Here is a 45,648-nt window from a genome sequence, read left to right on the forward strand (position 1 = left end):
CTCTCAAACAGAATCTTCAAAACCTATGACGATATCGTTGATATCGCCTGCCATGCCTGGAACCAGATCGTCGAACAGCCTTGGCGCATCATGTCAATCGGACTGCGTAATTGGGCGCATAGGTTCTAGCAATCAATGGTTGGTATAATCAGCCAGGCACGCTCTTCTCTTGGCTTGCGGGCAGTCCTGGTCCATGTTGCCCCCGATATGCGCCAAGGAGTCCTGCCTGTGCCCTCCCCGATGGACCTTCTCCTGTCCCGAGCCTCTGCAGATACCCTGCACGAACCGGCCCCCTCCGGCAGAATTCTGGAGACCATTCTTTCCGCCGCCATGCGGGCGCCCGATCACGGAAAACTGCGCCCCTGGCGGATGATCACCGTCAGCGGCGATGCGCGACGCGACGTGGCCGAACGGATCGTGGCCAGCATGAAACGGCTCGATCCGGACGTGCCGCAGGCAAAGATCGACAAACGCCGGCACCGCTTTTCCACAACCCCGATGACGATCATCCTCGGCCGCCACCTGCGCCCGGACAACAAGATTCCGCTGATCGAGCAGGACCTCGCCGTCGGAGCCGCGGCGATGAACATCCTCAACGCCCTGCATTTCGCCGGTTTCGGCGGTCTCTGGGTGTCCGGAGAGATGACCTGCGACCCGGTCCTTGCCGCAGAGCTCGGCTTTCCGGCCCCGCATGCCCTGGCGGGCTTCATCTTCACCGGCACGCCTGAGCCGGACCGCACCCTGCCGAAGCGGCGCGATGTCACGGATTACGTGGCGGAATGGAACGGAAAGCCGGTCAGCTTCGGCGCGGATCAGGGAAAGGTGGCAGAGTGAGCACGGAGCTCTATCCGGAAGAGAGATCAGACATTGTCGTGATCGGCGGCGGACCGGCCGGACTGGCCGCAGCCATATCACTGTCTGATGCCGGATTCCGCGTGACCGTTCTGGAACAGGCACCGGAGGCCGTGTGGGAAGCCCCGTCCTTTGACGGGCGCGAGATTGCCCTCACACATCACTCCCGCACCCTTCTGGAAGCCGCCGGAGCCTGGGAACGCGTGGCACCGGACGCGATCTCGCTGCTGAAGGAAGCACGGGTCGAGACCGGACGCGGACATCACCCGCTGATGTTCCATGCCCCGTCTTCCCAGGACGAACCTCTGGGCTGGCTGGTCTCCAATCACGAACTCCGCCGCGCCCTGTTCGCCTCCGCACGGGAGCGGAACGGAATCACGCTCTGCCCGCAGAGCCGTGTCGCGACGGTGCGGCGCGGCCAGGACGCGGATTACGTCCATGTCGTGAGCAGCGGAGAAACCCGCCGGATCGCCGCCCGCCTGGTCATCGGCGCGGACGGACGCTTCTCCCCGACACGCAGACGGGCCGGAATCGGCGCGATCGTGCATGATTTCGGACGGATGATGATGGTCTGCCGGATGGCGCATGACGTGCCGCACGACAACGTGGCGCTGCAGTGGTTTGACGAGGGGCAGACGATCGCCATGCTGCCGGTGCAGGGGCAGGCCTCCTCGCTCGTCCTGACCCTGCCGCCGGAGGAAACCTCCCGGCTGCTGAACATGGAGCCGGAAGCGTTCGCAGCCGATATCATGGCCAGAACCGACGGGCGCTTCGGAGAGATGCGCCTGATCAGTACACGGCATGTCTATCCGCTGAAATGCGTCTATGCCCACCGCTTCGCCGCCCCGCGCCTGGCCCTGATCGGAGATGCGGCAGTCGGCATGCACCCCATCACCGCCCACGGATTCAATCTCGGCCTGCGCGGTCAGGAAACACTGACGCAGGAAGTGTCCCGGGCCGCAGAGCGGGGGGAGGATATCGGCGCACTCTCCGTGCTCCGGCGGTTCGAGCGGCGGCACCGCCATGTCACGATGCCCCTTTTCGCCGGAACGAACGGGATCGCCTCGCTCTACACGCGCGACGGCCTGCTCCCCGGACTGGTGCGCCGCGCCGGTCTGCGGGCCGCAGAGATGATGCCGTTCTTCAGAAGCGCCGTGACGCGGATGCTCACGGACCCGGAGGAGACTCCGGCCGCTCATACACGCGCCGCCCGCCTGCCCAGGTAGCGCGCACGCAGCGCGCGTCACCAAGCGTCATCAGCACGAAAAGCTGGTCCTGCACGGTGTCGCAGCGCTCCAGCCGCCAGCGGAGGAAATCGTCCGTCCCCCCGTCAAGCACGCAGAGATCGGCCTCCATCCCGACCGCGATGCTGCCGATCCGGTCCTCCAGCCCCAGAGCCGCCGCCCCGCCGCGCGTCGCCAGCCAGAGCGCCTGAACCGGGTGCAGCCGGTGCCCGCCGATCAGCGCGACCTTATAGGCTTCCCCCATCGTGCTGAGCAGGGAAAGGGATGTTCCCGCCCCCACATCCGTCCCCAGCCCGACATGAACCGGCCGGGCTGCAGCCACCGCGTCAGACAGGCGGAACGCACCACTGCCGAGGAACAGATTGGAAGTCGGACAGTGGGAAAGAGCCGCGCCGGTCTCGTGACACCGGCACAGATCAGGCTCGTCGATATGGATGGCATGGCCGAAAACCGATCTGCGGCGGACCAGACCGGCCCTGTCATAGACATCGAGATAGGACCGGCTTTTCGGAAAAAGCTCCGCAACAGCCCGGACTTCTTCCCGGTTTTCCGCAAGATGCGTCTGCAGGAACAGACCGGGCGCTGAATCAAGAAGATCCCCCGCAGCCTCAAGCTGCTCAGGCGTGCTGGTGATGGCAAAACGCGGCGTGACGGCATAGGACAGCCGGTCCTTCCCGTGCCATTTTGCAATCAGATCCGCAGACTGATCATAGCCGGTCCGGACCGTATCCCGCAGGGCCTCGGGCGCGTTGCGATCCATCAGCACCTTTCCGGCAATCATCCGCAGGCCGAGCTTCTGCGCCTCGGTGAAAAAGGCATCGGCGGACTGCGGATGTACGGTGCAGTAAACAGCCGCCGTGGTGGTCCCGGCACGCAGCAGCTCATGCAGGAACCGTCCGGCCGCTTCCGTCGCAACAGCAGGGTCCGCAAAGGCAGCCTCGGCCGGAAAGACATAGCGCGTCAGCCATTCCAGAAGCTGCTCACCATAGGAAGCGATGACGGATATCTGCGGATAATGGACGTGGGTATCGATAAAACCGGCGGAAATCAGCGCGTCCGGATAATGCGTGACCGGCGTTCCGGCAGGCAGATCAGGGGACAGCTCCTGCCAGGAGCCGGCAGCTTTGATGATACCGTCCTCAATAAGGATCAGAGCATCTTCCGTGACATTGAGACACTCAGAGGGCGGCGCCAGGAACGGGTTGTCACGAAACGAGAGGGTGGTACCGCGCAGGGCGTGGGAGGAGGTCAAGGAGGCCTGTCCGCATCAGCTTCAGATCGCCCGATGCTACATGAAAAGCGATCGGATGCGGAATGTTTCCATCCGGTATATACCCGGGTAAAAATATTTTACCCGGGTATATAAAGCCGTTCAGGCCGTCACATCGAGGGCCTGGTCATCCTGTGCGCCCGCACTGCGTTCGCCCGAGGTGCTGGTGGAGATCACATTGCCGTTCGCATCCGTGACGGTGGTGGTGATGGAGCCGTCCGCGTTGACGGCGGTGGTTGTGGTGTCTCCCGATGAGGAGGACGAGCCGGATGAGTCTGTGGCCTGGGAGCCTGAGGCGGAGGATGATGAGTCCGTGCTGAACAGGCTGCTGATGCTGTCTGATGAGATGGGGGAGAGGCTCATGATTCTGCTCCTGCAGAGAGTGAGGAATGAGGATGCAGGGTGATCCCGGGAGGCTTACCGTGGCGTTAATACCCGGGTGACGAATTGAAACGATTTGTATGAGACGTCAGGGCAGACAGGATTTCCGGAGGAGGTAAACCGGGAATTAATATTTCTCGGGGATTGTGCCGGTCGTTAACCGTCTGAATTTCCGCTGGCCGGGGCGGGTGGAGACAGCGAGATCAGCCGCACAAAGGCCATGAAAAGGCTCTTTTACTGCGGCAGCTCCGAGAGCCTGCAAACCGGAGCGGCGTGTCATGTCTGAATCGTATGTTATTGAAGTGGATGGAATATTTCTGGGGACCGCCCTGTGCGTGCCGCAGGAAAACGGGAGAGTCCGGTTCTATGCCACGCATGAGAGTGTGAGAGATCTGCATCTGCAGGAGATGGCGCATCTACCTGAGCTGCGCCGGCAGGTTGCGGTCCTGTCCCGTCGCGGGATGTGCGTGGCCTGAGCGACGGCCTGAACGGGAAGAGCCGGCCTGCAGGGGCAGACCGGCTCTTTGTGTTACATTCCGGAAAATAAAGTATCAGACATTTTCGCTCTGATTTTGCCGGGCGACGTCTGCGATCAGCGTGTCCACGACCGAGGTGTCGGCCAGGGAGGAGAGGTCTCCGAACTCTCCGGTCTGGCCTTCCGCGATCTTGCGGAGCAGGCGGCGGACGATCTTTCCGGAGCGCGTCTTGGGCAGTTCGCTGACGAGATAGACCTTCTCCGGCGCGGCATAGCGTCCGACGTTTCTGCTGATCACGGCTGCAATGTCTTCGGGACGGACGCCGGAGCGGCTGGCGCGGGTGACGACGAACACCACGATGCCCTGACCCTTGAGATCGTGCTGTATGCCGACGGCGGCCGCTTCCGCAAGGCGGTGATCGACGGCGACGGCGTCCTCGATCTCTGCCGTTCCGATCCGGTGGCCGGAGACGTTGATGACGTCGTCCATGCGTCCGGTGATCCAGTAATATCCGTCCTCGTCCCGGCGGACGCCGTCTCCGGTGAAGTATTTGCCTTCAGAGAAGGTGAAATAGGTTTCCCTGAAGCGTTTGTGATCCTGCCAGATGGTTCTGGCCTGTCCGGGCCATGAGGTGGTGATGCAGAAGCAGCCTTCCGCAGCGCCTTCGAGCACGTTGCCTTTATCGTCCGTGACGACCACTCCGATCCCGGGCAGGGGTTTCGTTGCAGATCCTGGTTTCATGGGCGTTGCACCCACGACCGGTCCGAGGATGATGCCTGCGGTTTCGGTCTGCCACCAGGTATCGATGACGGCGGCACGGCTTTTGCCGATCACTTCATAGTACCACATCCAGGCATCAGCGCTGATGGGTTCTCCGGCGGTGCCCAGGCTGCGCAGCGAGCTGAGATCGAAGGTGCCGGGGAAATCGTCTCCCTCGCGCATGAGGGCGCGGATGGCTGTGGGTGCTGTGAACAGGCTCGTCACGCGGTTGCGCTGGATGATGTCCCACCAGCGACCGGCGCGCGGCCATGAGGGCAGGCCTTCGTACATCAGGGTTGTCGTGCCGTTTGCGAGCGGGCCGTAGACGACGCAGCTGTGTCCCGTGATCCAGGCGATATCGGCCGTGCACCAGTGCACGTCTCCGGGTTCCTGCGGATAGACGGTTCCGAAGGTATAGGAGGCCCAGACCATGTATCCGCCGGTGGCATGGACGATGGCCTTGGGTTTTCCGGTGCTTCCCGAGGTGTAGAGCAGGAACAGCGGATCTTCCGCGTTCATGATCTCGGGCTCGCAGTCTGCGGACTGGTTTTTGATGAGATCCGTAAAGCGGATGTCGCGGCCGTCCTTCATGGGCACCTCGTCCCCCGTGACGGTGACGACGATGACGTTGCGGACCGCACCGATGGTGCCTGCGTGTTTCAGGGCTTGGTCTATGGCGGTCTTGTGCGGGATGCGTTTTGAGCCGCGGCGCGCCGTATCGGCTGTGATGACGGCGACGGCGCCGCTGTCCACCAGGCGTTCACTGATGCCCTCGGGGGAGAAGCCGCCGAACATGACCACGTGCGGCGCGCCGATCCGGGCACAGGCGAGCATGGAGATGAGGCCTTCCGCGACCATCGGCAGATGGATGGCGACGCGGTCTCCCTTCTTTACCCCGAGGCTGCGCAGGGCGTTGGCGGTCCGGCTGACCTGTGTGTGCAGTTCGCGATAGGTGAGCGTTCTGCGGTCTCCGTCGGTTTCTCCTTCCCAGATCAGGGCGGGCTGATCCGCGCGTTCCTTCAGGTGCCGGTCGAGACAGCTGACGGAGGCGTTGAGGCGTCCGTCCTCGAACCAGCGGATCCGGACGTCTCCCGTGAAGCTGGAGGTTGAGGCACGGGTGGGGTCCTGTGTCCAGGTGATCCGCTTTGCCTCGTTCAGCCAGAAACCGTCGGGATCGCTTTCCCCGAAGGCGACCAGTGCGTCATAGGCGGCGGTCTGCCCGGGTGTGACGCCGGCGATGATGATCTGCGGCTGGAGCTCGTGCGGTGTGGGCGTGACTGAGGACATCTCACCTGTTCTCCTGAGACAGCGAGCCCCGCCTGTGTGAGGGGCGGGGTCTGTCTGGTCTGATCCGGACTGTTCGGTTCCTGCTCCGCCGGTCCGGCAGCGGCGGGGGTGTGTGGTCAGGGGGTATCGAGGGTGGGCAGGACGGTTGCGACGATGGTCTGATCCAGGGATTCGTATTCGTGGTAGCGCAGGGTTTTGTAGAGTTCCTCGCGGGTCTGCATCTCTCCGACGACGGCCTCGGTGCTGCCGTCGCGGGCGATGGTCCGGTACAGTTTTTCCTGGGCCTTGTTGGCGATACGCAGGGAGCTGACCGGCCAGATGATCATGGAGTAGCCCATGTCCGCGAACTCTGATGCGGTATAGAACGGCGTGCGTCCGAATTCGGTCATGTTGGCCAGCAGTTTTACGCCGGGCATGCGTTTTGCGAACTCGCGGAACATCTCCTCTGTGGTGAGGGCTTCGGGGAAGATCGCGTCCGCACCGGCCTCGATATAGAGTTTTGCGCGTGCGACGGCCCCGTCCATGCCTTCGGAGGCGGCGGCGTCGGTGCGTGCGACGATCACGAGATCACGTGCGGCCTTTTTTGCGGCATGGACCTTCATGGCCATATCCTGCGGCGTGGCGAGTTTCTTGTTGTTCAGATGGCCGCATTTCTTGGGCAGGATCTGGTCCTCGAGGTGGACGGCACCCGCGCCTGCGTCCTCGAAGGTGCGGACCATGTTCATGACGTTAAGCGTTTCTCCGTATCCCGTATCTCCGTCCACGAGGAGGGGGAGGCCGGAGGAGCGCACGATCTGGCGGACGAAGAAGGCGACCTCGTCCACGGTGATGATTCCCAGATCCGGCAGGCCCATGCTGGCGGTCATGGCGGCACCGGAGAGATAGAGCGCGTCAAAGCCTGCGTCTTTTGCCTGGAGTGCGGCCTGACCGTTATGGGCACCGGGAAGCTGCAGGATGCCCGGCGCGTTGAGGAGCTCGCGGAAGCGCCGTCCTGCGGGGACCGGGTTGTGGCTGGTGCCTTCGAGCCAGATCATGCTGCTTTCTCCAGTGTTCCGCGTTTGCTGATGTGAATGAATTCGCGGTTTTCGGGGCCGGTATATTCGGCGGACGGACGGATGATCTTTCCGTTCTCGCGCTGTTCGATGACATGTCCGCTCCAGCCCGTCGTGCGTGCGATGACGAAGACGGGTGTGAACATGGCAGTCGGGATCTGCATCATGTTGTAGGAAACGGCGCTGAACCAGTCGAGATTGGGGAACATCTTCTTGGTTTCGGCCATGACGCTCTCAAGGCGTTCCGCGACATTGTAAAGCGTCATGGAGCCGGCCCTGCGTGACAGTTTCTCGGCGCAGCGCTTGATGATTTCGTTGCGCGGGTCCGAGATCGTATAGACCGGGTGACCGAAGCCGATGATGACTTCCTTGTTCTCGATGCGCCTGCGGATGTCGGCTTCTGCTTCATCCGGCGTGCGGTAACGCTGCTGGATTTCGAGCGCGACCTCGTTGGCGCCGCCGTGTTTGGGGCCGCGCAGGGCGCCGATGGCTCCGGTGATGGCGGAATACATATCCGATCCGGTTCCGGCGATGACGCGTCCTGTGAAGGTGGAGGCGTTGAATTCGTGTTCGGCGTAGAGGATCAGCGAGATGTGCATCGCGCGAACCCATTCTTCAGGCGGTTTCGTGCCGTGGAGCAGGTGCAGGAAATGTCCGCCGATGCTGTCGTCATCGGTTTCCAGCTCGATCCGGCGTCCGTTGGTTGCGTAGTGATACCAGTAGAGCAGGATGGAACCGAGGGAGGCGATCAGGCGGTCTGCGATGTCGCGTGCGCCGACGGGGTTGTGGTCTCCGCGTTCGGGCAGGGTGCAGCCCAGGATGGAGACGCCGGTACGCATGACGTCCATGGGATGGGCGGCGGGCGGGATGTTTTCCAGCATGCGCTTGAGGTTTTCGGGCAGTCCGCGCAGGGCTTTCAGCCGTGCCTTATAGGCGGCGAGCTCACCCGCATCCGGCAGATGGCCGTGGATGAGCAGATGCGCGACTTCCTCAAACTCGCAGGATTCGGCCAGATCGTGGATGTCGTATCCGCGATAGTGCAGGTCGTTGCCGGAATGTCCGACGGTGCACAGGGCGGTGGTTCCGGCTGTTACGCCGGACAGAGCAACGGATTTTTTTGCTTTCCGGGCCGGGTTGTCCTGGCTCATTGTTCGTGCTCCCTGGTTGCGGACTGCCGTCTCCGGCAGTCCTGTCCCGTTTTGCGTGCGGTCTTTACTTCCGGTACCCGAAGATTCCGGTTTTCGGATTGCTTTTGAGGCTGCCCTTCGGGAGGGAAATCTCCAGCTTGCAGAGTTCCTCGGGCTTCAGCTTCGGGAGGCGCTGGGCGATCTCCAGGAAGCGTTCGATTTCGGAGGCGGCGAGGATATCCTCCGTCAGGGTCCGGAATTTCCTGATGTAGTCCGGGCGCGTCCAGGGAGTTGATCCGAGGGGGTGCGCGTTGGCCACGGCCAGTTCATCCGCGATGACGGAGCCGTCATTCATGGTGATGGTGATGCGGCCTCCGAAGGCTTTTACCGACGGGTCCGTGGCGTGGTAGCGCTCGGTCCATTTCGGGTCTTCAATCGTGCGGATTTTCTTCCACAGACGGACCGTGTCCTCGCGCTGTGCGCGCTCGGGCTGGTAGGAGCGGACGTGGTGCCAGGTTCCGTCCTGCAGGGCGACCGCCACGATATACATGATTGAGTGATCGAGGGTTTCGCGGGAGGCTGTCGGATCGAATTTCTGCGGATCGTTGGAGCCGGTGCCGATCACGTAGTGGGTGTGATGGCTGGTTTCGATCAGGATATCCTTCACGTTCTCCCAGTTGCTGACCTGTTTGCCCAGCCTGAAGGCGAGGTCGATCAGGGCCTGGCTCTGGTATTCCGCCGAATGTTCCTTCGTGTAGCTGTCCAGGATGGCGCGCTTGGCTTCTCCGGGGCCGGGGAGCGGCACGGAGTAGCGTGCGTCCTTGCCGTCGAGCATCCAGGCGATGACGCTGTCCTCTCCTTCGTAGATCGGGCTCGGGGAGGTTTCGCCCAGCATGGCGCGGTCCACGGATTCGACGGCCATCTTGCCGGCGTGGGACGGGGCGTAGGCTTTCCAGGAGGAAATCTCGCCCTTACGGCTCTGGCGTGTTGCCGTCGTGACGTGCAGGGCCTGCTGGACGGACTGATAGATCGTCTCTGTCGGCAGACCGAGCAGGGTTCCGAGACCGGCGGCGACGGACGGGCCGAGATGGGCCACGTGGTCGATCTTGTGCTTGTGCAGGCAAATGGCGCGCACGAGATCGATCTGGATTTCGTATCCGGTTGCGATGCCGCGGATCAGGTCGTGGCCGTTGCGGCCGCACTGCTGCGCGACGGCGAGAATGCCGGGGATATTGTCGCCGGGGTGTGAATATTCGGCTGCGAGGAACGTGTCGTGGAAATCCAGTTCACGTACGGCGGTGCCGTTGGCCCAGGCAGCCCATTCCGCGTGGACACGGATGTCGGGGCCGCAGCCGAACAGGGTTGCCCCGCCTTCGCGGCTGTGGGCCAGGGCTTCGGCCCGGGCGGTGAGGATCGGGTGACGGTTGACGGAGGCGATGGCGACGGAGGCGTTGTCGATCACGCGGTTGATGATCATCTCCTCGACCTCGGGGATCACGTCCACCGGGTCTGCGGCGACTTCTGCAATCTTCCATGCGAGCTGCTGCTCTCGGGGAAGGCGGTCGCTCTCGGGATGAACCCTGATATCCAGATGCTGCATATAAAAACTCTCCGGGAAGCAGGTCCCTGATGATTGTCTGCCGGGCTTCAGAATTACGCTGCACAGAGGGAGGCGGCTATGGTGAATGACGCGAATTGATGCGAGGCTGAACGTCTGTTTTGCAAAGGTTGCGAAGAATGCCGAAAGCCGCGTCCAAGATTTTTGCCGGAGCACGAATTCGTGATTTACGGCTGAAAAAGGCCATGACGCAGGCCGATCTGGCGCGGGGTCTGGGCATTTCAGGCAGCTATCTGAACCAGATCGAGAATGAGCAGCGGCCTCTTCCGGGGCCTCTGATGTTAAAACTGTGCAATCTGTTCGGTGTGCCTGCGGGGTATTTCGGGGACAGTGACGAGCTGCACCGGATTCAGGCGCTGCGTGAGATCATGGGAGATCCGCTGTTTCGCAATGCGGGCATGAATCCGGCGGATATTCAGGCCTCCGCGACGCGGGCGCCCGTTCTGACGGACCGGTTCATCACTTTGTATCGTGCGTGGCGTGCCGGGGTGGAGCGGGAGATTCCGGAGGATGCCGGCATGGCGGAGGCGTCCGAGCCGGGCCGGATCAGCGGGGGTGCGGGTCTGGAGGCTCCGGAGGGTGCGGGGCCTGCGCCGTATGATGCGGTGGGGGACTGGGTGCAGGCGGCGCGGAATTATTTTCACGATATCGACCGGGCAGCGGAGGAGTTTTACGAAACCGAGCGGCTGGGGGAGGGGCTGCTCTCGGAGCGGCTGATGAAATATCTGTCGGACCGGCACGGGATTCGTGTGGTGACGGATCATGATCTGGACCGGGATGGTCTGGCGTGGAGGTTTGACCGCCGGGGGCGGCGTCTGATCATGGCCGACGGGGTTCCGTCGGAGAGTATGATTTTCCGTGTGGCTCAGGTGATCGGCCAGCTTGATTTCAGCCGTGTTCTGGATCGTCCCGTGCGGAGTTCGGGTCTTCCTTCGGGAGATGCGCGGTCGATTGCGCGTGTGGGTATGACAAATTATTTTGCGGGGGCTCTTTTGCTGCCGTATGAGCGGTTCCGTCAGGCGGCACGGGAGCTGCGGCATGATCTGGACCAGCTTCAGCGCCGGTTCGGGGTGAGTTTCGAGCAGGTCTGCCACCGGCTGTCCACGTTGCAGCGCCCGGGGGCGGAGGGGCTGCCGTTCTATTTCATCAAGACCGATATCGCGGGGAATATTCTCAAGAGCTACAGCGCGACGCGGTTTTCCCATGCGCGCTTCGGGGGGTTATGTCCGCGCTGGAATGTTTTCCGGTGTTTTGCCAGTCCGCTGCAGCTTCAGGTGCAGTTGTCCCGAGCGACGGACGGGTCTTTATATCTGAATGTGGCGCGCACGGTGGGTCATGCGGCGACGTCCTATTTCGACCGGCCGCGGCAGGTTGCGGTTGTTCTGGGCTGTTCCGCGGCGCATGCGCAGGACATTGTCTACAGCGCGGGTCTGGATGCGGATGATGAGCGGATGGTGGTTCCGATCGGGCCGGGCTGCCGGGCCTGCACGCGCACGGACTGCCGCCACCGGGCGGTTCCGCCGGCCGGTATGGCGATTGATACGGGGAGCGAGGAACGCGGTGTTGCACCTTATCGGACGCTGGAGAGACGACCCGGACAGGAAATATTATAGTTTCCGGAGTGTAATATACCGGTCTGCGGGTGGCTTGCGGGTGGAAAAATCTTCCATAGCGTGGCATGAGCAGCATTCGTTACGGCGCCCGGAAGACGGGGCACTGAGGAGGCAGGGTATGCGGCAGGTATGGAGTGCAGGGTTCGGGCTTACGGCCATGCTGTACAGCTCCACTGCGCTTGCTCAGAAATATGACGGGAGCGGTGCACCGTCCTATATCCCGCATACGATGCAGGAGGCTCTGGCCTCGGCCTATCTCACGAATCCGACGCTTCAGCAGGAGCGTGCGACGCTGCGTGCGGCGGATGAGGGGGTGCCGACGGCTCTGGCGGGCTGGCGTCCGAAGGTGACCGGCACGTTCGGTGCGACCTATTACACCGGCCGGAGCGTGTATGCCGGAAGCCGGTCTCTGGATCAGCCGCTGGCACCGTCCACGGGCAGTTTCAACCAGTATGACGTGCCCGGCTATACTGCCGGTGTGCAGATCCAGCAGCCGATCTATACCGGTGGCCGGACGACGGCGCAGACGCATCAGGCCGTCAATAAGGTCATGGCGGAGCGGGCGCATCTGATTTCGGTTGAGCAGCAGGTTTTTACCAACGTTGTCAGCGCCTATGTGAACGTGATCCAGGGTGAGCAGCTTCTGCAGCTGAACATCAACAACGAGCGCGTTCTTGAGGAGCAGCTCAAGGCGACGACCGAGCGATTCCATGTGGGTGAGATCACCCGGACGGACGTGGCCCAGGCTCAGGCGGCCTATGCGTCCGCCAAGGCGCAGCGCCAGCAGTCCGAGGGGACGCTGCAGACGGCGCAGGCGACCTATATGCAGATCATCGGCATGGCGCCGCCGCCCAATCTGGTTCCGCCTCAGCCTCTGGCCCTTCCGGTCAAGAGCGAGAAGGAAGCCGTGGCGCTTGCGGTGGCCAATAATCCGGATGTGATCGAGGCTCTGTTCAGCGAGGCTTCACAGAAGGATGCGGTTTCGGTTCAGATGGCAGCTCTGATGCCGACGGTGTCTGCCACTGCGGCCTATCAGCACAGCCGGAACCAGCAGTCCAACCGGTCTGAGAACGATTACAAATCCGCGACCCTGAACGTTCAGGTGCCGATCTATCAGGGGGGTTCGGAATATGCGGCCGTCCGTGAGGCGAAGCAGCAGGCTCAGGCGCAGCACAGGGCGGTTGATATCCAGCGCCGGACGGCGGCTCAGGCAGCGTCTTCGAACTGGCAGAAGCTGATATCCTACAAGGCGGCGATTGACAGCAACCGGGCAGCGATCAAGGCGGGTTATGTTGCTCTTGACGGTGTCGAGCGTCAGGCGATCGTGGGCACGAGCACCACGCTTGAGGTTCTGCAGCAGCAGAGCACTCTGCTTTCCGCGCAGGTGGCTCTGGTGCAGAGTCTGAGCAGCATGGTGACGTCATCCTATGCGGTGGCGTCTGCGATCGGGCGTCTGACAGCGCGTGATCTGCATTTGAATGTTCCCCTTTATGACGAACAGGCGTATTACAATGCGGTCAAGGATCGTCTGTGGGGGATCAATGACTATGCGGTCGGTCAGCCGGGGCGCTGATGCACGGGCGGTTGCGGGTGCCGGATTGCAGAACAGAATAAGGGCTGGAAAAGCGTGAGTGACGACGGGCAGAATTCAATAGAGAACGTGCAGGCGGCTCTGCGTCAGCTTCTGCAGAAGCAGAAGGAGGCCGCGTCTTCACCCCGGCAGCCGGTTGCTGAGGCACCGTCGCTGTCTCCGAAGCTGTTTACTAGGACAGAGGAGAAGATGAGCGAGGAAAGAACTTCGTCGGAAGAGACGTCGTCGCAGGCCGCTGTTCAGAAGGAAATCGAGCGTCTCAGCGAGGGCTGATATGCTTTTCCGGGCCTGCCATCCGTGCGGGGCCGGGGATTTCTGATCCGGGGATTTCCGGCGGCGTCCGTGCTGTCGGGAGAAACCGGCGACCGGCCGGGGCCCTTGTGGCTTCCGGCCGGTTTTTTTTGACGTCCGTGTATCTGCGACAGAGGAGCGTGTCCTCTGTCCTGTTCCGTGTCTGCGGGATATATGAACGTTCTTTCCTATATGATGTGCTGTGGTGACTGAGAGATGCTGAACAAGACGTTCCTTCCGGGCGAGGCTGAATCCCGTCTTTATGCTCTGTGGGAGGCGTCCGGGTCTTTTTCCGCGCATCCGGAGAGTGCCGCGGCACCGTTTGCGATCATGATCCCGCCGCCGAACGTGACGGGAACCCTGCATATCGGTCATGCTCTGACCATGACCATTCAGGATACGCTGATCCGGTGGCGCAGGATGCAGGGGCGTGATGCGCTGTGGCAGCCGGGGACGGACCATGCGGGAATTGCGACCCAGCTTGTGGTTGAGCGATCTCTTGCGGAACAGGGGATATCCCGGACGGAACTGGGACGTGAGGCCTTTACGGACCGGGTCTGGGAGTGGAAGGCGGAGTCCGGCGGGGCAATCACGCAGCAGCTTCGTCGCCTTGGTGCGTCTCCTGACTGGCAGCGCGAGCGGTTCACTATGGATGAGGGTCTGTCGCGCGCGGTGCGTGAGGTGTTTGTCACGCTGTATCGCGAGGGTCTGATCTATCGCGACCGGCGGCTTGTGAACTGGGACCCGTCCTTCCGTTCGGCGATTTCCGATCTTGAGGTGGACAGCCGGGAGGTGCGCGGGTCTCTGTGGCATGTGTCCTATCCGGTTGAGGGGAGTGAGGAGACGATTACGGTTGCGACCACGCGGCCGGAGACGCTTCTGGGCGATACGGCGGTTGCGGTGCATCCGGAGGATGAGCGTTATACCGCGCTGGTCGGGAAATATGTGGTTCTGCCTCTGACGGGGCGGCGGGTGCCGATTGTTGCCGACACCTATTCCGATCCCGAGAAGGGCACCGGTGCGGTGAAGATCACCCCGGCGCATGATTTCAATGATTTCGAGGTGGGTCGCCGGCATGATCTGCCGATGCTGACTGTTCTGGATGAGAGCGCCTGCGTGGTTCTGGATGAGATTGCGGATGAGATCCGCGAGATCCCGGGGCTGGCCGATCCGGCGTTTGTCCGCGGGCTTGCCGGGCTTTCGCGTGATGTGGCGCGTAAGGAGATCGTCGCGGAGCTGGAGCGTCTGGGGCATCTGGTGAAGATCGAGCCGCATGTAAGCCAGGTTCCTCATGCGGAGCGTGGCGGGGCGATTGTCGAGCCGCGTCTGACGACTCAATGGTACTGCGATGCCGGGAAGCTGGCGGTCCCGGCGATCGAGGCTGTGGAGAGCGGGAAGGTTTCTTTCGTTCCGAAGCAGTGGGAGAACACGTTCTTCGCCTGGATGCGGGATATTCAGCCCTGGTGCATTTCACGCCAGCTCTGGTGGGGACATCGGATTCCGGCCTGGTATGGTCCGGATGGCGAGGTTTTCGTCGCGCATGATGAGGCGCAGGCTCTGGAGCAGGCGCGCGGGCATTACGGGCGTGACGAGGTGCTGGTCCGGGATGAGGATGTTCTGGACACCTGGTTCTCTTCCGGGCTCTGGCCGTTTTCCACGCTGGGCTGGCCGGAGAAGACGCCTGAGCTTGCGCGGTATTATCCGACCGATGTTCTGGTGACCGGGTTTGATATCATTTTCTTCTGGGTTGCCCGGATGATGATGATGGGTCTGCATTTCATGGATGACGTGCCGTTTCGCACGGTTTTCATTCATGGTCTGGTGCGCGACGAGCGTGGTCAGAAGATGTCCAAGAGCAAGGGCAACGGTCTTGATCCTCTCGAGGTTGTTGAGGAATTCGGTGCGGATGCGCTGCGGTTTACGATCTGTGCCCTGACGGGGCAGGGGCGTGACGTGAAGCTGGGTCCGAAGCGGGTTGAGGATTACCGCAGCTTCATCACCAAGCTGTGGAACGCGGCGCGTCTGTGCGAGATGAACGGGGTTGTTCCGGCTGCGGGATTTGATCCGTCCTCCGTCCGGTCCTCTCTGTCCCGCTGGCTGGTTCATGAGACGGGACAGGCGGTCCGGGAGGCGACGGCGGCTCTGGAGGCGTGCCGTTTTGATGATTATGCGGCGGTTTCCTACCGCTTTGTCTGGAACTGTTTCTGTGACTGGTTCCTGGAACTGGCCAAGCCGGTTTTTGCGGGCGGGTCTGAGGCGGAGGCCGCAGAGCTGCGCGGTGTGACGGCCTGGGCTCTGGAAACGATCCTGCGTCTGCTTCAGCCTGTCGTTCCGTTTGTGACGGATACGATCTGGTCATCCATGGGATTTGGTCCGTCCGGCGGGCTGATGTCCGCGTCCTGGCCGGAGGCTGTGGCTGTTTCCGGGTCTGAGGCCGCCTGTGCGGAGGTGGGCTGGGTGATCCGGTTCATTACGGAGATCCGCACGATCCGGTCTGAGATGAACATTCCGCCGTCCCGTCCTTCTCCGGTGCTTCTGCGTGATGCGTCTGAGGAGACGGTTGCGCGGGCGGGGCGCTGGCAGGAGGCGATCGGGCGTCTGGCGCGTGTGTCGGAGGTCGGGGTTCTGCAGGGGGATCTGCCGTCCGGTGCGGCTCAGACGGTTGTGGATGAGGCGACACTGGCGCTGCCTCTGGAGGGCCTGATTGATCTTGATGCGGAGCGGGCGCGTCTGGCGAAGGAGCTGGAGCGTGCGGAGGGTGAGATTCTCAAGACGGAGAAGAAGCTCGCCAATCCCGACTTCATTGCCCGCGGCAAGCCGGAGGTTGTGGAGGAGACCCGTCAGCGTCTGGTGACGCAGCTGGGTGAGCGGGACCGTCTGCGGGCCGCGCTGGAACGGATCGGGGGAGTCTGAGGACTCCCCTTTTCTTTTTGTTTGTCCGGGATTTATGCGGCGGCTGAGGCGTCCTTTGCAGCCGCTGCACGGGCGCTGGCGGCTTCGCGCAGGGATTCTGCCGTATCGCGCACGACCGGGCCGTGCTCACGCTCAAGGCGCCGGATTGTGAAATGGGCGCGTGCGAGGGCGCGGTAGTGGTTGAGGAAGGCGGCATTGAGGGCGGCACCGCACAATGCGCCTGCGACGGGCATCATCTGCACGCTGAGTTTCTGTCCCAGGGCGAGGCCGTAATGTGAGGCGACCTCGGAGATGAGCATCACGACGGGGCGGCCGCGCAGCAGGGTGCGGGAGGAGAAATAGCCCAGTTCGCTTTCCCGGCCTTCCGCGATGTTGGGGAAGGCGCGCAGGGCGAACACCTCAAGGCAGGCCCGGCGCGAATCTTCCTGTGAGAGGTCTTCTCCCTCTTCACGGGCGATGCGTGCGATCTCGCGCATGATCGTGACGGTTGTGAAGGCGATATCGGGTCCGAAGCCTGCCAGACCTGCGAATCCGCCGGCAGCTCCGGAGACGGCGACGGCGGCCTTGAGGACGTTGCCGCGCATGTCCGGTCCGCCGCGTTCCTGGGCGGCGCGGGCTTCGGCCTGTTCCTCGGGGGAGGCGGCGTCACGCAGGCCCAGGATGGCGATATCGAAGGCGCGTGCGATGGAGGATTCGGCAAGGCCGCGCAGCTTGCCCTCGATCAGCGGGTTCAGTCCCAGCGCGCGGGCTCCGAGACGTGTGGCATGGCCGACGGCACCGCCCATGAGGTCAGCCAGCCGGACCAGGACGCCGCGTCCGCTTTCGACCTGGCTGAGTGCTTTCTCGAGCTCTTCCAGTTCCGTTCCCGAGAGCGGGAGGGGTGCCAGATCACTGCCCTGTGCAACGTTCATCGCGTATGTTCCTGACCTGAAAAGAATTACAGACTGTGACGATAACGTATACTGACGGCGCCGGGCTGCAAAACATTCGTTGACGATCTGCGTTGCAGGGTGAAGAGAATGGCTCAGGACGACTAGGAGGGTCTGATGAAAAAAAGAGATGGCCGGTTTCCGGCATATTCAGGCACCGGCGCCCTTCTGTGTGCCTCTGCTGCGGTTTTTCTGGGGCTGATGCCCTGCGATGCGTCCGCGCGTCATCCGTCACACGCGCACAGGACGCATACTCCGTCTGCTTCGGCTGCATCCTCTGCCGCTTCCGGCGGGGTGGACGGCTACGGGCGTCCGGCCACTTCGGCGCGTCCGATCGAGGATCAGGAGGGCGCTCCGCCGCCGCCGGACGGATATACGCCGATTACGGACACGGATGTGACGATTCAGGCGTTCTCCTCCCGTGTGCGGGCGGAGAAGCCTGCGGATATCGCGCCGCCGAACGCGCAGCAGGTGACTCGTCTTCCCGGAGCGCGGCAGATTGATGTTCTGGGTGTGCCCGTGACGGTGAACGCGCCAGTCGTGCCGCCGTATAACGGAGATTTTACCTACACGACCTATGGCGGGCAGCCAGGTTCGGGCCGGAATGCGCCCGGTGCCTGGGGAGCGGCCGGAGAGCCCTGAGCCAGAGCCCCCCCGAGCCGGTCTGTCCGGAGGAGCACATCCTCCGGACAGCGTTATTTCAGGGGGATGTCAGAAGGAGAAGCCGGCTTTCGGGGCGAATTCGGGAATACAGGGCACGTCCACGTCGAACTGCCTGCGGATTCCCCATCCTGTTCCGTTTTCCGTGCTCCCGTTTCTTTCCGCAAGAAAGACCGAAGCCGTTCCGTTATCGCGGCGGAGGATACCTGCGATGCGTCCGCCTTCCGCAAGCTGTGCGGAGCAGAAGGCCGGGATTTCGCTGATGGCGCCGTCAAACAGGATGAGGCTGTAGGGACCCCGCTCCGTGTTGCCTTCCGCCAGGGGGCCTTCTTTCCAGGTCACGCCGGGTGCGGCATGCGTTGTGAAGGCCTGTCCGGTTTTCAGCAGTTCGGGTGAGGATTCGAGGGCCGTGACCTTTGCGCCCAGCCAGTCTGCGAGGGCCGCGAGATACCCCGGGCCTGCGGCTGCGACCAGGATGTTCTCTCCGGCGACGATGCGTGCGGCCTGAAGCAGGCGTGCTGCGATCATGCTCTGCATCAGTATACGACCGTTTCCGAGCGGCAGGGAGCGGTCCGCATACGCGAACTGGCGCACGGACCCGCTGAGGCAGTCTTCCCTGGGGATCACGCGCATGGCTGCGATGATGCGCGGATCGCTGACCTCGACCGGACGGACCTGATCATTGACCATCCGGAAGCGCGCATCCGCGAAGCTGTTCGCGTCGGCCCTGTCACGTGTGAGGAGCGCTGTGTCTCCGGCCGGAGTGTTTGTCGTGGACACGTCTGCGGATCCTCCCTGATCGGAAAAAAACGGGCTCGGAAAAACCGTGCCGCCCTGATGCGGCTTCGGGCCGGAGGACCGGCTTTCCGACATACTTACAGGATGGGCTTATACCCTGACCAGCCTGCCGATGCACACAACGGCTTGACCGTGCGGGTTTACGATCAGTGAGGACAGGGGCTTGACCGGGGCGTGAGGCCAGGGAATAAGACGGCATCCCGTCTGGTCCGGTGGCAGAATGGTGATGCAGCGGACTGCAAATCCGCGTACGTGGGTTCGATTCCCGCCCGGACCTCCAGACGTGTTGCCTGACGTCCGGGATGATAGTCTTTCCTGAAATTATCAGATCAGATTTAAAGGCGATTATATCGTCTGCAGGTGCTTTGCCGTGCTGCTGAAGACCGGCGGGCTGCAATATGAGCAGCCGCCTGTATCTGTGACGGTTCTTTATCCCCTGAGAACGGCCTGAAGCGTGGTGCCGAGGTCTGCGGCGGTGGGGGCGATGTGCACGCCTGCGCTGCGGAGTGCCTCGATCTTGGCTTCTGCCGTATCGTCTCCGCCGGAGATGACGGCGCCTGCGTGGCCCATGCGGCGGCCAGGCGGGGCCGTGATTCCGGCGACGAGGGCGACGACGGGTTTTGTGGTTCTGCTGTCCTTTATGAGGCGCGCGGCGTCGTTTTCCGACTGTCCGCCGATTTCTCCGATCATGATCAGGGATTCCGTTTCAGGATCGGCGAGGAACATTTCGACGATATCCGTGAAATCGAGGCCCTTGATCGGGTCTCCGCCGATTCCGACGCTTGTGCTCTGGCCCATGCCCAGGGCGGTTGTCTGTGCGACGGCCTCATAGGTCAGGGTTCCGGACCTGGAGACGATTCCGACATGGCCGCGCCGGTGGATGGGGGCGGGCATGATGCCGATCTTGCATGCTCCGGGTGTGATGACCCCGGGGCAGTTCGGTCCGATCAGCCTGCTTTTCGAGCGGTCTAGTGCGATGCGGACGCGCAGCATGTCCTGCACGGGGATACCTTCCGTGATGCATACAATCAGCGGAATCTCGCAGGCGATGGCTTCCAGAATGGCATCGGCGGCACCTGCGGGAGGGACGAAGATGACGGTGGCGTCCGCATGGAGCTGCTGCTGTGCCTGTTCGACCGTATCGAACACGGGCAGTCCGAGATGTGTTTCTCCGCCGCGCCCGGGGGTGACGCCGCCGACGAGTTTCGTGTGGCAGGCGAGGGTTTCCTTCGAGTGAAAGGTTCCGTGTGCGCCGGTGAAGCCCTGGACGATGAGTCTGGTGTGTGTATCGACGAGGATGGACATCAGGCGGCCCTTCTGGTGCGGACGGCGGTGACGATTTTGCGTGCGGCGTCTCCGAGATCCGTGGCGATGATGAGGTCGAGGCCGCAGGAGCGGATCATGGCCATGCCTTCCTCCACATTCGTTCCTGCGAGGCGGATGACCAGCGGGACGTTCAGTCCGGTTTCGCGGCAGGCGGAAATGACGGCGTCCGCGATGATGTCGCAGCGCATGATTCCGCCGAAGATATTGACGAGTACGCCTTCGAGGCCGGGGGCGCTGAGCAGGACGCGGAAGGCGGCTCCGACTTTCTCGCGCGAGGAGCCGCCGCCGACATCGAGGAAGTTTGCGGGGGATTCGCCTTCCTGGTGGATGATGTCCATCGTGGCCATTGCCAGCCCCGCGCCGTTGACCATGCAGCCGATGGTTCCGTCCAGGCTGACATAGGACAGGCCGAAGCGTGCGGCTTCCTGTTCGCGGGGGTCTTCCTCGTTCGGGTCGCGCAGTTCCTGGATCGCGCGGTGTCTGAAGAGGCCGTTATCGTCGAAGCCCATTTTCGCATCGAGGGCGAGAAGCGTGTTGTCTTTCGTGACCACGAGGGGATTCATCTCGATCAGCGAGGCATCAAGCGTCGTGAAGGCCTCCCAGGCGGCATGGACGATGGTTGCGAACTGTCCGATCAGCGGCCCGTGCAGTCCGAGCCGGGTCGCGAGTTCCCGGGACTGGTGATCGGCAAGGCCGAGTGAGGGCGAGATCCTGATCTTCATGATTTTTTCAGGCGTCTTCGCCGCGACGTCCTCAATGCTCATGCCACCGGCTTCCGAGGCGACCACGGTGATACAGCGTTCGGTGCGGTCGATCAGGAGCGAGAGATAGAGTTCGCGGTCGATGGCGCATCCGGCCTCGACATAGAGCCTGCGTACGACCCGGCCCTGCGACCCGGTCTGGCGGGTGACGAGTGTGCGGTCGAGCATCTCGAAGGCGGCGGCCCTGGCTTCGGCTGCGGTTTTCACCAGTCTTACACCGCTGCAGGCCGGGTCTCCGACGTAGTGTCCGGCGCCTCTGCCGCCTGCGTGGATCTGTGCCTTGACGACGAACAGATCGCCTCCGAGTGATTTTGCGGCATCCCGGGCTTCGTCCGGCGAGCGGACGGCGATGCCGGGTGGTACGGGGACGCCGAAGGACTTCAGCAGTTCCTTGGCCTGATACTCATGAATGTTCATTCTTCATTTCCGTAGCCCTGAAACGACGCCGTCTTGCGGGGGCAGGGCATACTGTTCCTTGCAAAACCGTTGCACCTTTAACGGGATGTCTCAAGGCGCGGTCGAACAACTTTCCGGGACCGGGCTGCGGTCTTATTACACTATATAAAATAGTTTATAATTTTGTATTTCAAAATTCCACTTAATCAATTGACAGATTGACGCCGATAATAACCTATTATGGCAGTGAGATAAACACTTAAAATCGTAAAATACGATTCATTGTGACATTTCGCTCATATGTTTCACTATTTTTTCAGGTTATAAAATGTCCGTACCTGTCCGATTTGTCCTGCTGGCAGCGTCTTCTCTTGCGGCAGGGGGTATGATGTGCGGAAAGGCGTATGCGGAGGACCCTGAGGTCCGGGCGCTGCGCGGTGAGCTGGCGGCCATGCGGCGCGAGGTTGCTCAGATGAGGCAGGAAATGCTTGCGCAGAAGCATGAGCGGCATCATGCCACCAGGGTTTCAGCCCGAGGCGCGAATGCCACCCGTCCGGCGCACGACACGGAATCTGCGGCGCATGGTGTACGGATTGCGGATGCCGGACCCGAGGTTACTCCGGTTTTTTCTGAGGTCACTCCGCGCAGGCCTCCGGGGCCGCGCCGGGCCTCTGAGGGCCGTCTGTCCCCGACAGATCTTCCGGCGGAGTCCTGGGCTGCCTTCCGGGCGGCCACGAATGAGAACGAGGAGGTCCAGATCGGCGGGATCAGGGTCGGGTTTCCGAACTGGCGTCCGACGATTTCCTCTTCTGACAGTGTCTATGCTTTTTCCGCGGGTATTCTGGCCCAGCTTGATTTCGGAGGGTTTCTGGGGGCGGGGCCACGTGCGGGGGAGGGCAAGGGAAAGTTTCCTTCCTTTGCCCAGAATGCACGGCGGATACGGCCGAACTTCACCTGGCGTTACAGGAACTGGGTGCTGACGGTCACGCCGGAATTCGGTTCCTCCACGACGGATGGCAGCGTCGGTCTGTTTGAGGCCAGCCTGAACTATACGCGTCTGAGAAATACCGTCCTGACGGTCGGGTATTTTCAGCCGCGTATGGAGGAGGAAAGCGCAGAGCGTTCCGGGGCGTTTGAGTTTCTGGAGCGTCCTGCGATTGTCGATATCGTCCGCAATATCGCGAGCGGGGCCGGGAGGTTCAGTATCGGTGGTGAGCACCATGAGAAGCGCTGGCTGGCCAATTTTTATTTTACCGGTCAGAAATTCGGTGATCGCAACAAGGATTCCACGATCACGGACACTCAGACCGGAGCTGTGACGCGTATTGCCGGGCGTCCCTACGCAAGCCGGGACATTGACGTGCATGTGGGCGCGGGGGCGACGGCGGCGTTCAAGGTGTCGCAGAATACGAATGGCCGTCAGTATACGCTGACGAACAATACGGAAATTCCGCTGGGCGAGACGAATCTTCTGACGTCAGGCGTGCTCAGTAACGTGGCGCAGATATGGGCTGCGGGTCCGCAGCTTGCGGTGCGGTGGAAGAAGCTTCTTGTGAAAGGGGAATATTACCATATCGGCGTTCTGCGCGGGCGCCAGGATGGCGGCGGCAGGCTTCCGTCTCTGGGGTTTGACGGGTGGTATGTCGCGGCGAATTATACGCTGCTCGGCCACGGGCGGGGATATAATTCACAGATTGCCGCGTTCACCACGCCTGGTGTGGAGTATGACTTTGATCCCGTTCACAATCACTGGGGTGCTCTGGAAGTCAGCGGGCGCTGGAGCGTTGCGGATATGAGCGATCTGGCGGATCAGGGCGGCAAGGGGGTCAATGGCAATCAGCAGACTTCCTGGCAGGCCGGGTTCAACTGGTATCCGAACCGGCACATCAAATTCATGCTGGATTATGAACGGTATATCGTATCCCGCTCGAAGGGTGTTTCCGGAGGGGTCAATCTGTTCGGCCGGAACGGCAACGTGATTGTCGGCAGGGTTCAGACGTCTTTCTGACGCCTGTCCGGTCTATCCCTCGAGCGAGAGTGTCCGGAGGCGTTCGCGGGAGCGGATCTCGATCATGCGATCCGCTCCTGTCCGGATCAGGCCGTCCTGGCGCATCCGGCTCAGTGTGCGGCTGACGGTTTCGATGGTCAGTCCGAGATAATCCGCGATATCCGCACGTGTCATGGGAAGATGCAGGACGATGCTGTCCTGTGTGTGTTCGCAGTCATCCGCGGCGATGCGTGTCAGCAGGAAGCTTGCGACGCGTTCGCGTGCCGTTTTACGGCCGAGCAGGAGCATCTGATCCTGGGCGAGCACCAGTTCGTGGCTGGCTTCATTGAGGAGCCGGCGTTCGAGCTGCGGAAACCGGTTGACCAGGGTTTCGAGTTTTTTACGCGAGAACCGGCAGAGTGTGACGGCTTCGACCGTTTCCGCGCCGAATCCGTAGGTTTCCGTAACGGCGAGTCCGATAAAGCATCCGGGGCTGCCGAATCCGGTGATCTGTCTGCGGCCGTCGGGCAGGGAGCGGAACAGCTTCACGGTACCCTGGGTGACGTTATAGAAGCACCAGGCGTCCGTGCCTTCTTCTATGAAGATATGTCCCGGGGGGAAGGAGATGCGTTCGGAGACCTGGTAGAGTGCGCTGAGTTCTTCGGGAGAGAGGACGCTGCAGACGCCGCTTCCGCGGGCCCTGCAGATCTGACAGACCGGGGGATCACCGCCTTCTGCGGCGAAGAAGCAGTTCTCCGGAAAGATGGCAGGTCTTTCGGAAAAAAGTGAAGTCACTGCGTTCTCCTGTCGGACGCAGTTCTGGTCTGACGCCCGGAATGAGATGTCTGGCTGTTCCGGCAGGGTTCTGACCTGCCGGTATGTCTGCCGGTGTTACAGGTCCGGATTGGCACTGCCCGCAGAGATTGTCTCAAGCAGGACCGATGCACTCCTAATTCACTATAAAATGCACCCTGGGGCAAGCACGTATTTGCGTTTCTGCCAGTCTTTTTTTGCAACAGTCCGTGTCTGGTCCCGTATTATCACATACGGGAGGGAAGGCTGAGGATCAGGCTGACGCCTTCTGCCGAGGCGAGCACGGCGGCTTTTTCCTGCCGGGAAAGGGTCTGTTCCGCGGCTTCCACCGAAGTGGCTTCAGACAGTCTGACGAGACCGGTGAGGAGGCTGGCGTCCACGTCTTCGCCCTTGCGGCGCGGGATCGGCAGCATGGCGGTATGGGCTTCGAGGAGGTCCGGATGGCTGCGCAGGGCTGCGAAGGCATCATGCGGGATATTTGTTTCCGGGCGTGCGATTTCCCGTGCGGTCAGGCGGAGGACCGACGGTGTATCGGTCTCCTCAGGAACGAGGAGGAGTCCGGCGCGACGGAAGGTGAGGCCTGCGTTGCGGCTTGCGGTCCACCAGGCCAGGGGGATGGCCAGAAGAAGCCCGAGCAGCACCGGGGTCATCCAGAGGAACAGGGCTGTGGAGACGGCCCAGGCGGCAGCGCCCATCAGCATGCCGATGACCATAAAGCGCCAGTATCCGCGGGCGACGATGCTGAACGGAATACCTCCGTCATCGCGGCGCTGTGCGTTCCATCCCGAGTCCTTGCCGCTGAGGATGGAGATCACGCCTCCGGTCTGGATCAGCATGGCGATGGGGGCGATGAGACCGCCGATGAGGGTTTCGGCCAGGATGGAGAGAAGAACCCTGACCGCTCCGCCGCAGTCCCTGAGGGTTTTCCGGTCTGCCAGCAGGGCCAGAAAGGCGAGGAATTTCGGGGCGAGCAGGATCGCCATGGTGCCGATGAACACGTATTTCGCGCGGATCGGATCGACCTGGGGCCAGTGCGGATAGAGTGTTTTCGTGTCTCCGAAATATTCAGGCCGGACGAAATGGGCCTGAAGGGAGACGAGAATTCCGACCATGAGGAAGATAAGCCACAGCGGCGAGGTGACGTAGGAGCCGATTCCCATCAGCAGATGCATACGGCTGACGGGGTTCATGCCTTTTGTCGGTACGACCTTGTAGTGCTGCAGGTTTCCTTGGCACCAGCGTCTGTCACGGATGGCGATATCCGTCAGGGACGGGGGGCTTTCCTCATAGGAGCCGAGCAGGCCGGGGACCATATGGATGGCCCATCCGCCGCGGCGCATGAGGGCGGCTTCCACGAAATCATGGCTGAGAATATGCCCGCCGAAAGGTTTGCGCCCCGGGAGATGGGGCAGCCCGGCCTGTTCGGCGAAGGCTTTCGTACGGATGACGGCGTTGTGGCCCCAGTAATTGCTTTCCGAGCCGTGCCACCAGGCGATCCCGAAGGCGATGACAGGGCCGTAGACGCGGCCTGCGAACTGCTGCATCCGGGCGAAGAGGGTGGTTCCGCCGGTGATGACGGGCAGGGTCTGGATCAGTCCGACGCCGGGATGCCGCTCCATGGCGGCGGTGATGCGGACGAGGGTTTCTCCGTCCATGACCGAGTCGGCATCGAGTGTGACCATCTGGGGATATGCCGCGCCGAAGCGGCGGACCCACTCGCTGATGTTTCCGGCCTTGCGTTCGATGTTCTTTGCGCGTCGGCGATAGAATATGCCCGTATTGCCCTGCAGTTCGCTGCGGGCGCGGAGCCATTCCGCCTCTTCCTGCACCCAGATATCGGGGTTTGTCGTGTCGGAGAGGATGAAGATGTCGAAGCAGGCATCCCGGCCCGTTGCGCGAAGGCTTTCGTGGATGGCGCGCAGACCGGCCATCACCCGGTGAGGGTTTTCGTTATAGGTCGGGAGGAGCAGGGCGGTTCTGGAGATGAGGTCCGGGAGCGGGCCGCTGCGCTCGATGCCAAGCCCGAGTCCGCCGCGTGAGACGAGGGAGCAGAAACCTGCGATGGAGGAGGTGAAGGCGAGCGCGATCCAGGAAAAAAGCAGCACGAACAGCACGAGCATGATGCCGCCGAGCAGGGAGACGCCGCTGGCGTCCAGCACCAGGTGCATCTGCCATGTGCCGTAGATGGTCAGCAGGAGGGCCGATCCGATAACGGCAAGACGCCTCAGCCCGGCCATCCGGGCTTCCGTGACGGGGGTACCCGGGCGGCCGTGCAGATCCGGCGCGGCATGCAGGTTCTGGACCGGCATGTCGAGCGGGGCTTCCATAGGCAGAGCTGCGGGCACTGCCGGCGGCGCGGGTGCGGGCATGCTTACGGTGTCCAGCGGTACATCCATTTTTCAGAAACGGTTCCCTGATCGTTGGCGAGAACGGCTGAAAGTTCTGCGATTTTTGCGTCGCCGGGATAGAATTCGAAGGTGGTCCGCCAGCCTTTGATATGCGGATTGGGTTCCACAACCACGTTGCGGATATTTCCGGCGGAGGTCTGCGGGATGAGGTGGAATTTCGCGTCCGGAGCCAGATCCTCGAAGGGGGCACCGGTGAAGTCGATGGCGAAGAAGCGGCCGTCCTTGTGATCCGTGACCATGCCGACGCGGGTTTCCCCGATGCGGGCGAGGCGGGTCGGGAAGGGTGTGTCCGCGCCCCAGTACATCCGGTAGGCGTAGGGGTATTCGTGACCGGCTTTGAGGGGATCTTTCGGTCTCCAGAAGGAGACGATGTTGTCGTTGACCTCGTTGGGCGTGGGAATTTCCACGAGGTCCACCGAGCCCGGTCCCCAGTCCCCGATCGGTTCGATCCACAGAGAGGGGCGTTTTTCGTAATTGAGCGCGAGATCCTCGAAATCCCGGAAGGTCCGGCGGCGCTGCATCAGTCCGAAACCGCGCGGCGAGATGTCGGAGAAGGCCGAGAACTGGAGATCCAGCGGGTTTCTCAGCGGGCGGAAGAGCTGCTGGTCCGAGCCTGTCCAGATCTGCAGGGCCTCGCTGTCATGCGCGGCGGGGCGCCAGTCATCGATATGGCTGCGGTCATTGGCGTCGAAATAGTACATGCCCGTCAGCGGGGCGATTCCGGATTCCGAGATGGCCACGCGGGGGAAGAGCGTGGATTGCACGTCGAAGATCGTCATGTCTCCGGGGCGGATCGTGAAGCGGAAGGCCCCGGCGAGGGAGGGGCTGTCGAGCAGGGCGTGCAGGACCACGAGGTCCATGCCGGGCTGCGGGCGTTCGAGCCAGAAGGCGCGGAAGAGGGCGAATTCCTCTCCCCTTGCGGCATCTCCGGTTCCGTCGGCAAAGCCGCGCGCGGAGAGGCCGTAATTCTGGCCGCGTGCGACGGCGCGGAAATATGAGGCGCCGAGGAAGACGCAGAATTCCTCCATCACGCCCGGCGTGTTGATGGCGTAGCGCAGGCGGAGGCCGGAGAAACCGATATCATCGGTGACGCGAAGCGCCGGGTCTCCGTATGTGAACATGTCCGGGTTGTACGGCACCGGGGCGTACTGACCGTCCACGACCTCGTAGATGTCGATCTTCGGGGAATAGAGATAGCCGCGCGGGAAGAACTCGACATCGAAGGCGAGATTCTGTCCGTGCCACAGGGCCATGTCCGGGCGGAAGGCGATGGAGCTGAACTGGTCGAAATTCAGGTTCGAGATCGCCTTGGGAAGGGTCTGGTCCGGCGCCTTGTAGGCCGATGCGGCGAGGCGGCGGGCGATATCGCTGACGGTGTGATTTTCGAAGGGGAGCGGGCGGTGCGATTTGTCCGTTCCGGCTGCGCGGGCCTGCCGGGCACCTGCTCCGCCTGCAAGGGCGAGGATTGAGGCTGCGGCGGCGCTGCTCCGCAGGAGCTCACGACGGGGGAGAGTTCTCGAAGGATCAGTCCGGGTCGGGAGGTGGGATGGCACTCTTGGATATTCCTTACGGCCGCAGCCTTCTGTCCTGGCCGCATGGCCCGGATGTGTGACGAAACATGACAGACAATGACAGTGTCACGGCGAAGTGTTCTTTTCAGGGCGTGCGATTTTTTTCGCAAGCCCCTCCAGGGCGGAGCTGCTTCCCCGGGTGGCAAGAAGTTCCGCCTCGCGATAGAGTCTCACGATTGTGTGACCTGTTTCGGTGAGGAATGCGCCGCCGCCGCCGCCGGGGCGTGTGCCGACCAGCGGTTCGGAGAAGAGCGCGTTGACGGATTCCACGAGGAGCCAGGCGCGGCGGTAGGACATGCCCATGGCGCGGCCTGCGGCGGAGATGGAGCCGGTTGCGTCGATATGTTCGAGCAGGATGATCTTTCCGTGGCCGAGGGCCGGGCGTCCGTCGATATCGATTCTGAGGGTGAGGCGCAGTGAGTCCGCCATGGTCTCTCCCGTTTATGTCTGTTCCCGGGTAAAGGCCGGTGGAGGTAGTGTAAACGGGTTTATGGCATATGGCTTCCTTGTCCGGCTCCCTGTTCTGGCGTCCGATGTCTGCGGAGGATCTTCCGGCGGTGTCCCGGCTGGCTGGTCTGATTCATGCGGATTATCCGGAGGATGACGCGGTTTTTGCAGAGCGTCTGCATCTGTGTCCTGCGGGATGCTTCCTTCTGGAGGGCGCGGACGGGGCGGCCTGCGGCTATCTTTTCAGTCATCCCTGGCGGACGGACGGGCGCTGTAAGGAGGTGGTTCCGGCGCTCAATACGCTGATCGGGGCGCTGCCTGAATGTCCTGACTTCTGGTATCTGCATGATATTGCACTGATTTCCGGGGCACGTGGCACGGGCATGGCGCGGGCGGGGATCATGCTTGTCCAGGCGGCGGCGGTGCATGCTAGGGTCGGGCGGATTGTTCTGACCTCGACAGCGGCGGCTGTGGAATTCTGGCGCGCACAGGGGTTTGAGCGATGCCGCAGCGGGCAGGGGAACCTCGGGTCCTATGGTGCCGGGGCGGTCCTGTTCGAGCGTGCTGTCTGAGGTGCTGCGGTCTGTTTTGATTGTTGCGGGAGAATATATCTTATAGGGTAAGGAAAATTTCGCAGCATATGCGGGGGAGCGCGGTTTTTTCGGGATGCTTTTTGAATTCGAGAGCGATTTCGCCGGGTCTTTGCGGTGTATTCCCATGATCGTGCGCCAGAAGCTCGATCTTGCCGGGATAAAGCTGAGCCTACGGCAGTGGAGCCGGTTTTCCCGCGAGGACAGGGGGCGTCTTGCGGAGTTTCCCTGTGAGACGGCGGCGGATGTGGCGGTCTGTCGCTCTGTGATTCTGGGGCTGATTGAGTCGTGCTGCGATGAGCCTGCGGTTTTTCTCGGCCCGCAGGAGTATGATGTATGGCAGCGCGGGGACCGGATGCCTGAGGCTGTTGAGAGTCAGGCAGCTGCGGATGGTGTGGCGCCCCCTGCGGCGGAGGTGTGGGCCGATCTCAGTCCGCTGCAGCGTTTTGCGCTGATCAAGCTTGCGCGGTCGAAGCATGAAAATGAGAATTTTGTTCCGGCAATGAAGGAATTCGGAATTCTTTAATCCGGATGTTTCTGTCCGGGGAGGAGAGGGCAATGAGCAAGGAAAAAGACGCAGAATTCAAACCCTATCACCATCCTGCCGGAGGCTGGGGTGCTGCGGGTGCGACGGCGAAGGTTCTGATGGAGCAGAGCGTGCTTGTGAAAGGCTCGCGCGGGCTTCTGGCGATGAATCAGCCGGGCGGCTTCAAATGTCCGAGCTGTGCCTTTCCCGATCCGGACCACAGAAAGAAGCTGGAATTCTGTGAGAACGGAGCAAAGGCCTTGGCGCATGAGGCGACGAAGGCCCGTGTGACCCGTGCGTTCTTTGAGAAATACACTGTTTCCGAGCTTATGGAGCAGAGCGACTACTGGCTTGAGATGCAGGGGCGTCTGACGGAGCCGATGCGCTATGATCCGGCGACCGACCGCTATGTGCCTGTGTCGTGGGATGACGCGTTTGCGCTGATCGGGCGACATCTGCAGGCGCTGGACAGCCCGCATGAGGCGGAGTTCTACACGTCGGGGCGGACCGCGAACGAGACGGCGTTTCTCTATTCGATTTTTGTCCGTGAGTTCGGGACGAATAATTTTCCTGACTGCTCGAACATGTGCCATGAGCCGACCAGCCGTGGCCTTCCGGCCTCGATCGGGATCGGCAAGGGCACGATCGTCATGGCTGATTTCGATCATGCCGAGGCGATTTTCGTGGTCGGACAGAATACCGGGACGAATTCTCCGCGTATGATGACCAATCTGGTCGAGGCGAGGAAGCGCGGTGTTCCGATCGTGCTGATCAATCCGATGCCCGAGCGTGCGCTGATCCGCTTTACCGAGCCGCAGGACGTCGTGAAGATGGCGACCTTCGGGTCCACGCCGATTTCCAGCGAGTTCGTTCACGTCCGGATCGGCGGCGATCTGGCGGTGTTCAAGGGCATGATGCGGGTTCTGTTTGAGGCCGATGCGCGGGGGGAGGACGTTCTCGACAAGGCGTTTATCGGTGAGCACACGGTCGGGCTTGAGGCGCTGCGTGCGGATGTCATGAGCTGTTCCTGGGACGATATCACCCGGATGGCGGGCGTGTCCGAGGAGCAGATCCGCCGCGTGGCGGAAATTTACATGAAATCCTCCGCGACGGTGATCTGCTACGGCATGGGCATCACCCAGCATCAGCAGGGGTCCCGCCTGATCCAGCAGATTGCTAACCTGCTTCTCCTGCGTGGTAATTTCGGGAAACCCGGAGCGGGGATTGCACCGATCCGCGGTCATTCGAATGTCCAGGGAGACCGGACGGTCGGCATCGATGAGAAGCCGACGCAGGACTATCTGGACCGGGTGCGCGATGTGTTCGGCTTCGAGCCGCCGCGTGAGCACGGGCATGATGTCGTGGCCTCCCTTGAGGCGATGGAAGCGGGGACGGCGAAGGTCTTTATCGGGCTGGGTGGCAATTTCGTCCGGGCGGTTCCGGATACGGAGCGGTCCTATGCCGCGATGGCACGGCTGAATCTGACGGTCGGGATCGCGACGAAGCTCAACCGCGGCCATCTGGTTCACGGGAGGGAGGCGCTGCTGCTTCCGGTTGTCGCGCGGTCGGAGATCATCCGCACCTCTGCGGGTGAGCAGTTCGTGACGATCGAGGATGCGATGTCGAACGTGACGGCGTCGCGCGGCGTGTTTGAGCCCGTGTCGCAGGATGTTCTTCCGGAGACCGAGATCGTCTGCCGGATGGCGATGGCGACGCTGCCGGGCTCTTCGACGGCGTGGGCGGATTATATGGCCGATTACACGCTGATCCGCGACAGGATCGGTCAGGTCTATCCGGCGATCTATGCGGATTTCTCGGAGCGTATCCGGGATCCGCATGGATTCCATCTGGATATTCCGCCGCGCCGGCGTGTGTGGAAGACGCAGACCGGCAAGGCGAATTTCCTGGTTTTCCCGGGTCTTGAGGCGGATGTTCCGGTTGATGATCCCGCGATGCTGCGTCTGGCGACGATCCGCTCGCATGATCAGTACAACACCACGATCTACAGTAACAGCGACCGCTATCGCGGTGTGTATAACACCCGGCTGGTTGTGTTCATGAACCGTGACGACATGAAGGATCGCGGGCTGGAGAACGGCTCGGTGATCGGCCTGGAGACATACAGCGATGACGGATATCACCGTTATGTCGATGGTCTGACGGTGATTGACTATCCGATGTCCCGGGGTGCGATCGCGGGATATTATCCGGAGCTCAATCCCCTGCTGCCGCTGGGATATTTTGATGAGATCAGCGGCACCCCGGCGGCGAAATCGATCCCGGTGAAGGTGGTGCCCAGCACTGCCGGTGCCGTTCCGATGCGGTTTGAGGGTCAGGGCTGAGGCCTGCTCTGGTGGTTCCGCTCCGGTGATTCCGCTCTGGGGGCTGGTTCTGGCCGGGGGAGCAAGCCGCCGGATGGGGCAGGATAAGGCGGCGCTGGTCTATGGCGGGCGTCCGCAGCTTGCCCGGGCGTTCGGGCTTGTCTCCCCGCGGACGGAGCGGAGCTTCGTCTCGCTCCGTCCGGATCAGGGGGATGACCCCCTGCGGTCCGGCTGGCCCGGGATTACGGATATGACGGGGGCAGACGGACCGGCTGCCGGGATTCTTGCGGCTCATGATGCATACCCGGATGTGGCCTGGCTGGTGCTGGCCTGTGATCTGCCTTTTCTGGATGAAGACTCTCTGGATGCGCTGATCGGTGCAAGGGCTGCGGGGTGCTCTGCCATTGCATTCCGGAGCGAGCATGACGGGGTGCCGGAGCCGCTCTGCACGATATGGGAGCCTGAGGCTCTGGCGCGTCTGCGGCTTCAGATGGCCGGAGGCGGCGGGAGTCTGCGCCGGGTTCTTGCGGCGGCGGATGTCTGTGTGCTGTCGCCGCGCACGCCGGGGGCTCTGGATAATATCAATACGCCAGAGGAACGCGCAGAGGCTGTGATGCGCCTTGCGGACGGAGGCTGAGCGGATGACGGCGCTGTTTTATGGCCTGGATGTCGTGCCGCTTGGATCCCCGGATGAGGGGACTGTTCTGAATGTTGCGGATGAGGTTCCGGTTCGCCTGAGATTCAATGGAATCTTTCCATATGGCACCATGATGATGAGCCCTGATCAGGTCGAGGATTTTGCGTATGGCTTCTGCCTGACGGAGGGAATTGCCGGGAGCGCGGAGGATATCCGCTCGGTTGTTGTCACGCAGTTGCAGGATGGCTGTGATCTGGATGTGACGGTGTCCGGGGCATGTCTGGCGGCCCTGCTGCGGCGTGCTCCGCGGGCACAGACGGGGCATACGGGATGCGGGATCTGCGGGACGGATGAGATTCCTGCCGTGGAGACCCCGGATATTCCGGTTTTGCCCCGGGGCGACGGGATTACCGTGGAGGCGATCCGGCGGGGGCTGAGGGATCTTGAATCCCGGCAGGTTTTGAATGCCGCGACCAGGATGGTTCATGCGGCGGCGTGGGCGGACCGGGAGGGGCGTATTGAGCTGATCAGGGAGGATGTCGGCCGGCATAATGCGCTGGACAAGCTGATCGGTGCGCGGATTCGTGCGGGGCAGACCGGTTCGGAGGGATTCTGTCTTCTCACCAGCCGGTATTCATACGAGATGGTTTTAAAGACCCTGCGGGCCGGGATGGCAGTTGTCGTGGCGGTTTCGGCCCCGACATATCGGGCTTTCCGCCTTGCGGAACGCGGTGGTCAGACGCTGATCGCCATCGCGCGTCGTGACCGGCAGTTTCTGTTCTGCGGCGGCGATCGTATTTCCGGCTGAACACGGATGCTGCGTATTTCAGCGCGGATTACGGCGGGTTGAGGGGCGGCGGTTTGTCAGTCCGGAAAGCGGAAGGGCCGGGGAGAGAGCCTGCCCGCATCCTTCCTGGCATTTATGCTCCGTAAGGAATGCCAGTGTCTGGCGGGAATCAATGCCCTCCGCGCGGGTTTTCAGCCCCAGATCGTGCGCAATACGCAGGAGGGCTGCGGCCAGCGGATGATCCGAGTGAATGTCGCCCGGATCCGTGACGAAGAGATGCCGGTCGAGCTTGATCGTGCTGATCAGCCCCATAAAGGCGAGATCCCGCAGCAGGGTGAGGCTTGTCTGAGTATGGCCGAGGCCGGTCATGACCACGCCCGCGCCTGCGTCTCTCAGTCCGGAGAGGGTGTAGATCATGTTTTCGGTAATGTTCAGCAGGGTTGATTCCGGGAATTCGATTTCCACGGAGGCTGCCGCGGTTCCGGTGTCCAGCAGGGTCTGCCGGAGGCGGCTGAGGAATTCGTCTTCCGTCTGGTCGCTGTTTTCATAAGGGATGGCCGTGCATCCGGGCAGGCGGGTTCCGGTTGCCGTTGCGGCGCAGACGCGTGAGAGCAGGTCTTCCCGCGCCCTGCCCTTCTGCCTGCGGCGGGCGGAGCGGAAGGGCATGAGAGCTGCCGTGGGGAGTATGTCTATGCCTGTGCGCTGCCCGTTGTGCAGATCATAGCGGATGATGACTTCCGGATTTTCGTCCGTGTGGTCAGGCTGGTGAGCAGCCATGCTCCGCGAATGGCCGGCATGAGGCCGTGTGAAGGCTGCAACGGTGTCGGGCAAGAGGTGTACTCTCTGTCTGGAAATTGTCTGTCATAAAGATTCCACAGAGAGGTGACTGTCTGGTAAATAAAATGTCTAAAAAAGATATTTTCTGAAAAACCTCTGTCAGAACAGGGGTTCCGGCTCTCCCCCCCCCTGCGGAGGAGAGCCGGGACCGGATCAGTTCAGAGCCTGTTTCAGGGCTGCCGTCAGATCCTTCGTTCCGGCCTGACCACCGAGGTCGCGCGTGCGGACCTTTCCGGAGGTGATGACGGAGTTGATGGCGGCGTCGATGCGCTCTGCCAGATCCTGGCGACCGATATGGCGCAGCATCATCACGGCGGCGAGCAGCAGGGCCAGCGGGTTTGCGAGACCCTTGCCGGCGATGTCCGGTGCGGAGCCGTGGACGGCTTCGAACACGGCGGCCTTGTCGGAGATGTTTGCGCCCGGCGCCATGCCGAGACCACCGACGAGACCGGCTGTCTGATCGGAGAGGATATCGCCGAACAGGTTGGTCGTGACGATGACGTCAAACTGCCAGGGATTGGTGACGAGGCGCATGGCGCAGGCATCGACGATGCTCTCGTCCACCTCGACGCGGCCCTTGTATTCCTCAGCGACCTTGCGGCCTTCCTCAAGGAACATGCCGCTCATCTGCTTGATGATGTTGGCCTTGTGGACCAGCGTCACCTTCTTGCGGTTGTTCTTGACGGCGTAGTCAAAGGCGAAGCGGACGATACGGTCACACTCCTGACGGGTGACGTAGCCGCCGCTGAGCGCCATGCCCTTCGGGTCTCCGTTAGCCGGGACCGTGTGTTCCAGAGCGGCGTAGTAGCCCTCAAGGTTCTCACGCACGATCACGAGGTCGATATCCTCGTAGCGGCCGCCGGGGATGATGGTTTTCGTCGGGCGGAGGTTGGCGTAGAGGCCGAATTCCTGACGCAGCGTGACGTTGATGGATTTGAAGCCGCCGCCGACCGGAGTTGTCAGCGGGCCTTTCAGAGCGAGGCCCGTGCGGCGGATACTTTCGATCGTCTCTTTCGGCAGCGGATCATTCACGGCGTCCACGCCGGCCATACCGGCGAGGTGCTTTTCCCAGGCAAACGGAGCGCCGACCGCGTCGAGGATCTCGATCACGGATTCCATGATTTCGGGACCGATGCCATCACCGGCGATAAGAGTGGCGGGGATTGTTCTACTGGACATACAATGAGCTCCCTGGCTTCATCCGCTGCCTGTTCTGCCCTTCATTGCGTTGAAAATCGACTTACAAACCCCCGTTCTCACTTCCTGTTGATGGGACGGCAGCCATGCGCCAGCCACGTACGTTCCGCGGCAGGCAGCAGCGGACCGACCTCCCGCAGGATGCGGGCATGATACGCGTCGAGCAGATCAAGTTCATGTGTGCTCATCAGCTCGGGCAGGACCAGCCTGAGGTCGAACGGGACCAGGGTGAGGGTTTCGAACTCCAGGAAGTGGCGCTGCGCCGTTCCCGCGTCTGACGGGGAGACGAGGACGAGGGTTTCGAGACGGATGCCGAAGGCTCCGGGTTCGTAGAAACCGGGTTCGTTCGAGAGGATCATTCCCGCGACCAGCGGGACGGAGGAGGTCTTGGCGATCCTGGCAGGGCCCTCATGCACGGAGAGGAAGCTGCCGACGCCGTGTCCGGTTCCGTGATCGAAATCCTGTCCGGCCTGCCACAGTGCGTGTCTGGCGAGGCAGTCGAGATTTCCGCCTGTCGTGCCTTCGGGAAAACGCGTTGCGCCCAGGACGAGATTCCCGATCAGCACGCGTGTCCAGGCTTCCTGCATATGCCGGGGCGGATCGGACGGCCCGGTCCAGACGGTGCGTGTGATGTCGGTGGTACCTTCGGGATACTGACCGCCGCTGTCGATGAGATAGAGCGTATCAGAGCCGATCAGCCGGTCTGTCTCCTGTGAGACATGATAGTGCATGATGGCGCCGTGGGGACCTGCGGCGGAGATGGCGGTGAAGGATTCCTCCCGGTATTCCTCGTTCTCCTGCCGGAAGCGACCGAGCTGTTCCGCAGCCTGCATTTCCGTTGTCGTGGCGGCATTGCTTTCCAGCCAGTACAGGAAGCGGCAGACGGCGGCGGCATCGCGCAGATGGGCGATGCGTGCGCCCGTCTGTTCAGTCCGGTTTTTTGTCGCGCGCGGCATGACGCAGGGATCCTGCCCGTCCGCAACATGTGCGCCTGCCGCCTGGAGTTTCTGTGCGTACCACAGCGGTGTTCCGGCGGGATCTGTAAGCACGGTTTTCCCGTGCAGGGCTTTCAGGGCTTTTTCCTGTCTGTCCTGCGAAAGGATGGTGACATCGTTCCCGAGCCATTTCTTCACGTCGGGCGTGATTTTTTCAGGCGCGATGAACAGGGACAGCTTTGCGTTCGCAAAGAGGATGGCGGTGCACAGGCAGACGGGCGTGCAGGGGATGTCCGTACCTCTGATGTTGAGGAGCCAGGCGACGGAGGTGGGGTCGCTCAGGATGGCGGCGTCATATCCGCTGTCGCGCAGCGAGGCGGCGAGGCGGTCGCGTTTTGAGGCCGCGCTCTCCCCGGCATAATGTTCCGGATGGATCAGCGCCGGTGCCACGGACGGCGCCGGGCGGCCGGTCCAGGCGCGGTCTGCGGGATTGAAATCCAGAGGGACCAGCGTGACGCCGGATGTCCCGATCTGTCTGAGGGCATCGCGGCTGATGACGCGCGGATCGTATCCCACGCGCGCGTTCTGCGGAGCGGCTTCTTTCAGCCACTCCGACGGCGGCGCGGTGATGATGTGGCGCTGTTCCCACAGGGCAGGGTCCACCTCCTCCGACATCTGCGTGATATATCGTCCGTCTGAAAAAACGCAGGCACGATCGGGAAGAATGATCGCCAGTCCTGCGCTTCCGGTAAAGCCCGTCACCCAGGCGAGCCGTTCCGCGCAGGCGGGGACGTATTCGTTGAGATATTCATCGCTCCGGGGGATGATCAGCCCGTCCGTTCCCGCGTCTGATGCAATGTCGCGCAGATGCTTCAGTCTGGCTTCCGGGGAGGGATCAGGCATGGGGTGGTCTCCGTCTGCGTGGTCTGTGCTATGGGATGGTTTATAGAAATGAAATCGTGTTCCGGCACAATGGTTTTCTGACGTGAAAGGGGCTGCGGGACTCTATGGCTTTACCTGTTGTGGTGCCGGGTGCGGATTCAGCGGGGGATGTGGCGCATCTGATCGGTGTGGCGCTGACACCTGTTTTCATGCTGTCCGGTGTCGGTACTCTGCTCAATCTGTTCAATACGCGCCTTTCCAGGGTTGCGGATCACATTGAAAAGGTGTCTGATCTTCTCGATTCCGAAACGGATCATGACGCCCGGCACCTGCTGAAACTGCATCTTGCTCATCTCAGCCGGCGTATGTCCGTTCTGGACACGGCGATTGTTTTTGGCGGTACGGCAGGGGCAATGACCTGCGGTGCGGCATTCGTTCTTTTTCTCGGCAGTGTCCGGGATGCGAAGATTGTCTGGTGGCTGGTCGTTCTGTTCGGGCTTGCGCTGATCAGCACGACGCTGGCGCTGGCCTCGTTTCTCGTGGACAGCGTGCTGGCCTGGCATTCCCTGAAAAAGGAAGGGCCTGTGCCGAAATCGCTCAAGCGCAGTGCGATGACGGAATAATCCGTGCCGGGTCGGGGATGCGGCAGTGCGGATCGGGGGTTTTCGGATGGGGAGAGGGTTGTGATCAGGAAAAGCGGCATATGTCTTGCAGCGGTGGTTTTTCTTTCGGGCTGTGATGCCTCGATCGCACCGCCTGCCCCTGTGACGCAGATCCCCGGCGTTCCGCCCAATCTGTCCTATGCCAAGGAGACTGTCCGGAAATATCATGACAGCGGCAGGTATGATCGGGATGTCCGCCGTCTGGTCTCGGGCGCGCGTGAATGGATACGCTGGGAAGCGCCCCGTGTTCAGCATCCGGCTGTCGTCCTGGATATTGATGAGACCTCCCTGTCCAACTGGGATGAGATGCGGGCGAATGATTTCGGCTATCTGCCGCATGGTGCCTGTGATCGTCTTCCTGAGGGGCCGTGCGGAATGGATTCCTGGGAAGCCAGCAACCGCTCGCCTGCTCTGAAGCCGATGCTGGAGCTTTACAGGGAAGCGCGGAAGCTGGGAGTGGCGATGTTTTTCGTGACCGGCCGGCGCGAACATGAGCGCGCGGCGACATCGGCCAATCTGACGGCGGCAGGGTATGAGGGATGGAGCGGGCTTTATCTCAAGCCGGACGGGATGAGGGTGTCGTCCGCGGCGTCCTACAAGGCACCGGTGCGGGCAGAGATCGAGGCGAAGGGATATCGTGTGATTGCCAGCATCGGGGATCAGATGTCTGATCTTGAAGGCGGTCATGCCGAGCAGATCTTCCTTGTGCCCAATCCGTTTTATTTCATTCCGTAGCCTGCGGTTTTCCTGCTGCAGGCCGGGCTGTTCCGGATGTCTGTCCGGTCCGGGGGGAAGATGCGACGGAACATACGTTTCTGGCTCGGAGATGAGCTGATCAGGACGGAGAACATCTCTCCGGTGATGACGGTGCTGGACTGGTTGCGTGAGGTGCGCGGGCGGCGTGGTACGAAAGAGGGCTGCAATGAGGGAGATTGCGGGGCCTGCACCGTTATTGTGGTGCGTCGCGAGCGGGAGCGGCTGGTCTGGAACGCGGTCAATGCGTGTATCCAGTTCGTCGCGATGCTGGATGGTGCTCAGGTTTTCACGATCGAGGATATGAAGGCCCCCGACGGGACGCTGCATCCGGTTCAGGAGGCGATGGTGCGTCTGCACGGGTCCCAGTGCGGGTTCTGTACGCCGGGCTTCGTGATGTCGATGGTGGCGTATCGCAGGCGCCCGGGCGCGGATGACAGCGATACGGCCATTGATGACGCTCTTGCGGGCAATCTGTGCCGCTGCACCGGATATGCGCCGATCGTGCGGGCGATGAAGGAGTCTCTTGCGGCAGGGCCGGACCGGTTTGAGGCGATGGGTGAGGTCATTCTCTCAAGGCTGAAGGAGCTTGAGGACGGACAGACGGTTCAGATCTCAGCAGAGGAGGGGATGCTGACAATCCCGGTATCGGCGGATGCGCTGGCGCAGGTGCTGGAGGAAGATCCCGATGCGCGGATCGTGGCGGGGGCCACGGATGTCGGGCTTCATGTGACGAAGCAGATGCGGGTTCTGCCGCATGTCGTGTTTATCGGCAGGATTCCCGATCTGCGTCACCTCACGCTGACGGAAGAGGGGCTTGAGATCGGGGCGGCCGTGACCTGGAGCGAGGCAGAGGCAGCGCTGAACGTGCTGCAGCCGGAGATGCGGGAGACCCTGCGACGGATCGGCGGGCGTCCTGTGAGAAACAGCGGGACTGTCTGCGGAAATATTGCAAACGGCTCTCCGATCGGGGACGGTCCTCCGCTGCTGATCGCGGCGGATGCGCGCCTGCGTCTGCGGCGGGGGAAGGTGAGTCGGGAGATCCCCCTGGAGGCTTTTTTCCTGGAATACGGGAAGCAGGATCGTGCAGCGGATGAGTTCGTGGAGTCCGTGTTCATTCCCCGTCCTGACTGCAATGTCATTTTTCGCGGGTATAAGGTTTCCAGAAGATCTGATCAGGATATTTCTGCCGTGATGGCAGGTCTTTCCCTGCGTCTGGAAGATGGTGTGATCACGCAGGCACGGCTGGCCTGGGGCGGTATGGCGGCTACGCCGTGCCGTGCTGCACATGCTGAGGCGGCTCTGCAGGGGCGCGTCTGGGATGAGGCGGCTCTGGAAGCAGCCCGGGCGGCTCTGACAGAGGATTTCGCCCCGATTTCCGATATGAGGGCCTCGGCGTGGTATCGCATGGAGGTGGCGCGTAATCTCCTGACCCGGTTCTGGTTGGAGACGGCGTCTTCCGTCCCGGTTCTGACCTCCGTGTTCGCAGATCCGGAGGTGCGGCATGTCTGAGAATCTGCCTGAAGGCGCGGCCAGCCTGCCTTTAAAACATGAGAGTGGCGTTCTGCATGTCTGCGGCGAGGCGGCCTATATCGACGATCTTCCGGAACCTGCGGGGCTGGTGCATGTGGTTCCGGGGCTGAGCACACGGGCGCATGCGCGGGTCGTCCGGCTTTCGCTTGATGCGGTCCGGGCTGCGCCGGATGTGCTCAGAGTGATTACGGCTGCGGACATTCCCGGTGAAAACGATGTCAGCGCCACGGGTATTCACGATGAATGTCTGCTGGCGACGGATGAGGTGATGTATTGCGGGCAGCCGCTTTTTGCCGTCGTCGCCCGGACGCGGGCAGCTGCACGGCGGGCCGTCCGGCTGGCGGAGGTTGAGTATGAGGATCTTCCGGCCGTTCTGACGATTGATCAGGCGCGGGCGGCAGGCGGTGATCTCGTCTGGCGTTCCCTGACGATGCGGCGGGGGGAGGCGGAGGCGGCCCTGCCGGCATCGCCTCATCGCCGGTCGGGTGCGGTGCGGATGGGCGGGCAGGAGCATTTCTATCTTGAAGGGCAGGCGGCTCTGGCCGTGCCCGGAGAGGCGCAGGAGATGCGGGTCTGGTCCTCCACACAGCATCCGACGGAAACGCAGGCGATGATCTGTCACGTTCTCGGGATTTCTGCGGCCTGCGTGACGGTTGAGGTCCGACGGATGGGCGGTGGTTTTGGCGGCAAGGAGACCCAGGCCAATCCCCCGGCCTGTCTTGCCGCACTCGCTGCGGTTCTGACCGGTTATCCGGCCAAGATCCGTCTGGACCGCGATGACGACATGATGATGACCGGCAAGAGACATGATTTTCTTGTTGATTATGACGTGGGTTTTGACGGGGATGGTGTGATCTCCGGAGTGAGCATGACTCTTGCGGCGCGCTGCGGATGGTCGGCTGACCTGTCCGGCCCCGTGACGGACCGGGCGCTGTTTCATGCGGATAATGCGTATTTCTATCCGCATGTCGTGCTCCGTTCCGAGCCGTTGAGAACGCACACGCAGTCCAATACGGCCTATCGCGGGTTTGGCGGGCCGCAGGGCATTGTGGCAGCGGAGAGAGTGATCGAGGAAATTGCTTTTGCGACCGGTCTTGATCCGCTGGATGTTCGTCTGCGGAATGCGTACGTCTCCGGAAGCGACCGGTCCCTGACACCCTACCACATGGAGGTTGAGGACTCGATTTCCCGCGAGCTGATGACGCAGCTTGCGCAGGACTGCAGCTATCGTGAACGGCGGCAGGAAATCAGGGGGTTCAACCGGGATCATCCCTGGGTAAGGCGGGGGATTGCGCTGACGCCGGTCAAGTTCGGAATTTCCTTTACAGCAACACATTATAATCAGGCCGGGGCGCTGGTTCATATCTATACCGACGGGTCCGTGCAGGTGAATCACGGCGGGACCGAGATGGGGCAGGGGCTGCACACGAAGATGGTGCAGGTGGTGATGCGTGCGCTCGGTCTGCCGGAGGAGCGGGTTCTGATCACGGCAACTAATACCGGAAAGGTTCCGAACACATCGGCTACGGCAGCATCCTCAGGAGCGGATCTGAACGGGATGGCCGTCCTGGATGCGGTGAAGAAGATACGGAACCGGCTTACGGCCTTTGTTGCGCAGAAGCACGGAGTGCCGCAGGCGGAGGTGGCGTTTGGTCCGCAGGGCGTGCGTGTCGGATCAGAGATTCTGGCTTTTACGGATGTGGTGAAGGCGGCGTATCTTGCGCGTATCTCTTTATCTTCGAGCGGTTTTTATAAAACACCGAAGATTCACTGGGATCCGGCAACCGGCCGTGGTCGGCCGTTTTTCTATTTTGCATACGGGGCAGCCTGTTCCGAGGTGGCCATTGATCTCCTGACGGGAGAGATGAGGACAGAGCGTGTTGATATCCTGCATGATGCGGGGCAGTCTCTGAATCCTGCGATCGATCTGGGTCAGGTTGAGGGAGCATTTGTTCAGGGCGTTGGCTGGCTCACAATGGAGGAGCTTGTCTGGGACGATGCGGGGCGACTTCGGACACATGCCCCCAGTACCTATAAAATTCCCGGATGCTCCGACCGTCCGCGTATTTTCAACGTAGGGCTTGCGGATCAGGGTGAAAATCGTGAGGAGACGATTTTCCGCTCCAAGGCGGTGGGGGAGCCGCCTTTCGTTCATGGCGTTTCCGTTCTGTGCGCCGTTTCAGATGCGCTGGCCAGTCTGGATGATTACCGGTCCTGTCCTCCCCTTGATGCCCCGGCGACGGCTGAGATGATTCTGAGGACAGCTTATGAAATGAAGAGAAGAAATAAGAGTTTATCCGGGAATTGAAAGATCGGTCAGCCGGAGATGTTCCTCCATGGCGTAGCGGTCTGTCATGGAGGCGATATAATCGGCGACGACGCGCATTTTGGACGAGTCCGTTTTTGCGGCTCTGGCGGAGATACGCCACTCATCAGGAAGAAGCTCGATATCATCGGCAAGAATACGGAACAGTGCGGAAGTTGTCTCCCGCGCCTTGTGTGCCATGCGGTTCAGTTTCCAGTGGCGATACAATCTTGCAAAGAGAAACTCGCGGATGGCTCCGTTCGCCTCGGCGATGGCCGGGCTGAATCTGACGACCGGACCGGAAGCCTGACGGATATCATCCGCCGTCTGCGGGTCCAGCCGTGCGAGGTTGTTTTCCGTCGTGGTGAGGAGATCGGTAGCAAGAACGTTGATCACACGCCGGACCATTTCATGTCGCAGGCGCTGCTCCATCTCTCCGCTCAGGATCTGATTACTTCTTGCATATGAACGCACGTTCTCGAGTGCCTCGCCCACGATCGGCAGGGTTTCGAGATCGTCCAGACTGATAAGGCCGGCCTTGATGCCATCATCAAGGTCATGCCCGTGATAGGCGATGTCATCAGCCATGGCGGCAATCTGCGCTTCAGCTGAGGCATATTGCGAAAGGTCGAGTTTGTGCATGGAGTCATACTGACTGAGCCATGCATCCGGACGATCGACGGGGCCGTTATGTTTGGCAAGGCCCTCAAGCGTTTCCCATGTCAGATTGAGACCGTTAAAGTCGAGATAACGCCGCTCCAGCAGAGTAACCTGCCGCATGGCCTGCGTGTTGTGGTCGAATCCTCCCCAGGGAGCCATCTGTGCGGCCAGCGCATCTTCCCCCGCATGGCCGAACGGCGTGTGGCCGAGATCATGGGCCAGAGAGATGGCCTCGGTGATATCCTCATCCAGACGGAGCCGGCGCGCCAGAGAGCGTGCAACCTGGGCGACCTCCAGGGAGTGCGTCAGGCGTGTACGGAAGAAATCGCCCTCGTGGTTGATGAAGACCTGCGTTTTGTACTGGAGGCGCCGGAAGCCGGAGGAGTGAATGACGCGGTCCCTGTCCCTTTGCCAGGGAGAACGGGTCGTCGATTCTGCTTCCTCATAAAGGCGGCCACGGCCGGGACGGGCGCTGATGGCAAAGGGGGCAACAGGCATGACGTGGTGGCTCCGGAAATCATCCCAGCATGCGTTGTCTGCGGCCGTTTCGGCAAGAGGAGGGATGTTTCGCAGGAAAAAGCCGTTTTGGTCTTGCCTTTTTCCCGCAGTCTGGTAGGAAGCCCGTCGTGTGCAGGAGAGATGGCCGAGCGGCTTAAGGCGCACGCTTGGAAAGCGTGTGTACGTTAATAGCGTACCGTGGGTTCGAATCCCACTCTCTCCGCCAACATAATCAAAAAAACATCATATAAATCAGTAGGTTGTGAGTGAGTTGCTTTGCGCTCCCATCATCAATCCCACCTTATGATTTGCGGCTTCCTGCGGCTTCCTGCGGCGTCGGGCGGCTTCAAACCGCGTAGAAACGATTTGTGTTGGCAGAACGCCGCACATTCTGATAGAACAAAACAAGAATGCGCTGAGGAGCCTTTTCGTTTAATATCCGCCCCAACTCATCCCGACAGAACATCGCATACCCCCTCGTAAACGAGGGCAAACCTCCTCCCCAAGACAGCCCCAGATTCAATCACCCCAGCTCCTCGGCAAGGTGGTTCGACAAGACGGTCGATGGTCGACCGTCAGGCTTGAGGAGTGCGTCAATGCACGACATACAGATCCCCAACCCTCTGGGGCGCTTTGTCACCCGGCTCGAGGCAGCGGAGATCCATCTGCACTGCCATGAGAAGACCGTCGACCGATACGTCGCCGAGGGGCTCCTCCCGAAATACAAGTTAGGCAGGAAGACATTATTTCTTCTGGAGGACGCCCTCAGACTGGTGATCCGGGCGGATGTCCCTGCCAGGGGCGCAGGTGGAGGGTTCGAAAAACCTTTGATTGACTGCTCTTTCGCCTGATTTCAGGTTTTTGGCGGGTTGATTGACGGTTTCTGGGGTAGCATTCGATCTGCGTTTTGAGCAGATCAGGGGCTGTCACCCGCTGGATTGCTACGCGGCGGCGTTAATCCTCTTCAGGAGGAGAAAGCGGCGCATATTATAGATGATATTGGCCAGCCCGATCCTCATGGTGGCTCGAGCGATACCGACTGTTCGGACGAACATCCCCGTCTGTGATTTCTGATCAGCAAAGACATGCTCGACACGCGACCGGATCACCGACTTCCCTGCGTTGGAGCGCTGGATATAGCGAGGCATGGGTTTGAGATGCGGCTTTTTCCTGTGAACCCTGGAGACAAAGCCATGCTTTTCCATGAAGTCCTCATTGGCTTTTGAACGGTAGGCCGTATCTGCCCAGACTGCTGATGCCATATTGGTTTTATCCAACAGGCCCTCGCGTAGTCTGGCACCATCGCTGGCCGCTGCATCGGTCGTCTTCCATTTACGGATCAGCCGGAATTTCCGGTCGATAGAAATATGCGATTTATAGCCAAAGTGTTGATTTTCGTTGAGAACTGACCCGGGATTTTCATGAGCAATTGACCCGGCCTGATTGTGTATGTCTCCTGTTTTGAGGAGATATTCAAGCGTGTGTTTCTGCCTTTTCCTTTCTGATTTTTGGTTTGGCGCTACTGGCTCTGAACCTGTAGCTGTCATTTCCTGTCTCAAGGATATGACAGTGGTGGGTCAGTCGATCGAGGAGGGCTGTTGTCATTTTGGGGTCTCCGAAGACATCGCCCCATTCCCCGAAGCCCAGATTGGTTGTGATAATGACACTGGTCCGCTCGTAGAGACGGCTGAGCAGATGGAACAGAAGAGCCCCACCTGACGCGCTGAACGGCAGGTAACCGAGTTCATCAAGGATCACGAGATCAAGGCGCAGGAGACGGTCTGCGATCTGCCCTGACCGGTTGGCGGCTTTTTCCTGCTCGAGAGCGTTCACAAGATCGACCGTGGACCAGAAGCGGGCTTTCCTACGATGATGCTCGATCGCCTGCATGGCAAGAGCTGTTGCGATATGGCTTTTTCCTGTGCCCGGTCCCCCGATCAGAACGACATTTTCGG

The 45,648-nt window shown here is 61.5% G+C and carries 38 protein-coding genes, 2 tRNA genes and 2 pseudogenes; 22 read left to right on the forward strand and 20 right to left on the reverse strand.

Annotated features, from left to right (window positions below; all coding sequences use genetic code 11):
* The 3 genes and pseudogenes from LOC54_RS01765 to ubiM form a co-directional block, all read left to right on the forward strand.
* A pseudogene (locus LOC54_RS01765) lies at window positions 1-129 on the forward strand (IS630 family transposase); the annotation flags it as partial.
* A 111-nt stretch (window positions 130-240) separates the two neighbouring features.
* Window positions 241-834 carry a nitroreductase gene (locus LOC54_RS01770; protein WP_279312142.1) on the forward strand — a complete coding sequence of 198 codons (594 nt, stop codon included), beginning with the start codon at window positions 241-243 and terminating at the stop codon, window positions 832-834.
* Entirely contained in the window at window positions 831-2,078 is a 1,248-nt protein-coding gene (gene ubiM / locus LOC54_RS01775) for a 5-demethoxyubiquinol-8 5-hydroxylase UbiM (protein WP_279312106.1), read from the forward strand. Before LOC54_RS01770 ends, ubiM begins: the two co-directional genes overlap by 4 nt.
* On the opposite strand, the gene guaD is transcribed toward ubiM, so the two are convergent.
* The gene (gene guaD, locus LOC54_RS01780) at window positions 2,020-3,348 is read right to left on the reverse strand and encodes a guanine deaminase (protein ID WP_279312107.1); all 1,329 of its coding nucleotides are present in this window, start codon (window positions 3,346-3,348) and stop codon (window positions 2,020-2,022) included. The two genes, ubiM and guaD, sit on opposite strands and share 59 nt — an antisense overlap.
* 120 nt (window positions 3,349-3,468) lie before the next feature.
* Entirely contained in the window at window positions 3,469-3,729 is a 261-nt protein-coding gene (locus LOC54_RS01785) for a hypothetical protein (RefSeq protein ID WP_279312108.1), read from the reverse strand.
* 296 nt (window positions 3,730-4,025) lie between these two features.
* Here LOC54_RS01785 and LOC54_RS01790 point away from each other — a divergent pair, with 296 nt between their 5' ends.
* Complete coding sequence (locus LOC54_RS01790; protein WP_279312109.1) at window positions 4,026-4,223, forward strand: hypothetical protein; 198 nt, start codon at window positions 4,026-4,028, stop codon at window positions 4,221-4,223.
* 75 nt (window positions 4,224-4,298) lie between these two features.
* On the opposite strand, the gene acs is transcribed toward LOC54_RS01790, so the two are convergent.
* The 4 genes from acs to LOC54_RS01810 all read right to left on the reverse strand — a co-directional run bounded on the left by acs (window position 4,299) and on the right by LOC54_RS01810 (window position 10,048).
* Window positions 4,299-6,269, reverse strand: coding sequence for an acetate--CoA ligase (acs, locus tag LOC54_RS01795; RefSeq protein WP_279312110.1), 1,971 nt, complete (start codon window positions 6,267-6,269; stop codon window positions 4,299-4,301).
* 116 nt (window positions 6,270-6,385) lie between these two features.
* Window positions 6,386-7,303: a methylisocitrate lyase gene (gene prpB, locus LOC54_RS01800; RefSeq protein ID WP_279312111.1), complete on the reverse strand. Its 918-nt coding sequence runs from the start codon at window positions 7,301-7,303 to the stop codon at window positions 6,386-6,388.
* The gene (gene prpC, locus LOC54_RS01805; RefSeq protein WP_279312112.1) at window positions 7,300-8,469 is read right to left on the reverse strand and encodes a 2-methylcitrate synthase; all 1,170 of its coding nucleotides are present in this window, start codon (window positions 8,467-8,469) and stop codon (window positions 7,300-7,302) included. Before prpC ends, prpB begins: the two co-directional genes overlap by 4 nt.
* A 64-nt stretch (window positions 8,470-8,533) precedes the next feature.
* Window positions 8,534-10,048, reverse strand: coding sequence for an MmgE/PrpD family protein (locus tag LOC54_RS01810; RefSeq protein ID WP_279312113.1), 1,515 nt, complete (start codon window positions 10,046-10,048; stop codon window positions 8,534-8,536).
* A gap of 137 nt (window positions 10,049-10,185) precedes the next feature.
* On the opposite strand from LOC54_RS01810, the gene LOC54_RS01815 reads away from it, so the two are divergent.
* From LOC54_RS01815 to LOC54_RS01830, 4 genes are all read left to right on the forward strand, one after another.
* Window positions 10,186-11,679 carry a short-chain fatty acyl-CoA regulator family protein gene (locus tag LOC54_RS01815; RefSeq protein WP_279312114.1) on the forward strand — a complete coding sequence of 498 codons (1,494 nt, stop codon included), beginning with the start codon at window positions 10,186-10,188 and terminating at the stop codon, window positions 11,677-11,679.
* A gap of 118 nt (window positions 11,680-11,797) precedes the next feature.
* A complete protein-coding gene (locus LOC54_RS01820; RefSeq protein WP_279312115.1) occupies window positions 11,798-13,252 on the forward strand; it encodes a TolC family outer membrane protein in 1,455 nt (484 codons plus the stop codon).
* Window positions 13,253-13,306: 54 nt separating this feature from the next.
* Complete coding sequence (locus LOC54_RS01825; protein ID WP_279312116.1) at window positions 13,307-13,543, forward strand: hypothetical protein; 237 nt, start codon at window positions 13,307-13,309, stop codon at window positions 13,541-13,543.
* Between the two features lie 234 nt (window positions 13,544-13,777).
* Window positions 13,778-16,474, forward strand: coding sequence for a valine--tRNA ligase (locus LOC54_RS01830; RefSeq protein ID WP_279312117.1), 2,697 nt, complete (start codon window positions 13,778-13,780; stop codon window positions 16,472-16,474).
* Window positions 16,475-16,506: 32 nt separating this feature from the next.
* Here LOC54_RS01830 and LOC54_RS01835 read toward each other — a convergent pair whose 3' ends face one another.
* A complete protein-coding gene (locus LOC54_RS01835; protein ID WP_279312118.1) occupies window positions 16,507-17,385 on the reverse strand; it encodes an EcsC family protein in 879 nt (292 codons plus the stop codon).
* A 135-nt stretch (window positions 17,386-17,520) separates the two neighbouring features.
* Here LOC54_RS01835 and LOC54_RS01840 point away from each other — a divergent pair, with 135 nt between their 5' ends.
* Entirely contained in the window at window positions 17,521-18,045 is a 525-nt protein-coding gene (locus tag LOC54_RS01840; protein WP_279312119.1) for a hypothetical protein, read from the forward strand.
* Between the two features lie 69 nt (window positions 18,046-18,114).
* On the opposite strand, the gene LOC54_RS01845 is transcribed toward LOC54_RS01840, so the two are convergent.
* Window positions 18,115-18,843: a protein-L-isoaspartate O-methyltransferase gene (locus LOC54_RS01845; RefSeq protein WP_279312120.1), complete on the reverse strand. Its 729-nt coding sequence runs from the start codon at window positions 18,841-18,843 to the stop codon at window positions 18,115-18,117.
* Between the two features lie 224 nt (window positions 18,844-19,067).
* Between LOC54_RS01845 and LOC54_RS01850 the strand changes: the two genes are divergently transcribed.
* Window positions 19,068-19,141 (forward strand) — tRNA-Cys (locus LOC54_RS01850).
* A 149-nt stretch (window positions 19,142-19,290) separates the two neighbouring features.
* Here LOC54_RS01850 and sucD read toward each other — a convergent pair.
* Together sucD and sucC are read right to left on the reverse strand one after the other, a co-directional pair.
* The gene (sucD, locus tag LOC54_RS01855; protein WP_279312121.1) at window positions 19,291-20,166 is read right to left on the reverse strand and encodes a succinate--CoA ligase subunit alpha; all 876 of its coding nucleotides are present in this window, start codon (window positions 20,164-20,166) and stop codon (window positions 19,291-19,293) included.
* Entirely contained in the window at window positions 20,166-21,365 is a 1,200-nt protein-coding gene (gene sucC / locus LOC54_RS01860) for an ADP-forming succinate--CoA ligase subunit beta (protein ID WP_279312122.1), read from the reverse strand. The genes sucD and sucC overlap by 1 nt, the downstream gene beginning before the upstream one ends.
* 307 nt (window positions 21,366-21,672) lie before the next feature.
* Here sucC and LOC54_RS01865 point away from each other — a divergent pair, with 307 nt between their 5' ends.
* Entirely contained in the window at window positions 21,673-23,352 is a 1,680-nt protein-coding gene (locus tag LOC54_RS01865; protein WP_279312123.1) for an OprO/OprP family phosphate-selective porin, read from the forward strand.
* 12 nt (window positions 23,353-23,364) lie between these two features.
* On the opposite strand, the gene LOC54_RS01870 is transcribed toward LOC54_RS01865, so the two are convergent.
* From LOC54_RS01870 to LOC54_RS01885, 4 genes are all read right to left on the reverse strand, one after another.
* On the reverse strand, window positions 23,365-24,126 hold the full coding sequence (locus LOC54_RS01870; RefSeq protein ID WP_347709379.1) for a helix-turn-helix domain-containing protein: 762 nt from the start codon (window positions 24,124-24,126) through the stop codon (window positions 23,365-23,367).
* Between the two features lie 245 nt (window positions 24,127-24,371).
* Window positions 24,372-26,540, reverse strand: coding sequence for a glucans biosynthesis glucosyltransferase MdoH (gene mdoH, locus LOC54_RS01875; RefSeq protein WP_279312124.1), 2,169 nt, complete (start codon window positions 26,538-26,540; stop codon window positions 24,372-24,374).
* Complete coding sequence (locus tag LOC54_RS01880; protein WP_408740275.1) at window positions 26,516-28,045, reverse strand: glucan biosynthesis protein; 1,530 nt, start codon at window positions 28,043-28,045, stop codon at window positions 26,516-26,518. The genes mdoH and LOC54_RS01880 overlap by 25 nt, the downstream gene beginning before the upstream one ends.
* A gap of 144 nt (window positions 28,046-28,189) precedes the next feature.
* On the reverse strand, window positions 28,190-28,552 hold the full coding sequence (locus LOC54_RS01885; RefSeq protein WP_279312126.1) for a winged helix-turn-helix domain-containing protein: 363 nt from the start codon (window positions 28,550-28,552) through the stop codon (window positions 28,190-28,192).
* A gap of 68 nt (window positions 28,553-28,620) precedes the next feature.
* On the opposite strand from LOC54_RS01885, the gene LOC54_RS01890 reads away from it, so the two are divergent.
* The 5 genes from LOC54_RS01890 to fdhD all read left to right on the forward strand — a co-directional run bounded on the left by LOC54_RS01890 (window position 28,621) and on the right by fdhD (window position 33,452).
* Entirely contained in the window at window positions 28,621-29,142 is a 522-nt protein-coding gene (locus LOC54_RS01890; protein WP_279312127.1) for a GNAT family N-acetyltransferase, read from the forward strand.
* Between the two features lie 94 nt (window positions 29,143-29,236).
* The gene (locus LOC54_RS01895; RefSeq protein WP_279312128.1) at window positions 29,237-29,686 is read left to right on the forward strand and encodes a nitrate reductase associated protein; all 450 of its coding nucleotides are present in this window, start codon (window positions 29,237-29,239) and stop codon (window positions 29,684-29,686) included.
* Window positions 29,687-29,718: 32 nt separating this feature from the next.
* Entirely contained in the window at window positions 29,719-32,028 is a 2,310-nt protein-coding gene (locus LOC54_RS01900; protein ID WP_279312129.1) for an FdhF/YdeP family oxidoreductase, read from the forward strand.
* 25 nt (window positions 32,029-32,053) lie between these two features.
* Window positions 32,054-32,644, forward strand: a complete 591-nt coding sequence (locus LOC54_RS01905; protein WP_279312130.1) for an NTP transferase domain-containing protein — start codon at window positions 32,054-32,056, stop codon at window positions 32,642-32,644.
* Between the two features lie 4 nt (window positions 32,645-32,648).
* Window positions 32,649-33,452 (forward strand): formate dehydrogenase accessory sulfurtransferase FdhD, encoded by an 804-nt coding sequence (gene fdhD / locus LOC54_RS01910; RefSeq protein ID WP_279312131.1) that lies wholly within the window; start codon window positions 32,649-32,651, stop codon window positions 33,450-33,452.
* A gap of 18 nt (window positions 33,453-33,470) precedes the next feature.
* On the opposite strand, the gene LOC54_RS01915 is transcribed toward fdhD, so the two are convergent.
* From LOC54_RS01915 to LOC54_RS01925, 3 genes are all read right to left on the reverse strand, one after another.
* Window positions 33,471-34,208: an EAL domain-containing protein gene (locus tag LOC54_RS01915; RefSeq protein WP_279312132.1), complete on the reverse strand. Its 738-nt coding sequence runs from the start codon at window positions 34,206-34,208 to the stop codon at window positions 33,471-33,473.
* A 213-nt stretch (window positions 34,209-34,421) separates the two neighbouring features.
* A complete protein-coding gene (locus LOC54_RS01920) occupies window positions 34,422-35,447 on the reverse strand; it encodes an isocitrate/isopropylmalate dehydrogenase family protein (protein ID WP_279312133.1) in 1,026 nt (341 codons plus the stop codon).
* A gap of 77 nt (window positions 35,448-35,524) precedes the next feature.
* Complete coding sequence (locus LOC54_RS01925; protein WP_279312134.1) at window positions 35,525-37,303, reverse strand: aminopeptidase P family protein; 1,779 nt, start codon at window positions 37,301-37,303, stop codon at window positions 35,525-35,527.
* Window positions 37,304-37,407: 104 nt separating this feature from the next.
* On the opposite strand from LOC54_RS01925, the gene LOC54_RS01930 reads away from it, so the two are divergent.
* Genes LOC54_RS01930 through xdhB form a run of 4 tightly spaced genes read left to right on the forward strand, consistent with a single transcriptional unit; the run spans window position 37,408 to window position 42,538 of the window.
* Complete coding sequence (locus LOC54_RS01930; RefSeq protein ID WP_279312135.1) at window positions 37,408-37,905, forward strand: DUF2721 domain-containing protein; 498 nt, start codon at window positions 37,408-37,410, stop codon at window positions 37,903-37,905.
* Between the two features lie 60 nt (window positions 37,906-37,965).
* Window positions 37,966-38,679 (forward strand): HAD family acid phosphatase, encoded by a 714-nt coding sequence (locus LOC54_RS01935; RefSeq protein WP_279312136.1) that lies wholly within the window; start codon window positions 37,966-37,968, stop codon window positions 38,677-38,679.
* 60 nt (window positions 38,680-38,739) lie between these two features.
* Window positions 38,740-40,209: a xanthine dehydrogenase small subunit gene (gene xdhA, locus LOC54_RS01940; RefSeq protein WP_279312137.1), complete on the forward strand. Its 1,470-nt coding sequence runs from the start codon at window positions 38,740-38,742 to the stop codon at window positions 40,207-40,209.
* Window positions 40,202-42,538 (forward strand): xanthine dehydrogenase molybdopterin binding subunit, encoded by a 2,337-nt coding sequence (gene xdhB, locus LOC54_RS01945; RefSeq protein WP_279312138.1) that lies wholly within the window; start codon window positions 40,202-40,204, stop codon window positions 42,536-42,538. Before xdhA ends, xdhB begins: the two co-directional genes overlap by 8 nt.
* Here xdhB and LOC54_RS01950 read toward each other — a convergent pair.
* Window positions 42,524-43,693: a deoxyguanosinetriphosphate triphosphohydrolase gene (locus LOC54_RS01950; protein ID WP_279312139.1), complete on the reverse strand. Its 1,170-nt coding sequence runs from the start codon at window positions 43,691-43,693 to the stop codon at window positions 42,524-42,526. The genes xdhB and LOC54_RS01950 overlap by 15 nt on opposite strands.
* Window positions 43,694-43,828: 135 nt before the next feature.
* Here LOC54_RS01950 and LOC54_RS01955 point away from each other — a divergent pair.
* Window positions 43,829-43,919, forward strand: a tRNA-Ser gene (locus LOC54_RS01955).
* 370 nt (window positions 43,920-44,289) lie between these two features.
* Window positions 44,290-44,544: a helix-turn-helix domain-containing protein gene (locus tag LOC54_RS01960; RefSeq protein WP_279312140.1), complete on the forward strand. Its 255-nt coding sequence runs from the start codon at window positions 44,290-44,292 to the stop codon at window positions 44,542-44,544.
* A gap of 90 nt (window positions 44,545-44,634) precedes the next feature.
* On the opposite strand, the pseudogene LOC54_RS01965 reads toward LOC54_RS01960, so the two are convergent.
* Together LOC54_RS01965 and istB are read right to left on the reverse strand one after the other, a co-directional pair.
* Window positions 44,635-45,078: pseudogene (locus tag LOC54_RS01965) on the reverse strand (transposase); the annotation flags it as partial.
* Window positions 45,079-45,166: 88 nt separating this feature from the next.
* A partial coding sequence (gene istB / locus LOC54_RS01970; RefSeq protein WP_279312141.1) for an IS21-like element helper ATPase IstB occupies window positions 45,167-45,648 on the reverse strand: 482 nt, incomplete at its 5' end.

Origin of the sequence: Acetobacter sp. AN02, from assembly GCF_029759835.1 — a bacterium.
In the GTDB taxonomy this organism is placed as follows: domain Bacteria; phylum Pseudomonadota; class Alphaproteobacteria; order Acetobacterales; family Acetobacteraceae; genus Acetobacter.

What these genes read in the sequence shown, in the direction of transcription:
- LOC54_RS01770 (WP_279312142.1), top strand. Translation starts at nt 241, where the DNA reads ATGGACCTTCTCCTGTCCCGAGCCTCTGCAGATACCCTGCACGAACCG.
- LOC54_RS01785 (WP_279312108.1), bottom strand. Translation starts at nt 3,729, where the DNA reads ATGAGCCTCTCCCCCATCTCATCAGACAGCATCAGCAGCCTGTTCAGC.
- LOC54_RS01790 (WP_279312109.1), top strand. Translation starts at nt 4,026, where the DNA reads ATGTCTGAATCGTATGTTATTGAAGTGGATGGAATATTTCTGGGGACC.
- acs (WP_279312110.1), bottom strand. Translation starts at nt 6,269, where the DNA reads ATGTCCTCAGTCACGCCCACACCGCACGAGCTCCAGCCGCAGATCATC.
- prpB (WP_279312111.1), bottom strand. Translation starts at nt 7,303, where the DNA reads ATGATCTGGCTCGAAGGCACCAGCCACAACCCGGTCCCCGCAGGACGG.
- prpC (WP_279312112.1), bottom strand. Translation starts at nt 8,469, where the DNA reads ATGAGCCAGGACAACCCGGCCCGGAAAGCAAAAAAATCCGTTGCTCTG.
- LOC54_RS01810 (WP_279312113.1), bottom strand. Translation starts at nt 10,048, where the DNA reads ATGCAGCATCTGGATATCAGGGTTCATCCCGAGAGCGACCGCCTTCCC.
- LOC54_RS01815 (WP_279312114.1), top strand. Translation starts at nt 10,186, where the DNA reads ATGCCGAAAGCCGCGTCCAAGATTTTTGCCGGAGCACGAATTCGTGAT.
- LOC54_RS01820 (WP_279312115.1), top strand. Translation starts at nt 11,798, where the DNA reads ATGCGGCAGGTATGGAGTGCAGGGTTCGGGCTTACGGCCATGCTGTAC.
- LOC54_RS01830 (WP_279312117.1), top strand. Translation starts at nt 13,778, where the DNA reads ATGCTGAACAAGACGTTCCTTCCGGGCGAGGCTGAATCCCGTCTTTAT.
- LOC54_RS01835 (WP_279312118.1), bottom strand. Translation starts at nt 17,385, where the DNA reads ATGAACGTTGCACAGGGCAGTGATCTGGCACCCCTCCCGCTCTCGGGA.
- LOC54_RS01840 (WP_279312119.1), top strand. Translation starts at nt 17,521, where the DNA reads ATGAAAAAAAGAGATGGCCGGTTTCCGGCATATTCAGGCACCGGCGCC.
- sucD (WP_279312121.1), bottom strand. Translation starts at nt 20,166, where the DNA reads ATGTCCATCCTCGTCGATACACACACCAGACTCATCGTCCAGGGCTTC.
- sucC (WP_279312122.1), bottom strand. Translation starts at nt 21,365, where the DNA reads ATGAACATTCATGAGTATCAGGCCAAGGAACTGCTGAAGTCCTTCGGC.
- LOC54_RS01865 (WP_279312123.1), top strand. Translation starts at nt 21,673, where the DNA reads ATGTCCGTACCTGTCCGATTTGTCCTGCTGGCAGCGTCTTCTCTTGCG.
- mdoH (WP_279312124.1), bottom strand. Translation starts at nt 26,540, where the DNA reads ATGGATGTACCGCTGGACACCGTAAGCATGCCCGCACCCGCGCCGCCG.
- LOC54_RS01885 (WP_279312126.1), bottom strand. Translation starts at nt 28,552, where the DNA reads ATGGCGGACTCACTGCGCCTCACCCTCAGAATCGATATCGACGGACGC.
- LOC54_RS01890 (WP_279312127.1), top strand. Translation starts at nt 28,621, where the DNA reads ATGGCTTCCTTGTCCGGCTCCCTGTTCTGGCGTCCGATGTCTGCGGAG.
- LOC54_RS01895 (WP_279312128.1), top strand. Translation starts at nt 29,237, where the DNA reads ATGCTTTTTGAATTCGAGAGCGATTTCGCCGGGTCTTTGCGGTGTATT.
- LOC54_RS01900 (WP_279312129.1), top strand. Translation starts at nt 29,719, where the DNA reads ATGAGCAAGGAAAAAGACGCAGAATTCAAACCCTATCACCATCCTGCC.
- fdhD (WP_279312131.1), top strand. Translation starts at nt 32,649, where the DNA reads ATGACGGCGCTGTTTTATGGCCTGGATGTCGTGCCGCTTGGATCCCCG.
- LOC54_RS01915 (WP_279312132.1), bottom strand. Translation starts at nt 34,208, where the DNA reads ATGGCTGCTCACCAGCCTGACCACACGGACGAAAATCCGGAAGTCATC.
- LOC54_RS01920 (WP_279312133.1), bottom strand. Translation starts at nt 35,447, where the DNA reads ATGTCCAGTAGAACAATCCCCGCCACTCTTATCGCCGGTGATGGCATC.
- LOC54_RS01925 (WP_279312134.1), bottom strand. Translation starts at nt 37,303, where the DNA reads ATGCCTGATCCCTCCCCGGAAGCCAGACTGAAGCATCTGCGCGACATT.
- LOC54_RS01930 (WP_279312135.1), top strand. Translation starts at nt 37,408, where the DNA reads ATGGCTTTACCTGTTGTGGTGCCGGGTGCGGATTCAGCGGGGGATGTG.
- xdhA (WP_279312137.1), top strand. Translation starts at nt 38,740, where the DNA reads ATGCGACGGAACATACGTTTCTGGCTCGGAGATGAGCTGATCAGGACG.
- xdhB (WP_279312138.1), top strand. Translation starts at nt 40,202, where the DNA reads ATGTCTGAGAATCTGCCTGAAGGCGCGGCCAGCCTGCCTTTAAAACAT.
- LOC54_RS01950 (WP_279312139.1), bottom strand. Translation starts at nt 43,693, where the DNA reads ATGCCTGTTGCCCCCTTTGCCATCAGCGCCCGTCCCGGCCGTGGCCGC.
- LOC54_RS01960 (WP_279312140.1), top strand. Translation starts at nt 44,290, where the DNA reads ATGCACGACATACAGATCCCCAACCCTCTGGGGCGCTTTGTCACCCGG.